Here is a 54,623-nt window from a genome sequence, read left to right on the forward strand (position 1 = left end):
GATCGGGCTGTTCTTTTTGCGGGTATTCCCGTGGCTGCTGAAGCTGATCGGCTGGATCGGCAAGAAATGGCTGCCGGTTCCGTATTATTTGAGCTTAACCCAGCTCTCCCGCTCGTCGTCTTCGTATTATCCGCTGATGATCCTGCTTGTTTTAACGCTGGGGCTTGGCGTTTATAACGCCTCCGCAGCAAGGACGATCGATCTGAACTCGACGGAACGGACGCTTTATAAATACGGTGCGGACGTGATCATGAAGACCGTGTGGGAAGGGACGCCGGAGATTACCCGGCCGTCCCAAGGCGGTTCGGGTCAAGGCCAGGGACAGGGAGGCGGTTCAGGGCAGCCCGGCGGCGGCCAAGGCGGCGGAGGCGGAGGTGTTCCGGGCGGCGGCCCGGGGGGAGGTCAAAATACGCCTCCGTCCAAACTGATCTATTCCGAGCCGCCGTTTGAAATTTTCCGGAAGATCGACGGGGTGGAGCATGCGGCCCGCGTGCTGCAGACCAAAGGCAATATTATCGTTTCCGGCCGTTCGGCGGGCCAAGGCAATATCATGGGGATCGATAACGTGGATTTCGCCAAAGTTGCTTGGTTCCGGAACGATCTTTTTCCGACGCATCCTTATAACTATTTGAATTTCCTCGGCATGAACGAAAGCGCCGCATTGGTGCCGTCTAACATGGCGGAGAAATACAAGCTGAAGCCGGGCGACGTGTTTACGGTAGCGCTTGGCGAACAGACGGTGGAATTTGCCGTGTACGGGATTCTGCCTTATTGGCCCAGCCAATATCCCGACCAGACGCCGTTCATTATCGCGAATCTGGACTATATTTACGATCAGGTCCCGCTTATCCCTTACGAGGTTTGGCTCAAAATGAAGCCGGGGGCCAAGGTCGCTCCGCTCATCACCAAGCTGGCTGCGGAAGGCATCGAGCTTTATGAGGTCGCCGACGTGCGCAGCGAACTGGTGGCGCAAAGCAAGCATCCGACCCGGGGAGGCGTGTTCGGCATATTAAGTCTCGGCTTCCTCGTTTCGGTCATCGTCTCGTTGATCGGGTACGTGCTTTACTGGTTCTTTAATTTATCGGGCCGGGTCGTCCAATTCGGGATTTTGCGGGCGATGGGCTTATCCCGCAAGCAGCTGACGTTCATGCTGTTGGCCGAACAGATTTTGACGGCGGGGCTTTCGATTGTCCTGGGGATCGTCATCGGGAAAATCGCCGGCATGCTTTATCTGCCGTTTCTGCAAACTGCCGATAACGTTACGACGCAGGTGCCGCCGTTCCGCATCGTGTTCGATTCGCAGGATACGTTCCAGCTGTACATCGTCGTATTCGTGATGCTGCTGCTTGGGGCCGGGCTGTTGTTCTGGCAAATCCGGCGCCTGCGCGTTCATCAGGCGGTTAAAATGGGAGAGGAGCGTTAGGGGATGATTCATTGCGAAGGACTGGTCAAAATTTTTAAAACCGAGGACATCGAAGTCGTCGCGCTCCAGGGCTTGAATTTGACCGTCGAGCAGGGGGAAATGATGGCGATCATCGGCAACAGCGGCAGTGGGAAATCCACGCTGCTGAACATTCTCGGCGGGCTCGATCACCCGTCGGCGGGGCAGGTGTCCGTCGGTGGCTGGGATCTGCTGAAGATCCGCGACGATCAACTGGTCGAGTATAAGCGAAGCACCGTCGGGTTCGTTTGGCAAAATAACGCCCGCAATTTGCTGCCCTATTTGACCGCGCTGGAGAACGTGGAGATGCCGATGCTGCTGACCGGCAAGCCAGACAGGGCATACGCCAAGGAGCTGCTGGAGCGGGTTGGCCTGAAGGATCGGATGCACAACAAGTTGCATCAGCTATCCGGCGGGGAGCAGCAGCGGGTGGCGATCGCGATTTCCCTGTCCAACCGCCCGAAGATGCTGTTGGCCGACGAACCTACCGGTTCGGTGGATACGGCTACCTCGGATCAAATTATGAATATATTCCGTCAGGTCAACCGGGAGCTGGGAATTACGATCGTGATCGTCACGCATGATTTGGCGCTTGCCGGGAAGGTGGATCGCGTGGTGGCGATTCGCGACGGCCTGACGAGCACGGAATTCGTGAAGCGAAATCCGAATCTGGACTTGGCTGCGGCGGAGCTTGGAGCCGGCGCGCTTCAGGAAGTCCATGAAGCGTTTGTCGTGGTCGACCGCGTCGGCCGGCTTCAAGTACCCAAGGAATATCTGGAGTCGGTAGGGATCAACGGACGGGCGAGCATGGAATTCGACGGGGACAAAATCATTATCACGGCACCAAAATCATTGGAGGGGGATCATTCATGACAACAAGGTACGGTAAGCTAAAAAAAATGTTAATGGTCACGATGGCAGCGACGCTGACGGTAGGTTTGCTGGCAGGCTGTAACGGCAGCAAAGCGGCGGATACCGAACAGGAGAAGGTCCTGCGCATCGGCGTGCTGTATGGAGGTTATGACGACTCCTATTTTCGTCAGCAGTACACCGATGTTTATGAATACGCGAATCAGAATGTGCGCATCGAGGTCGTGCCTGCCATCGACCAGTCGCAATACCGCTATCAGGATAGCTCGCAGCCTTATGTGCAGCCCGATTATTTGGATAGCATGAAGAAAATCATGACGGGCAGCAATCCGGTGGATATCGTCGTCACCGATACCACGGTGCTTAACCAGCTGATCAAGGAAAATATGGTGAAGCAGCTGGATCCGCTGATTCAAGAGGATAAATTCGATACGTCGGACTACGTCCCGGCGGTCATCGACGGGATCAAGGATCTGGGAGAGGGGAGCTTATTCGCGTTAACGCCGTCTTTCTCTTCCTCGGCCCTTTATTACAATAAACAAATCTTTACGGATGTCGGCGTAGAGCCGCCGACCGATAACATGACCTGGGATGATATTTTCAACCTGGCGCGCCGCGTAGCCAAAGGGGAAGGCAAGGACCGGGTATACGGATTCGCGTTCAGCCGTTATATGGGCAACGATCCTTTCTGGGATATGCAGTCCAACTATGTCAACTCGCTGCAGCTGAAGACGTTTGACGACAAAGCGGAGACGATGACGGTCAATACGCCGCAATGGACCAAGGTTTGGGAAACGATCAGCAAGCTGGCCAAAGACAAAATCATACCGGACAATAACAGTAACATGACGGACGGCACCGACTGGTCCTCGATCAGCAGCGATCTGTTCCTGTCCGGAAAAGTCGCGATGACGATCGGCGAAAATTACTATGTCAACGAAATCGCCGATGCCAATAACAATGCCTCCAAAATCAAAAACTTCAAGCCCGTCGATTGGGATGTCGTGACCGTGCCGGTGCATCCGGAGAAACCGGGCATTGGCGGCAATATTTGGCTCAGCAATACGTTTGCCATCAATAGCGCCGCTCCGAATCCGGAAACGGCTTGGGACTTCATAAAATTCATCAATGGCGAGGATTGGGCCAAACTGAAATCCCGCAGCAATTCGTACGAGATGCTGGCCCGCAAAACGTACATCAAACCGAAAATGGGGCTTGATTACAATATCCAGGCGTTTTATTTGCTGAAGCCAACGCCTCCTAACGATCCGAAACAAGACAAAATGATGGGTGAAAAACCAGGACTTTATAGCGTGACCGATAGCGGCCGGAAGTACTTCCAGGAGGTTCTGGAGAATAAGAAAACCCCGGCCGAAGCTTTGAAGGAATGGGAACAGAAGGGCAATACGATGCTGCAGGAAATTAAAAACAATCCGAAAACCCAGTTCCAGGAGGACGGCACGCCATTCGTTCCTCAGGATGCGGCAGCGGCAGGAACCCTCCGAAAAGGCTGATTCCCTGTAAGAGGAAGGACAGAAATTACCAGTTCAATTAGGAGCCGCCGGAGCCTATCCGGCGGCTTTTTTTGGTCGTTCTTGGGTATTCTATAGGCAGGAACAAATTCACCATTTTTACGAAAGGATGGACTAAAAAGTCATGCGCTGGGTATACTTTAATAAATTGTACAGAACCAAATTCCAAGCTGGCTGCCTGGCTCGCCGATTGGAGCAGGACGGTTGGATTTACGGCTTCGACGATATGCGGGAAATCGAAATTTTCCGTTCCCGCAAGGGCAAATACGGCGTTCGTTTTATTCCATGAAATATTGCTTGACGCTCGAGGTGGAAATCGTGTATATTATTAATTGTCGCTATTTATTGACGCGGGGTGGAGCAGCCCGGTAGCTCGTCGGGCTCATAACCCGAAGGCCGCAGGTTCAAATCCTGCCCCCGCAATCCATGTTGTCCGGGCCCTTAGCTCAGTTGGTTAGAGCGGTCGGCTCATAACCGATTGGTCACAGGTTCGAGTCCTGTAGGGCCCATATGTACAAAACCCCTTGCCTGGCAAGGGGTTTTTGCTATGTTTGGGGTTGGTAGAGTCGTCCCATACACGCTCAAAAATGGCCGGAAATTATGACTTGCTAACGAATTTGCTAACGGAGGCTATTTATCCACAGGCTCGAGCGGTTTTTCGGCATGCTTTTTACGCTCGGCTTCGATCCGATCGACTACTACAAAGAGTACAAGGCCATGGCCGAATGTTTAGGTTCTCTTGGTTGCTAACTGCGGACACCGAAATGCAGCGGAACCGTGAAGTGTCTCGTCACTTGAATAACAGCACCTAGCGGACAAGATTGCCGACTTCGAGCAGGAGGGCATCAAGGTAAGTGTGTCCCAAGCTTATGTATGTTCGAATGGAATAGACCACCAACCATAAACGGGTTTAAACGAATTATGCAGTTTGAAGGGCTGCAATGTCGCGTTAAGGTAAGAAACCCACTGGACAGACTACTTACGTCGCAGAACATCGGTTGAAATGTCAGTTTAACGCCGAAGCGTAGATGTGAAAGACTGGAAACTGATTATTGCGTGCTTGCCGTTTGGTAGAACCCCGGCAATGATTGCAACGATTCTGCGGCGTTTCCCCCTTTGGTTGCGTACTAAGGAATAACACGCTAAAGAAATAGGATAAGCGCTGCCCATACGAGAAGATAACAGCCTACGATGATGGAGCACATCCCCCTGAACCTCATGGAATCGAGATATGCCGCGCTCGGTTCGGAGTCCCCTTTGACTTTCCAGGCAGCATCCATGCGCCACCAAATGTCCGGTTTTTTGCGAACCAGGCCTCCTAGTCCAAGAAAAAGAAGTGCTATACAAATAAGAAGAAATTCCAACATAATGTTCACTCCGGTTTAATTATTGAGAAAACCACTTTATGATCAGACGGGGAAAAGGGCAATAAGGTCCGTGATCAATGAAAGTTGATTGGACCAACTTTCAATACGGGTTCGGCGAAATTTCATAGGGTCACCTCATGTTTTTTTCTCTTCATGAAGTAATACGCAGATTCAATACATATGTTTCCTTTTCCGGGGGGAGAGTGGGCGGGACTGGACAACCCGCCGAAGGAACGCAACCAGAAAAAAGGAGCCACCTGCGTGGCTCCCCTAAATCACTTGACCTGCTGTTGCAAAATGAGTCGATGATATTCATTGAGCAGTTCATCTAGTCGTTGGCTTACCAAGACCAGTTCCCGGTCGGCCAGACGTTTACTACCAGCGAGTCTGTTTAATTCCAACCGGAGCTCTTCAATCTTGAGGATGAGATCCAAGGCGAACAACTCCTAGAATTGAAGTATCTATGTTATACGTCCGCTGTGCACTGGCGACCGTCCTGCGGATCCCACTTTATATCTGTCCGCACCAGCCTAAAGTGGTAGTACTACCTTCTATGTCCGATTTTGTAAATCCTCCCTAAATACTGAGATAATTTGCAAAAATCTGTCGGCCGAGCGAAAAATGTTAAAATTGAATGGATTCCGTGGAATGGGGGATATAAGCCGCATTCTTTTTGTGCTATACTTTCTGAACAAATGAAAACTTTAAACTGGATTCAAGGTGGAGGACTATGATTCTGGTAAGCTCGTGTTTGGCCGGTTTACAGGTGAGATATAACGGTACGGATTGCCTGCATGAGGCACTCGCCCGATTAGTAGCAGAGAAGCGGGCGCTCACCGTTTGCCCAGAGTTGCTGGGAGGCTTCGCTACACCTAGAGAACCAGCCGAGATCCTTGGCGGAGAGGGCAGCGACGTGCTTGAGGGAAACGCCAGGGTGGTTGATCGATCGGGGAGAGACGTCACGGAGATGTATCTCAGAGGGGCCTACGAAACGCTGCGAATAGCCCGGGACGTCGGTGCAGACAAGGTAGTCCTCAAAGAATTTAGTCCTTCCTGCGGCAGCCAAATGATCTATGACGGAACGTTTTCCGGCGAGAAAAGGATCGGCGGCGGCGTGACGGTGGCGCTTTTGCGAAAAGAAGGGATCCAGGTGCTGTCGGAGAAGCAATTCATAAGAGGAATTGACGAAATATAGCGAATAAGGACGGGGGAACAAAAAGGGCCGCAACTGCGGTCCTTTTTGTTTTCAGAAGACAAGTTTGATGCGTAAGCCACGATCATGTTGCCGGACGAACTCTGGTATTGGACGTTACTTGGACGGACCAGGGTGCGCAGCCAGATATTCGACGGCGTTATGGGCCAGCACGGCCGCTTCGGCCCGGGTAATTTGGTCGCCCGGATGGAACTCGTTGCTGTCATCCAGCTTGGCAATGCCAAGCACGAGCGCGCGCTGCACCGTTCCCTGATAGGAAACGGTAAGCTGATCGTCATCCGCGAATTCGACCGGAACGATATTGATCATCGGCAAATCGCCATGTTTTTCCATCGCTAAAATCAGCTGGTGCGTAAACTCCTCGCGCGTCATCGGCTTGTCCGGATTCAGATCGGCGGCCAGGTCGAAACCGCTGTTCTGCGCGATCACAAGCGCTTGGGCGTACCAGGCATCATCCTGAACGTTGGCGAAAAGTTCACTGGCCGCAGAGGCGTCGGTGCCGCTTTTCTGATCCTGTTCAAGGCCAAGCACGTTCACGATTAGTTGAATCCCTTGGCCGGTCGTCAACAGATGATCCGGGAGGAAGCTATCGGCGCTTACGCCGCGAACGATTCCTTTGGCTTGCAGGGCGGAGATGCTGTCTTTGGCAGCCGACTGGCTTACGTCTTTAAAGGAGCCTGCGGCCGCAAAGGTTTCGCCGGCCAGCGACAAACTCAGGAGGGCTGCAGCGGACAACAGGGCTAAATTTCGTTTCAACATGTTGATATCACCTCGTCTGGTTTATTTGACAACCTTCTAGACGGGGAGACTTGGAAAATGTTGCAACGTCCTCAAATAATTATTTCCCGAAAGGGATGATACGGGTTACGTGCGCGATTTCGTCCAACTGAACCCATACGGCGCCTTCCATGGTTCGCAATTGGACCTTGTCCGGCGCGGAACCCCATTTGGGCAGTCCGCTCATCATCTGCCCGCTATGTAATTGCACCACAACCTGGTGGCCGAGCGTAACCGCCATTTTTAACTCATGCATGTGAACTCACCTTTCTGCTTTGTAAGAAGCCTTCCATCTGCTGATCTTAACTTATCATAAATATCTCAACTAAAATTATCGGGTTTGTAATGTAATTAATTTCTGTTGAATTTGCGCGGAATTGTATATATAATCTTAAGAGTGCTTATTTTTTGCCGGGGTGGCGGAATAGGCAGACGCACAGGACTTAAAATCCTGCGGTTGGTGACAACCGTACCGGTTCGAGCCCGGTCCTCGGCATCCCACGTAAAAACGCGGTCACATCAACGTTAAATGAGCGTTGAGATCGCGAAGGTTCTGCGTAGTTGTGAGATTGCGAAATCCTAACGCACAGGACCCGAAGTTATACGCTCATCTCCGTTTATTCAATTCTAGCGGAGGGGGCGTATTTTTTATGGCAAGATTACGTAAGATTGACGATGAGAATTTTAAGCGCGGCAAATGGACGGATGCTTTATCGGAGTTTCTCGAACTCAAACGAGTGGAAGGTCTGAGCGAGCAAACGCGGTCAGATTATAATCGGACAACGCGGCTATTTTTTAAACGGTTTCCGGATGCGTGGGAATCGGACGATAAGTTAAAGGACGCAGCGTACGCGCATCTATCCGAGGACATTATGCCGGCGACGTTTAACAACCGTTTAATTTATCTGCGGACATTTTTCAAATGGTGCGTAGAGACTGGAAAGATTGACGCGAATCCTCTCGCGAATATTAAGAAGAGAAAAGCGGAAAGCCGGATCGTCGCTATTGAAGCGGAGGTATTGCGTGAACTGTTGGACGCGCCCGATCAATCGACATTTGTAGGTCTGCGAGATTACGGTCTTATACTTTTAACCTTAGATTCCGGCATTCGCCCAAAAGAAGCTCTCTCGCTCCTACCATGTGATTTTAACGCGGCTGCACGTGAGATATACGTTCCTGCCAAAGTGGCAAAGACTCGCGTTTCTCGAACACTGCCGATATCCTCGGAGACGGTTCGCGCGATTAAGAAGTTGCTATCGGTCCGACCGTTGGAGTGGGGTGAGAATGTTCCAATCTTCTGCACATGGGAAGGAAAGCAGTTGAACAGGCACACATGGGGAGATAGAATGGAGCTTTATAGCAATATGATCGGCCGGAAGATACGCCCTTACGATCTTAGGCACGTATTCGCGCTGGAGTTCATTCGTAACGGGGCTAATGCCTTCGCCGTCCAAAAGGCGCTTGGACATACGACAATGGAGGTTACGAAGGGATATATAGCTCTAGCCGACAACGATCTAAAAGCGACGCATGAAAAGGCCAGTCCTTTAAATACGTTACTCGCGGAGAAAACAAAGAGAAAGACGAAAGTCGATAATAGTCGAAGGGAACGAAAATAGACGTCATATATCACTCTCTATCCGCTCATTCACCGCGAAATTAGCCGTTCTAATCGCGTCCAAGGGTAAACGGAAGGGCAAGCGCATAAGGTCGCTAATTTAGCGTGAAAATTATGTAAGAGGGGCGTGGGCCTGCGGAGTAATATCCGTTTGGCCTGCGCCCCTTTTCTGCGTCATTTCGAGTAGGCAAAAAGTCGTACATAAATCCGCGTAATATGGTAAAATTTCGGTAGAATGTTCGAAAGGGGCCGTCGAAATGCGTTTACAACGCTCTAAACGTTTTATGCGTCCGCTAACGTCCGATATTCACCTATTCACCGCGCAAATGGATCGGACGCCCGTCGTCGTTTTTATCGCGGACGAGCTCGTTGGCAGCGGAAAGATCGCGGAAATAACGGAGAATAGCGTTAAGATCGGAGACGAGCGGTTTCTTCGCGCGGTGTGTACGTTTAAATACGCAGGTTAGGATGAGTTATTGTGATATTTGAAAAAACTAAAAAAATACTTATAATCTCTTTTCTCGCTTTCTCGACGGTATGCTGTACTTGTATATTAATTTCTATGATTCTTACTCTTGTTCCTCACATTTCAATAAATGACTGGGATTTTCTTGCCTTTGTAGGTTCAATTATTGGTGGGTTAATCACTTGGCTTGGCGTAAAAAAGACTTTAAGTCAACAAACAAAAGAAAGATTCTTAGATCGATATCACAAAGAGATGAAAGAGCTTTACTCCGTCATTTCCGAAACTCGATATATCATTAATGTTCATTTGTATGAGTTTGCTGAAGATCGAGACGGGGAGGTCGATAATAGAGATACCTTACGTATGCATGCTGATTATATTAAGGATTTTATAGATAAAATGAATAGTAAACTCCCCGAGTTAATCAGTTCAGTCGATTGGAAGATTGTTCATACCATAGAGTTGAAACTCAAATTTTTAGCTGGATTCCTAGTTTATCATCGAAGCCTTGAATTTTACTTAAAAAGAGATGGTTATCTGTCGATGAGATCTGTTGTTGATGGATACCTTGACAAAGCCGTTGATATACATTCAGATTTGGATAAGTATAGAGAAGAGTTGATGAAAAAATATTACCGCTTGACCAAGGGGGACTAGTAATCCCACCCTAAGTTCAAGAAAAAAGAGGTTTTGTATGGAGTTTATTATCAAGTATTTCAAATTACTTCGTGAACAGAATGTACAAGGTAATATATCAAGGTTGGTTACTACAGTCCTGGTATACCCAGTTATATTTAATTTTCTATCTCTACAATTTGTTCAAGAGACTTTTATAGGTAGTGTATTATGGATTAAATTATTTATTATTACAGCAACTATTTTATGGTTATTTCTTCAAGCAGGAGAATTTATTTACTATGCTGTTAATGGGTTGCTTAAAAAATCTGTAGAACTTCTTATTTTCCAAATAGCACTTTTACTCTTGGTATTTAACTTTTCATTTGGAGTAGTATACTTCCTGTTTTTTGATCTTATAGGGACAGATACCAATATGATTAATAGTATTTATGCTGCTTTCTCTATAAATTACTCACTTCCTTTAAATAGCGCCTTAGATAATCTGTTCACTTCAAATTATTTATTAATGATTACATCGTCGATTCAAATTATAATATCAAAAGGCTTGGAAATAATTGTTATTGGGGTTCTAGCATCAATTGTCATTGATAATTTCACGAATAGACAGAAATGAAAAACAATACCGATACAAAGCAACGAGCGTCGGAGACACATGCTCGCGGGTGTTAAAAGTAGTTATTAAACAATATATTTCTCGAACACCGGGCTCCGCAACATCCTCGCGCGAGTCCTTTTTATTTTCCTCGATTTCCCCACCTCGATCCCTTTACCCTTCGTTTATACTACGCGCTAGTGAAAGCCGCTAATTCGCCGCAAATTTTGCGGGAAACGCGCGGTAAATAAAAGACCGCTAACCTCAACGGTCGGCGGCGGAAAAATTACACGTTAAATTTTACGACGGTCATTTCGTCATCTTCCGGAATGTACTCGATCAAATCCCCAGGTGTAACTCGAAGACCTCGACATAATCCCTCAAGCGTGTCATAGTCAATTCTTTTCGTAGCATTCGCGGCCAACGATGTTATTGTATTGCGGCTTATACCGGTTAATTCAACGACCTCTTTATTTGAAAGTCCCATCTCTTTCATGATATCCCCAAGACGACAACGAACAGACATAGTAATCCTCCATTTTTCTTGCACAACATGTTGACATGCTGAATAACACGGTGTACTATAGAACCATGCACAACATGTTGACATTTTGATATGTCGACAAGTTAGATTATACATTGCCATTCCAGAAAAATCCACTGTTTTCTGCTTATTTGTCATGCGAATTTTTAGGACAAGGGGTGGTCACTATATTTCGCGGAGGAAAACGCATTAAGGAGCAGCTATACGTCCGCACGAAAGGCGGTAACTGGATCGCATTGAAACTACTTGCTCAAATCGAGGGGGATTCGATATGAACGTAATCGACACACACGCGCAAGAAGGTTATTTGCGATATAGGGAGGCGCAGGACAACGCCAGTTTTACGGACTTATACAACACATTGGCCGACGTGAAATCGCGGCACCGGTCGAAGATCATTTCGACGAGGGCGGGCGACATTTATGACTCGGACTCATCATTCGACGATATCCTATTCATGCTCGCGAAGAGAGACGACGTTGTTGACATTCGACGACTGCTTTACATACATCTCCGTTACGCACGAATCCGTCTGTACCATAAGACGGCACGGTGGCGTGATCATACGTATTACCCGGAGGAATACGAGGAGTTCGGCGCAACGTTTGATCGAGTCGAGTCGGACCGTGTGGGTCTTATTCGCGAACTTCTTGATCGGAGCGGTGACAAGACGGCGGCACTCATCGTGAGTATGACGCTTCAAACCGACGGTAGGGAGTCGATCAGCTCGGTGGCCGGTCGGGCCGGGCTCCACCACAACACCGTTTTACGACCACTCCGGCGGCTCCGGAAGTTCTATAACGCGGAAAAGGACGGGGAGCTTGCGGAATATCTCGCGTGATATAACGTCCGTTCGGTAGCGCCAACTACCGGCAGACAAACATACGTAAAGGGACGCGACGGGCGGGCGTCTCTTTCGTTATTTTGGAAAGTTCTCGTTAACAAAACCGGGGTAGCGGGCTATCCTTATAGTGAGAGGTGTCGGTCATGGATCGGGCATCTCTTTTTTTGTTCGCGAATGTCCCAATCTTCGAAATTTCTGTCCGTATGTTTATGAATGTCCCAAATCAACGAATTTTTGTCCTTATATTAAGTGAGAAGAAAAATGCGTAATTGATGTGCGAGGGGGTGTGCGGATGTTCTATAAAATATTGTGGGCGAAAAATCCCCGAAAAGTGTACGAAAGTAGATCGAGCGGCGTTAATTTAAGTGTGCGAAGTGATATTTGGCGTCGGATGTATAAGTAGGGCGCGCGAACTTAAATTTTCGTGGCAATAATACTTTGATTGTGCGGAAGCGTGCCGGTCTACGTCGGTATAAGTGATGGCCGTGAAGAAAGTTGGCCGAATTATGCGAGAAATCGAATCGGCCGGAAACAAGGTAAGTGAAGGCGGAATTTCCGCCAAATAAAAAGGGGGAGGCGCGAACATGAGCGAATTGAAACGCCTGGCGCAAATTGCGATCCAGCAGAAGGAAACCGTATTAGAACGTGGGAGGGGCGGATACTCTCCGTCTCTCCACGATTTATTCCGCGTCCAGTTGCGAGAGCTTGGCGCAAAGTACGATAAGGTGACGGCGCGGGATGCGATATTCCTGCTTTTGTATCTCCATGCTTACGCGAACGGAACGGAATCGAACGACTACTATATGTGGGCATTTCCGACCGTGGCACAGATTCGCAAGGATACCGGGATTCACGGCGACCGAATCAAACCGCTATGCAAGATTCTTGAAACCGAGGGGCTCCTAATTAAAAAGAAAATACCTTGGCGCGGAAACTCAAAGAGCGTTTACCTGCCCTTATATTACCCTCTTGAGGAAGCAATTCCCGCAGACGGAGCGGCCTAAATCCGTTTACGGGAATCGTCGCAATCCGTTTACAGGAAAGTAATAAGAACGAACTTAACAATAACGAATAACAAGAATAAATATACCGCATCGGTTAAATTCGCTTACGCTCATTGAACCTCGCGGACCGGATAAGGGATATATTAATACATTTCTATTCGCGTAAAAGAGTGTATTCGAAGAATATAAAACGATAGATAGGGCCGACTCCGTTTACGGGAATCGCTGCCCTGGGTCAGGAGGCTGCAAATGATGACGAGAAAAGAAACGTACGAAGCCGTGCAAAAATTTTTGATTGAAAATAAAGATTCGCCGACCGCCTGGCGCGCCGAACTTGTCCGACAATTTACGGACGAGCTATTCGATAAGGGATGCCCGCGGCTAGCCTTCTGGACGTGGCGCATGTCTCACCCTGCATTACTCCGGAAAGGCGCGCCCCCTCAAACGATCGGCGATATTCTCGCGGATTATATTATGAACGTACGCGAGATCCCCGAACGGAAAACGGAGTATCCGGTACACGGTCCGGAGCGTGAATATCGCGGAGCATTGCGTCGCCAGGTGCTAGAATCGAAGCTTTTGACGGAGCGGCCGGATGAGGGCGACCCGGAGGAACGCGGCATATACGAGGATACGTTTATCACAGACCGGCCCGTCGAATCAGCGCTGTTTGATGAACCGGTGTCAATGGCGGCCGAACACCTAATCGGAATGTTATCGCAGATTAAGCGTAATCCGGCGGCGTTCATCCGGAAGTATGCGGACGGCGGCGCATGGAACCGAGATAACACCGTGAAGCGGCGGACTCCGGAAAACGTGCGGGCGGCGATCGAAGCGCTGGATATGCGCCGCGTGCGTACGTGTGTCGTGTGCGGGAACGCCTTCTATTCGCACTCTCCGCAGCCGGGGCGGGTTAAGCTGTGCGAGATTATGGTGCATCCGCAGTTTAAGGCGAAATTTTTCTGCCAGGTCGAACGGGACAGGGCGCTAGCGGTCCTCCGGAAGCATAAGAAGGCTGCCGCGTAATCGAACCGTTTTCCAATACTATATAGACGGGTTAATACCGTCTAAACATCAATTTTTTATTTGGGGTCAAAGCGAAGATTATATAAGAAAGGGGAGTAGAACCTAATGAATGGCTTTGCAATTAGGGCAATCCGCATCAGTAAAAACATGTCCCAGCGTGAGTTCGCGGATACTTTGGGCATTAGCCCGACATGGTTGTGCGAAATAGAGAAAGAAAGACGTCCCGTATCCGACAGAGTGCGCATCCGTGTCAGTCAACTGTATGGTGACGATGACGCGGTTGAGATGATCCGTCGCGCAAAAATGTCCGAACAGCTTACGGTTTAAACTGAACGCCGAACGAGGCGGCATACCCTCGGGCAACACGCAGGGAAAATCCACGGCAAAACTGCTAGGCCGCTGAATGGATGGGAGTAAGATGGCTGTTACAATAAGCCAGGATGAGCACGTAATTATCGTCAAATACGCGGAGGATAAGCGGCCGCTCAAGATCGAGCCGTTCGTCATTAACTCCGCACAGGATCGCGAAATTGTCGCGGAGGTAATCGGCTTCGTTGAACACGAATCGAACGCCCCGCATCACATCGCGAAAATGGAGGAATCGAAATTGTGGGCGCTGGTCGAGCGTTTGTCCGTCATGGCCTGCCGCCGCTTCTCGCCGGCCGCGAATTGGGGCGTAAGTAAGCAGGAAATCCGCGGCATCGTTTTATTCGCGCTGCAGGCCGCCGTCGCCGCCGGAGAGTGGCCGGAATCGTACAAGCTTACTGACGCGACTTTCGTTCTAAATGGAGGCGTTCGCGATGAATAACGCAATCTGGCGGCTTAACCCGGCGTTTCTGGCCGGCTATACCGAGGACGCGGACGTCATGCGGAAGATTAAGCGCTCGTATCCGGATTTCGCGGAGATGGCCACGTATCAAAAAGACGGCGTTATCTATGCGCGGCAATACCGGATTCCTTCCGATCGTAAGCGGTCGGCGCGGCATTTGTTCGGTGTACCTTTATCGTGAATATTGCGCAGTTTTAGCGCGTTTATTGCTCGGAGGATGGAATACCCTGCCGGGCTTTTTGGTGTGCTTAAAATCGTGGGAAATTGCAGAAAAGGGTACCGAATATGCGCTGATTTAATAGGAGGGAGGGCGGAAAGTGAATGAGAAGCAAGACGACGCGAAACGTTACTGTCCTTATTTTCACGGAGATTGTACGTGCGCTTTGTTGGCGGGGATGAGCAAGGACGATATCCGCTGCAAAGTTTGGCGCGGTGCTGACTCGATCCGGTGCCGCTACTTGGATACGAAAATTTGCCGGAGGTGACGCGGAATGGTCACGGTTTATCAATACGTATTCGCGGACGAAACTCGGACTCGCGTACATACGACGATCATAAACGACGCCGGTGCGGTACTCGACCGGAATATCGCGAATTATGAGGCGTATCCGCTCAAGCAAATTGCGGAGGAGCATGCGCAGTATATGCTTCGGGTACTCAAGCGCAGTCTATCGCCGGATTGCGTCATTTACGACTGCAATATTCGCGGCCGGTTTGAATATACGGCGACGTCGGGCGGATTTAAGGGCGAACTGGTCTGGCATCCGCGATTCGGTAAAGCGGAGAAAAAGGTGCGTCTGCAATGGGCGGACCCGGCGCCGGATGAACCGGAAGACGACGAAGAAGAATCGGAGGAATAACGGATGTTTATTGCGGGAGAGGTATGGGACGGATTAAAGGGCGAGGATATGACGGAAGTATATTCGCGGATCGGCCCCAGTTTGGGTTATTCACCGAGGAGTGAACAACCGAAAGAGCCGAAAGTAAAGCGCCTGTGCGGCTATGTCCGACGGTATTACGATGATCAGAAGTATGGATTTATCGGGCGCGAAGGGGCGAAGGACGTTCACTTTCATATTAGCGCAGTTCAAAGCGCTGGCAAACCGCAAATCGGCGACCGCGTAACGTTTGAAATTGGCGAAGATAAGCGCGGCAAGCCAACGGCCAAGAACGTGAGGTTAGCGCAATGATTACCGCGCGGGGCTTAATCGGCGGAGATTCCGGTATTACGCCGCGCCGGATCACGCCGGAACCAGCGAAACAACCGCAGCAGACGTTAACGGTGCGCCGTCGGGTTAAAACGAGTCCGGGCGATATGTACGCGACGGTGACGTTTGAGGCGGTCGACCAGGCGGGGGCAGTTGTGCGCGCGGAGTCACTACGGGCCCGGCAGCCGGTAATGATCAGCGCGTTTATTCCGCGACAGCAGGACTTTATCGACGGATTGGCTGCGGAAGGTTATGCGGTAAAAATCTAATAAATATCGAGAGGAAGATGCTAGATGGAGCTGAACACACTTTATACACCAACGGATATCGACTTTACTAACGGCCAGACAATTACGGAGAGTGCTATTATGCAGGTCAATGGCTGGAACGCGTATCTTGATGACGCAAAGCAGGCGGAGATTGATCCGTTGTTGCAGCAGATGCGCGACGCAAAACACGCCTACTTTACCGCGCTGGCTGATTTGAAGGAGCGGGCACACGAGATTGCGAACGAGTCCGGCAAACGCCAGGATCACGTTATTCAGCGATACGCGCCGGGCGCACATATTGCTAGTCTCGACATCAGTTTCGCGGCTAACCGTGACGCCTATATCAGCGAAAGCGAAGTCGCTACGCAAAAAGTAATTTACTAATAATTTGAGGGGGACAATTTAATGAGTCAACAAAAAGCAAAAGAAAGTATCGTAAAGGCCCACGAGCTCCGGAATGATAATACTCGCTTTTATCGCGAGTTTAACGACAAGGTACGCGGAGAAATTAGCGCAGTCCGGTCAGACCGCAACCTCTCCGCAGAGGGCCAGGCGGCTAAAGTGAAGGAGATTAAGGAGAAACGCGGCAAAGAGCTTATGCAGGAGATTTACAAGCGCCGCCATGAGTTCCGTCAGCACTTGGCCGATGCGAAGAAGCACGCCGAGGACGTTATTTACGCCAAAATCCCGCAGCCTGACGCGACAAAACTCGGACGTTTCGAAGAGGCTCTACGCGTACTGAAAACGGAGGTCATGCTGGCGGTCGACTCAAAGACAGCGGCGGCTAAACTTACGCAATTTATCGAAGGGATTGACGATCCGTATCTCGCACATAAAGTATCCGAGCAATTCGGGGAACTATCCGGTTCTATCCTCGCAATCACTCCGAAGGAAGAGGCAATGAAAATGCGCCTCGAATTGTCCCAGCACTTTAGCGGATTGACCGCGAAATACGAGTCACCGGACGCAACAGCAGCGAGGGGGACATTGGAATCCGCCGCCTCTATGGATGAATCTGCGTTTTTTATCGAAACGGTTCGCGAGTCGGTAAACAATGCGTTGGGCGTGCGCTATGGGTCGTTCATCAACAATACCGACGACTATTTCGCCGCGAATGAAGCTGAACGTCCGATATTGGAGCAAGTCCCAAAGAAGACCAATGAAATCGGAAGTGATTCCACCGGATATGCACAATCTATGAAGGCTTACGATGAAGCAAGTAGGAAAGCTGTCGAAGCGCATCAAAGGGTTGCGGACCTTTTAGAGCAAAGGTTAGCCTCTCTTAGAGGAGAGACAAGCGATGATGCCGCGCAATCTGAATAACAAAGTATAAATATGAGGCTGGCGCGTAACTGCGCTGGCTTCTTTTTAATTTCGGAGGGGGTCAAAGAGAGATGAACGATGAGAAACTGGCAGCTCACCTTTTGGAAGTGATGGGCGACGTGATGGGCGTTATTGCCCTCGCAATATCAGAAGGGGACGCGGATAAACGGGCGCAGGCCATCCGGCAAGCTTGCGCGATTATGCTCGATAAGGCGCAGGCATCCGGGCTGATTGAGGCGGATTTAACGGACGAACAGCGCGAGGAAGCAATCACCTTTTTCGGCGCGCAGATTCTGGCCGGGCTTGAGGCGGTGGTTGCCTAATGTCTGAAATGGTAGACGTCGGGGGTATTCGCGCAAAAATTTCAGCGGATATTTCCGATTACCGTACGGCGATCGATAAGGCGAAGGCCAAGACACGCGAGCTCGGTGATTCCGCGGACAAAGCGACGCGGAGTTTCGGCGGTATGGGCGAGGCAATCGCAGCGCTCGGGGCCGGGACCGCACTCGGCAAGATGATCGGCATTATGCGCGAAGTCGTGTCGGAGTCGAACAAAATGTACAACGCATTGACCGGTCTGCGCGAGCTATCAAAAGGACTCGGCCAGGACGTCAACGCCGTAACAAAGGCGGCGCAGGATCTCGCGGCCAAGGGATTTATGAGTATGGCGGACGCGGCCGAAGCGTATAAAACTGCGCTGGCTACCGGTTACTCGCTTGAGGAAGCGACGAAGCTAATCAATTCCATGTCGGATGCGGCCGCATTCAACCGGCAAAGTCATTACGATATGGCCGGAGCAGTCTTGGCGTCGCTGCAAGGGATCAAGAACCAAAATAGCGAATTGACGGACGCGGTCGGGATCACGACGAACCTCTCCGTCATGTACGAACGCTATGCGGCCACGCTCGGAAAGTCCGCTGCCAAACTGACGGACGCGGAGAAGTCGCAAGCCGCTCTGAACGGTTTCCTATCCGAGGCCGCACTCTACGCCGGCAACGCAGACACCGCAATGCAGGGCTATACCGGAGCTTCCGCAGAGTTTACGCAGTCCATCACCAACGCGAAGGTGGCGCTCGGCGACGGCCTGAAACCGGTATTTGAGGAAATCATGCGCTCGATCACGCCGGTCATCGTTTCTTTCGCGGAGTGGGCGGACGACAACAAGGAGCTCGTCGCGGGGCTGGCTACCGGGACAACGACGGTTCTCGCGCTTGTAACCGCGTTATTGACGGCAACGAGCGTCGTCAAAGCGTTAAGTATCGCGCTCAAGGGGATGCAGGCGTCGGCCGGCGTATTCGGCGTTATCTCGCTCGCGATTGGCGTCGTGGTTGGCGGCCTGTCTGCGTTGATTGCACGGAATAAGGAAGCGGCCGAGGCGGTCAAAGCGCATGACGACGCGCAGCAATCGCTTAACCAAACATTGCGTGAGGCTCCGTACGGGCGCTCCGTTGACGATGTAAAGGCGCTGCAGAAGTCGTTAGAGGAGCTTAATCCGGTTCTCGAAGAACGCGCCAAGCTGCAGGAACGTCTTAACGAGATTGAGGCGTTTGGCGAGCGTGGGGAAGGGACGCCGGCCTTACTGTCCGAGGCGCTGGACATCAGTGACGCGCTTGAGAAGATCGACAAGCAGCTTTACGGTATGGGTTACGATACGTTCGACGACGCGGCCGCCAAAGCCCGCGAAATGAAAGACGCAATTAACGACTCGATCCCGGCGCTGGCCGCGATGGAACGGGAACAGCTCGCGAACGTGGCGGCACAGGTTCAGCACATCGACAAGGTTAACATGCTCAAAAAAGAGTACGAGGACCTCAACGCGAAGGAGAAGCTGTCGGCCGAACAGAAGCAGCGCCTTAGTGAAGTCGTAAAGGCTTTGACGCAGGAATACCCGAGCCTTGTGAGCAACTTGGACGAGGAAAACCGCTGGCACATCAAAAACTATGACGCGCTAGGCGACTTGATTACGGCGGAGCGAAATTCTGTCGATGCGTCGGCCCAGGCGTCAAAAAGCCGGCTCGAAAACTGGCGCAGAGAGACGGAAGCCAAACTTAAACTCGCGCGGTCGCAGTTGGAAGCGCTGATGGGCGTCGAAAGCGCGTCGGTTTCAAATCCGAAGTTGCCGTCCGCTCTCGCCGCGTATGTCGATAACGTCACCGAGGGTACGGAAAAGGCGTTGCAGACAAAGGCCAACCAGTACCAGTTGCAGATTAACGAGCTCGACAAGGATATCCAGAACATCACCGCCGGCGCGTTCGATAAGTTCGTAACGTCGACGTCAACAACCGGAGCCGCCGCGGATAATAAGGCGTCAGGCAAGGCCGGATCGACGAAAACAGCGGCGGAGAAGGCGGCAGAGGCCCGGCGTAAGGCGTTCGAGACGGACCTCGCGACGATCCAATATCAAACGGAGATGTTCGACTGGTCCGCCGATCGACAAATTCAAGCGTACGAGAAGCTGCAGAAAACGCACTCGAAGTATTTGAAAGAGTCGATCGACGACCGCCGGACGCTTAATCTGCAGCTAAAACGTCTGCAAGAGGACAGCGCGCAATCGCAATTCGACTTCTCGGCGGAATGGATCGACCGCGAGGAACGGCGCATGGAGGAATCCGGTAAAACGGAGCAGGAAATCGCCCGCATGAAGTTCGACGCCTGGACCCGCGTCCGTGATCGTTACGCCAAGGATACGGAAATGTACAAGCGCGCGGATGAAGAACTGTATCGGGCCCGTAAGGACTTAACCGCGAAAACGATCGAGTTAAGTAACGACCTGGTTAAAACGGAGAAAACGCGAATCGACGACGCGAAAAAGCGCGAACTCGACGCACTCAAAAAGAGTAAGCAGGCCGCGCTCGACAAGTATAATGCGGAGATCGACGCCATTGACGAGCTCATGGCGAAACAGGACCAGCTCAACGCGGATATCGATTACGAGACGGAACTCCGCGAGAAACAGGCGCGCGCCGACCTTTTGGCGTCCGCAGTCGGCCCCGAAGGTATCCAAGAGCGCGAGGATTTGCTCAAGGAAATCGAACGGATGAAACTCGAACATGACCGCGACCTGCAAAAGCGCAGTCTTGAGGAGCAGAAGTCCGGACTTGAGAGGGAACGCGACGCGCAAGAGGCCGCATTCGACGCGGAGATCAGCCGGACCGAGGCGCAATATGACGCGCTACTTGACGCTTTTAGCTCGTACGGCGGCGACATTAAGACGATCGAGGCCGCAATCAGTGAATTCCGCGTATCCGAAGCCGCAAAGGCGAACGCGACAATTCTCGCCGACCTCGACGCATTCGTCGCGCAATATTCCGCTAAAATGGCGACCGTAACGGCGGCGAACCAAGCGGCCGACCTTGCGGAATACAACGCGAATAAGGACGCATATGACGCAGCGGCAGCACGGGGCGACCGGGCGGAAATGGAGCGACTACGTGCGCGTAATCAAGCGATCCGCGACCAGTACGGGATTACGCAAGATACGGGCCGCTTGCAGTCGTTCAAAGTCGGCGGTATTGTGCGCGGACAGAACGGCGAACCGGTTATGGTACAAGCGCACGCGGGCGAGATGGTTCTCAATGCGCAACAACAGGCGGTGCTTTTCGAGGCGTTGTCCGGCGTGTCTGCGCGGCCAGTTACGCAACCGGCCGGAGCCGTTACGCAAAACACGTACAACATCGATATGGGTGCGGAAGAAATCGTAATAGAGGACTCGGCGACGGCTCGCCAATTCTTCGACGAACGTGCGCGCGTTGTTCAGCGGTTGCAAACGGAAGGTGTTAAGACGCGATAATATAACGGGGGCCGGCGTACGTGATGCGCTGGCTCTTTAATGACGGAGGGGTTCATTTGAGTTTGTGCGTTTCGTTCTACCTTAACGGAAATATTTACGTATTCGCGGATACACGCGTTTCGGCGTACAAAAACGGTCGGAGTTATTATGTCCACGACAATTACAATAAGCTGCGCGAAGTAGGCGACAAAGTAGTATTCACGTCCGGCGAGCTTGAAATATGCGAAAACCTATTCGCGGTCATCAATGAGCGGAGTACGGTCGAAGATATTGCGGAAGCCGCCCGCAAAGCCTATAACGATTTCAAACGCGCGAATCCGGACTATGACGGCGGCAAGTTCGGTATTGAGTTCGGCGCGTACGTCCACGCGATCGAGGACGGCGTGCCGGTATATTACCAATTACGCTATATCGACGATTTTAAGATCGAGCGCCAGGTCCCGAACAATCAGGAGTTATTCGCGGTCGCCGCTCGATCCGAGGAGGCGCTCGCCCATATTGCGAAATTGGCCGGGCGGAACATACCGATCGATACCGCGATCCTCCGGACATACGAGCGCCTTGCGAACGAAGTTATCGGCGGAAACCTCGTAAGGTATACCGTAAAGCCTGGCGGTGTTGAGTGCGTTGTCCGTCCGATACGCGATACGAAGCCGCTGCGGATGTGGCCGATTAAAGGCGCGTCACTACATGCGGATATGTACGGTAACGTTGTCGCGCGGAAAATTACGTTAACGGGCCAAATCGAACAGTCGAACATTGTGGGCGGCACCATTACCGGCGCGCTCTTGCGTACGGCAGAGAGCGGGGCGCGGTTTGAAGCGAGTTCGACCGGTTGGCGTACATATGACTCGTCGAATCGTCAGCGGATCAGCATCGACATTAACAATCAATACGGAATGAGCGCGATTTCCTTTGCGCGGTCGGACGGTTCTGCGCTCGGGTATATTAACGGCGGTGATTCGCTGTTCCAGATTACGTCACTCTCGGACATTATGATAGCGGCCCCTGGTCGGACAATAACCATGCAGGGATATACGCGATTTAACGACGGTGTAGAGTTTGACGGCGGCGTAAGCGGCATCTCTATTTCAAGTGTCAGCGGCCTGCAGTCTCAACTTAATACTATCAACTCCAAATTAGCTAACGTTCCAAGTCTTTCGGAAACAGCAACAAACATGAATTTTGACCCGACCACGCGAAACTTGAAACTATATAGCGCGACCGGCGCGACTTTAGCTACGGTAAACATACCTTAAATGACAAGGTTCGGTTAACGTTGTATACTGTGGTTAAAATGAAGCGGAGGTAAAATTATGAAAAAGATTCTAATCTCGGCTGTCGTCAGCCTTTTACTCCTCGGAACTTTAACCGCAATCGCATCCGCGGCCACGAACTCGCTAATCGGTAAGAAGGTTCAAAATGTGATAGAGTTCACGGTGAACGGAAAGCCAGTTAAGGACGCGGTTATCATCGACGGAACAACATATGTCCCGGCCCGCAGTTTTTCGGAAGCTGCTGGATACTCTATCGCAATCGAGGGAGGAAAGGTGAACATGACAGGAACAGAGACACAAAGCGAAGATGCCATCGTAAAAGAGTTACAAGCGAAATCGCGGATTAGCACACTTCAATATAACATATCGGTTTGGCAAGCAACGATCGAAGGGAATAACGAGCTAGTTAAGCAAGCACAGTCGGCTATTGAAGAGGCCGAGAAATGGAACGCAACCGTAGACGATGAGCTCATTAAAATGAGTACGTCCAGCGCGGAGGAGAAGTTAAAAAAGGCACAGGCGGAGATCGCCGAATATCAAGCGAAAATCGACGCAGCCAACGCGGAGATTGCGGAATTACAAGCGCAGTTGAGTAAATAACATAACGAGCCGTCCTCCGGGGCGGTTTTATTTTTGTATACGGAGGTGGACGAATATGCCGCGGAAAACGAAGCGGGGCCGGCCGGTGACTCCGCTCGATGAACGCCATTACTACGCGATTGAACTATTGACGACGGTGCCGACGCCAAACCTCGAAGAGATTGCGCGGGCATGTACGGTGGATAGACGAACGTTGTACCGTTGGCGACTGCGCCGGGACTTTACGCGTGAACTCGATAAGGCGATGCGCCAGAAGATGGAAGCACATCAGCGGTGGTTAAACGCGAACGTTAAGTACGCTATGACCGCGCGGGACATCGAGGATAGGCTTAGAATACACGGATTGATTGCGTAATGTAAAGCGAGTCGAAAGTGCGGATGTGTTCGTGCGCGTGCGCTCAAACCGTTGATACAACGCGGATTATGTGCGTTTTATACCGGGACAATTAGCGTCCCAAAACTTGACGTTTCGAGCGATTTTCCTGCACGGGGGTCGAGACGCGTGCCCCTCCGGAAACTTTTCACGGGCTGGCGGCGCAGGGTGGACGCGGCTCTAAAACTCACGGGGTTAGCGCTCGATCACGCTGCATAAACGGTGTATAAACGCCTCGATCCGCAGTGAATAATTTACCAGCGCAAAATCCGTTAAGCCGCGACATTATACGGAATACACTGGAAATGTATATGCGGTGAATAACGCTGATTTATTCAGAGCAGGCGCAAATGGCGTAGTGGTGCGGGTTCGCGGCGTTGATCGTCCGCCAAGGATTATGAATCCTGTGTAGTCGCGGAATGAATACGAATGTATATCGTAACGATTACGAATAAGGCGAAAGCGCTGACCCCAAGCCGCCCCCTCGCCGGCCGCTCACCAGGCCCCCGCCCAATGCGCATAACGAAAAATACTCGATGGTAATTACTGTAAAATATACTTGTCCTTCCGCGATTCGTGACGTATAATTAAGCGTAAGTAACCGCACAGTAGCGGGAGCTTGCGAAACACATCACGTAATAAATGAACGGAGAGGTTCTCGGGTACCTAGCGTACAGGAATCGTATAATATTGCTACAAACGCAGTAATAGCGCGGTTTATTGCGAGTGCGGACTTAAAATCCTGCGGTTGGTGACAACCGTACCGGTTCGAGCCCGGTCCTCGGCATAATCATTTTGCGAAGAGGCATTCCACGAATGCGCTCTTTTTTTGTTGCCGGATAAGCGAGCGCCTAATCGGATTTCCGCCGTGTCGGGCTTTTTTCATTTGAGCGTGCCGGGATTTTTTTATAGGACAAAGGAATTAATTTCGGTGGAAAAGGTTACGAATTTCCTACCAAATGTCGATATAAAACGCATAAGGCTGGAAAAAGGTTCCGGTAATCAGCAACAAATAAAAGGAGAGAAATCAATGATTGCTAACAGGAAAGTGACATATTGGCTGCTCATTATGGCTTTGCTCCTTTCGGTGATGCTGCCGACAGGCGCTTTCGCAGCCACCGGCGACATCAATTCCATTGCGATTGATGGAGAAAACACCACGATTGAGCTCGCAATCGGCAAGACGAAGCAGTTGAAGGTTTGGGCTACTGTAGAAGGATCTACTTCGAAAAAGGACGTTACGGCGGCGGTGACATGGACTTCCTCCGACGATAGCATCCTTAAAGTGGACGAGGGCTTGATTACGGCCATTAAAAGCGGTACGGCGACGGTCAAAGCAAGTTATTCCGGTTCCGTATCCATCATGACGATCAAAACCATCGATACATATTCGGCGTTAACGTTAGATTATAAGTTGGACGGGAAATACAGCCTCGACACCCCTGAGGCGGATCTCGTCGTTACGGCCAAGGCGAAAGTCGACAGCACTTTGGTTGAGCCGAAGGACGTGACGGAGGACGCCGATTGGACTTCGTCCAATACGGGCGTACTGACGATCGAGAAAGGCAAGATCACCCTGGTCGCTGCCGGGGAAGCGACGATCATGGCGAAATACTCCGGATTGACCGCTACTTTTAAAGCGACGGTAACTTCTCCGTATTCCGGATTAAAGCTATATCGCGTGAACGGGGCTACGGACGTTGAGATCGGAGAGAAGGAAGATCTGGAGCTGATCGTGGCCGACAAAGAGATCGATCTCCTGGTGAAAACCGTTCTGGCCAGCGACAAATCTGCGGCCGACGTTTCGGAGAAAGCAACCTGGACAACCTCGGATGCCGGCGTGGCTACCGTGAAGGACGGGAAAGTGACGATCGTGTCTACCGGCAAAACGACGATCACCGCCACCTATCTCGGCGATCAGGCGACGGTAGATATTTACGTTCGCGCGCCTTATGAAGCCATACTGCTAACTCCGTCCGGCGATCAGCTGCTGTTTATCGGCGAGACGCTTGCGGTGCAGGCCGGCGTGAGAAGCAATGCCAACTCCACGGAGGATGTTCGGACCCAAGCGGATTGGTCTTCCTCCAACAAATTGATCGCTACGGTCGAAGACGGCGTCATCACGGCGAAGACGGCCGGAACGACCACGATTAAAGCCAGCTACCAAGGCATAAGCAAAAGCTTTAAATTGACGGTTCAACCGACCATCACCAAGCTGGAAGCGGAGAAAACCGAGCTAGAGCTGTTGAAGGGCGAATCGGCCAGCTTACCGAAAGTCACGGCAACGAAGCTGGATGGGGAGACGATGGATTTCAGCGATCAAATCGTCTGGACCTCGGATCGCGAAGATATAGCGACGATCGAAGACGGGAAAATCGTGACGAAGGATACGGACGATACGACGCTGTCGGCTATCGTAACCATTACGGGCACTCTCCCGGAAGCGGATGCGGGCTTAACGCCGAATGGGGCTTTTCCGATCCGGGGAACGGACAACAGCAAAGTGACCGTAAAAGTGACCGTCAAGGAAAAGGTTCTGACCTTGCTGGCGTCGGAAGAGAAAATGAGCATCGTCATCGGCGAGGAAACGGCCCTGCCGAAGGTAACCGCCGTATTTGAGAATGGGGAAGAGGTTGCCGACCTGTCCGATGTGGAATGGACCTTGACGGGTTCGAACGCGGTTCTGAAGACGACGGCGGACGGCAAAAAAATCAAAGGGCTAACGAAAGGCTCGGCCACGCTTAAGGGTACCTACTCGAACAAGACGGTCAGCATCTCCGTGACGATCGAAAAGAAAATCGCGAAAATCGTCGTTGAACCGACTTCGATTGAACTCAATATCAAAAAGTCCAAATCGATCAAAGTGACAGGGTATTACACGGATGGCACAAAGGTGACGTTATCGACCAAAATGGGTTGGGTGTCTTCGAATGAGGCAGTTGCGACGATTTCATCTTCATCGGTCAAAGCCGTTGCCGAAGGTTCGGTGACGTTAACCGGTTCATACCAAGGCCAAACCGTCACTGTAAAAGTGAACGTAGTGCCGAAGCTGACGAAGCTCGAAGTCAGCGAGAAAAGATTGCAGATGGCTCCGGGTTCGGCCAAAACGCTGGTGCTCACGGCGACCTATGATACCGGCAAGGTTACTACCGTGACCGGCAGCGCCACTTGGACCACTTCCAAGGCAGCCGTCGCCAAAGTGACGGCCGGCAAAATCGAAGCGGTGGCCAAAGGCTCCGCCTCGATCAAAGCGAAGTACGGCGGCAAAACGGTAACGGTCAGCGTATCGGTAAAATAGAATTTATGGCACTAAAGAGTCTGCCTTTCCGGATAAGGCGGGCTCTTTTTTTGGCGGATTAGCAAGTTTTGGTTGATTTTCACTTAGGGCATCCCCTATAATTAGAACAAATGTTCTGGGAGAAGGACGACATCGATGATTAGGCAGAAAGCAAGATGGAACGTAGTCAGTTTGTTATTGATTTTGTTGTGCAGCCTGCTTTCGGGCTGTGCGCTGGACGACTTCATGCCGGCGGATTTGCAACCGGCAAAGACAACCTCCTTGGCTTCGCAGGGAGAGGGGGCGGATCGGCTCCGGGTTATTTTCCTGGACGTGGGTCAAGGCGCCTCGCAGCTGTTGATCGGTCCCACCGGCAAAACGATGTTGATCGATGCGGGGAACAACGACCAGGAAGAAGCCATGCTGCGCTATCTGCAGGCTTATGGGGTCAACCGGCTGGATATCGTGATCGGCACGCACCCGGACGCCGACCATATCGGCGGTTTGGATCGGGTGATCGACCAATTGGATATCGGAGAGATTTATATGCCGCGGATCCAGTCCAATACCAAGACGTTCGAATCGCTGCTGGAATCGATTCGCGATAAGGGACTGAAAGTGAAGACGGCCAAGGCCGGGGTGGAATTGGTATGGGATGAACAGGTACAAGCGAAGATACTTGCCCCTGTCACGGTGACCGACGATAATAACAATATGAGCGCGGTCGTGAAGGTGACTTACGGCGAGACCTCCTTTTTGTTGACGGGAGATGCCGAAAGCGAAAGCGAACGGGCGATGGTCGAGTCTGGCGCAAACCTAAGGGCCGATGTCCTGCTGGTGGGGCATCATGGCTCGAAATCATCGACCACGGCACGGTTTTTGAACGCGGTCAAGCCGAAATACGCGGTGATCCAGGTAGGTGACAACAATTACGGGCATCCGACGAAAACCGTGCTTGACCGGCTGGACAAGCAGCGGGTGGAGGTGTTCCGCAACGACTTGCAGGGAACCATGGAGATTTCCAGCGATGGACGGGAATACGAAATCACTACTGAAAGGTGATAACTGAGTATGGTCCTACATATCGTAGAGGGATTTGAAGGCGACGTCTGCATCCTCGAATCGGACGGAAAGACCCGGAATATCCCCCGGGCTCAGGTGGATCCCGCGGTCAAACCGGGGGACGTCGTGGAATGGAACGGCGGGAAATGGGTGGCAAACCTTCGGGAAACCGAGCGGAGAAGCCGCAGCATCCGCGAATTGATGGAAGAAGTTTGGGAAGAAGAGTAGCGTTTGCGATGTAAAATCAAATCGGGGAGTGATGCTCATGTTAACCAGACCGCAGCCAGGAGAATATGCGGATCATTTTGCGGAATATATCAACGAGGTTCCTGAAGGCGACCTGCTCGCATTCTTGGAGTCGCAGCCGGAGCTGCTGCGGCGGGAATGCGGCGGCCTGACGGAAGCGCAGGGAGATTACCGCTACGCCGAGGGAAAATGGAGCGTGAAGGAAGTGCTCGGGCATATCGCCGATACGGAGCGGGTGATGAGCTACCGGCTGCTGCGCATTGCCAGGGGCGACGCCACGCCGCTGCCGGGCTTCGACGAGGAGTTGTTCGTCAGCCACGCCTCCTTCGGCCGGCAGACCATAGCGGAACTGCTGGACGGATTCGCCGTCGTGCGGGAGTCGACGTTGGCGTTAGTCCGCCAACTGGACGACGCCGCATGGTTGCGGCTTGGCACGGCCAGCGGCGGACCGGTTTCCGCCCGCGCGCTCGCCTACATTATCGCGGGCCATGCGCATCACCACTTTAGCATTTTGCGGGAGCGGTACGCGCAGGCTTAACGCGGTCTCTATACAAAAACGGACGAAACGGCCACCCTTCGCCTTATCCTGGCGGATGACCGTTTCGTCCGTTTCTTTGTTTATTCGTGGGCTATGATGAACTCAAGCTCCCCGCTAAGCCGGTAAGGGCCAAAACCGGCCGGAAGGATAAAATGCTCCCCTTTGGCCAACGCATAGCTTTGGCCGTCCACGGAAAGCGTACCGCTGCCGGCGAGTACGCTAAAGATCGTATATTTCTCGTTCGCGGATAAAGCGGCTTCGCCGGAAACCTGCCATTTTTCCACCGTGAAGAAGTCGTTGGATACGAAGGAGGTGACCGTCAGGCCGTCCTTGCTGAAGGTATCGTACGCGACAGGCTCATAGGCTTGCGGCACGGCGGTCACGTCGATCGCTTTTTCCAGATGCAGCTCCCGGGTGTTGCCGTTCTTGTCCTTGCGGTCGTAATCGTAGACGCGATACGTCGTGTCCGAACTCTGCTGCGTCTCGAGCACCACGATGCCTTTGCCCAAGGCATGCAGGGTACCGCTCGGCACGTAGAAGAAGTCCCCCGGCTTCACCGGCACCTTGGTCAAGAAGTCGTCCCATTCGCCGTTTTCGATCATCCGCACGAGCTCTTCTTTCGATTTGGCTTCATGGCCGTAGATGATGACGGACCCGGGTTCGGCGTCGACGATATACCAGCATTCGGTTTTGCCGAGCTCGCCGTTCTCATGCTTGCCGGCATATTCGTCGTTCGGATGCACCTGCACCGACAGGTCGTCGGAGGCGTCGAGGATTTTCGTAAGCAGCGGGAACACCTTGGACTCGGAACGGAACAGCTCCGGTTGCGAGGTCCATAGGTCGCCGAGCTTCATACCTTGGTGCGGGCCGTTCTTCACGACGCTTTGCCCGTTGGGATGCGCGGACACCGCCCAGCATTCGCCGGTATGGTCATTCGGAATGTCATAGCCGAACAAATCCCTCAGCTTCGTGCCTCCCCAAATGCGTTCCTGGAAAATCGGCTGCAAAAAAATCGGTTCATTCATCGTATATCGAACTCCTTTGTCTCTATTTTCTTCAGTATGGGATGTGAATTAAAGCGGCAGCGCCGATCAATCCGGCGTCCTGATGAAGGGCGGCCGGCACGATCGGCGTCTTCCGCCCGGAAGGGTTCAGCGCGTATTTGGAGACGTAATCCCGCACGGCATCGAACAACGGAGCGCCGACCTGGGAGACGCCGCCGCCGATGACCAGCTTCTCGGGGTCGAGCGTGTTGATGAGCGTCACGCAGCCTACGCCGATATATTCGAAAATTCGCTGTACCAGCGCCTGAATTTGAGGATTCCCGGCTTCCGCCAGATCGAAGGCTTCTTTGGAGGAAACCTCGCGGCCAAGCAAAGCGGAAGCCTGGCGAGCGACCGCCGTGCCGGAGGCCACGTATTCCCAACAGCCCTTTTGCCCGCAGACGCAGGTCCCGGCGGCCGGATCGATCACGACATGCCCCACGTCGCCGGCGTTGCCGGAGGCCCCGGTAATCAGCTTGCCGTGGGAATAAATGCCCGCGCCGATGCCCGTGCTGATCGTAATAAACACGAAATGCTCCGCATCTTTCGCGGCCCCCAGCCATTTCTCGGCCAAGGCGGCGGCGGTGGCGTCGTTCTCCAGCCGGATCGGCAAGCTGAAATGGCGCTGCAGCATTGCAACGACGGGAAAGTTCCACCAGCTTGGCAAATTGGGCGGCTCGGCAATTTTGCCTTCCTTCGTGTTCAGCGGTCCGGGCGCTCCTACGCCGATGCCAAGCACCTCGGATTCGGCTACGCCTTGCTCGGCGAGCATTTCTTTGATCGCGGCAGCCATTCGGTCGATCATGACCTCGGGGGTGACCGCTTGATCCGTAGGCAGGGAAGCTTTAGCCTGAACGAAGCCCTCCGCGTTCACCAAACCGATGGCGGTTTTGGTGCCGCCGATGTCGATTCCTATTGCGTAACTCAACGTACATTCCTCCTGTTAACCCTAAAAAAGTATCATCACAACTTGACGAACTTGACAAACGATGATTTTGTAAAGTATTATTCAGGCTAAGTGTAGCATGTTTCGAAAGGAATGAAAAGAATGGGCCGGAAAAAGAAAATATCCATGCAGGATATCGCCGACAGGCTCCAGATTTCGAAAAATGCGGTATCGCTGGCGCTGATGAACAAAAAGGGAGTCAGCGAGGAGATGCGCAGCCTCGTGCAGCAAACGGCGCGGGACATGGGGTATGGCCCTTATGCCGTCAAAGACGGCGGGAATGCGAATATCCTGGTGCTGGTCCCGGAACGGATCATGAGTTATCAGGACAACGACCACTTCCAATTTTTTCACGATATGATTTGGGGGTTGGAGCGAAGCGCGCGCAAAAAAGGATACAACGCGGTGATTACGCCGCTGGACCGGGAGATGGAGTCATCGTTAACGCTACCCGGGCAGTTTGCCGATATTCCGTACCGGGGCGTTATATTATTCGGCATTGCCGATCCGGATTATGCCCGGCTGATTTGGGAGATGGATACGCCGCTCGTGCTTATGGACTCTTACCACCGCGACCTTCCGTGTCCTGCCGTGACGTCGGCAAATATGGAGGGGGCTGCTGCGGCCGTGTCTCATCTGATTAAGGCCGGACACCGGCAGATCGGCTTTATCGGCCCGACGAACCTGTCGACGAGCCATGAGGAGCGCTGGTTTGGATACTGGAAAGCGATGCAGGAGCGGAGCCTGGAGATTCACGGGGATTTTTGCTTGACGATCTCTCGGGGTTATGAATATACCGCGGGGGAAATCGCCGCATTTCTGGATGGAATGGGCGAATGGCCGACGGCTTTTTTTTGCGGAAACGACCGGATCGCTTATTTGCTCGCCGGGCTGCTGAAGGAACGGCACAAACGGCCGCCGGAGGAAATCTCGATCGCCGGATTTGACGACTTGCATTATGCCGGCGGGGAAGGGCTGCGCATGACGACGATGCGGGTGGAGAAGGAGCGGATGTGCGATGCGGCCATCGCCTTGCTGCTGTCGGACCTGGGCAGAACCCGGGAAGCGATCCATTGGCAGGTGCAGCCGACTTTGGTGGTTCGCGATTCCGTCAAGCCAAGGCAAGCCTAGAAGATGCCAACATGGCAGATCAAAAAGGGGTGTCCCTGAAGCCGGACTTCGGCTCTTCGGACACCCCTCTTCAGATTGCAGGCGGGTTGGCCTGCGATCCTGCTTGCTTATTTGCCCAGCGCAGCTTCGTAACGTTTCTCCACTTCGGACCAGTTGATGACGTTGAAGAAAGCGGCGATGTAATCGGGACGTTTGTTTTGGTATTTCAGGTAGTAAGCGTGCTCCCATACGTCAAGGCCAAGGATCGGCGTTTTGCCTTCCATGATCGGGGAGTCTTGGTTCGGCAAGCTGTATACGGACAATTTGCCGTTGGCGTCTACCGCCAGGAATGCCCAACCGCTGCCGAAACGGGTCGTTGCCGCTTTGGAGAAATCCTCTTTGAATTTGTCGAAGCCGCCCAGTTCGCTGCCGATCGCTTCAGCCAGCTTGCCGGAGGGTAGGCCGCCGCCATTCGGGCCGATCGTTTCCCAGAACAGGGAGTGGTTGGCATGGCCGCCGCCGTTGTTACGGACTGCGCTACGGATACCTTCCGGAACGCTGTCCAGGTCGGCAATCAGTTCTTCCACGGATTTCGTTTGCAGTTCAGGAGCGGACTCCAGAGCCGCGTTCAGGTTCGTAACGTACGTATTATGGTGACGATCGTGGTGAATCATCATCGTTGTTTCATCGATATGAGGTTCAAGAGCGTTGTTCGCGTAAGGCAAAGCAGGTAATTGATGTGCCATTTCTAAATCAATCCTTTCTCATCTTTATATGTAGTAGTAATTCCGACAAACCCTATTATAAAGCTCAACTCCAACTTAGTCAACATAAATGTATATTAAGTATGTTAAATCGTTCACAGACATTGACAAAACCCTCGCCGTTCCTCATAATGGTTGTTCGAGCAAGGACATTGTAAAGTTTGGGGTGAGGACCGCATGGGAATGGGCATCGTCATCGTCGAGGTTTGCGACAGCAACCTGATGAGCGCTCTCGAGCTGGAGCTGTTGGAAGACGAATATCCGGAGATCGCCGTGATGCGCGCGGACTGTCTCAGTTTATGCGGTTTGTGCAAAATCAGACCGTATGCGCTGGTCAACGGCAAGCGGATTGTCGCCAAAACGACGGAGGAGTGCGTTCAGCTCGTGAAGCAAGCTATAGAAGACGAATTGCGAGTCTATGATATATAACGAAAAAAGCAGCCTGCAGGCTGCTTTTTGCTTAATTTGAACGTTTTGCGAACGATGGGCTACTCGCTCCGCCGCCGGATCACATACACGCATTTTTTGCCCTGTTGGGCCAAACATTCCGTGCGTTCGACGTCCGCATCCAGCAGCGACTCGAACAGATTCAGCTCGCAGTCGCAGGCATGGTTGTACCGGTTGGCGATTTGCGAAATCGGGCAATTGTGCTCCATCAGGACGTATTCGCCGTTATCGCTTTGCGTAAGCTCGGTCATATATCCGTTGTCGTTCTGAATTTCCGACAGTCGCCGTACCTTTTCGGGCAGCGATTTGCCCTCCATTTCGGCCAGATACTTGCGGTTCAGTTTGTCCTTGCGGCGGTCGAACAGGCGGTCGACCATCTGCTCGCCGCTTTCCTCGGCCAGTTCGTCCAGCAAATCGAGCGTCAACGAATGATATTTTTTGGGAAAAAGCCCCTCGGCCGTCTCCGTCAATCCGTAGACCGCCGTCGGCCGGCCAAGCGTCTGCCGAATCATTTTCGATTCGATCAATCCGTCCCGTTCCATCGTGCCGAGGTGCCGGCGCACGGCCATTTCCGTAATTTGCAGCTCCGTCGTGATTTCCTTGGCGCTCCGGGGCCCGTCGGTTTTCATCATATGCAGGATCCGTTCGCGGGTGGACAGCTCTTTGTTCGAATTCATGGGTGCACTCCCTTTCGGGTGAAATGTTCAGCCTAAGCCTCAGCCTTGCTTGACGGCGAGCGCCGACTCCCGGCAGGCTTCCGAACAGAAGCCTTGGTGCTCAGCTTCACATTCCTCGCAGCAAACGTGCTGAAGATTGCAGACCGGGCAATTGATGTAACGGTCTTGGGGATGTTGGATTCTACTGCATTTTAGTTGAACTTGCTAAGCTTAGTCAATATTTAAGTATAGTAAGTATATTAACATGGGTCTAGTGGATATTCTATCCTGTCACCTATTTCAAGACGGAAATTTAGTTAAATTTGAAATAACGGGTTGCCGGGGAAAAGGGAAATCGGTAAAATATTCTGGATTCGATGGATTGCAGGGGAGAGGAGGAAGCGGTTTTGCAAAAATGGATTTGGGCGGCTCTGCTTGCCGTCTGTTTTATTGCGTTAGGTTCATCGATACATACTGAAGGGTTGCGGTCGATCGACAAGAGCATCGGCGACTTCTTTTACCGGCTGCGAACGGAGAGCATAACTCCGTTTGTCCAAGGCTTCGCGGAGTTGGGGACGACCACGGGCTTCGTTGTCGCCCTTGTGATTGTGCTTGCGTGGGTGCTGCTGTATGTACGCAGCGGCAGGTACGCCATTTGGCTGACGGTTAGCCTGGCAGGGGCATGGCTGCTGAATAAAGGGTTGAAAGCTTTGTATGCCCGGGAGCGCCCCGACTTATGGGATAGCCTTGTTGCTCCTGACGGATACAGTTTCCCGAGCGGCAACGCGATGATCTCGGCGGCCTTCTACGGACTGATTGCCATCCTATTGTTACGTTCGAAGAAAACCGGCAACAAGGTGTGGGGCGTCATTGTCGTATTCATCGTCCTGTTGGTCGGAATCAGCCGGCTATATCTCGGAGTGCATTACGCCAGCGACATTGCCGGCGGCTTCTTGGCGGGGGCGTTCATCGCCTTGTTATGCTCGTATGTTGCCGTTCGGCGGCGATAATTCAGTAGCGTATCGTTTATGAAAAAGAGAGTCCTCTCGAATGAGAGAACTCTCTTTTTTGGCGGTTCGCCGATTAGGCGGTGTGTTTGACGTTAAGCGGCTGTTTCGGCGTCGGCGTTGGCGTTCCGGCATCCGCTTTTTTGTGGAACAGCTTGCGGAGGTAAGGAAGCACGTAGTAGTCGAACCCGATTTTACCGGCGTTGGCGGCGGCGACGACCACCAGTACTTCAAGGATCAGCATTTGCGCGTTCGTGCTTACCGTACCCGAGAAGAGGAACGCGGCGTTCATCACCAGGCCCATCAGAGCGGCAAAGGTGGTGAAGGTACCGAGGATCAGCCCCAGGCCGACCAGGAATTCGCCGTACGGTACAAGGACGTTGAAGAGGTCGACGTTAGGGAGCGCGAAGTGCTGCAGGAATGCCGCCCACCAGCCTTGCACGGCCGGATGGTCGCCAGCGCTGTTCGCAATCGCTCCGTTCAGGAAGCCAGCGGCATCGAAGCCGCCGGTGATTTTATGGTAGCCGGCTTCGATCCATTGGTAGCCGAGGTAGACGCGAATGACGGTTAGGAGCCACATGGCCGCTTTGTTTGTTCTCAGGAAATTGTTAAACATGATACCCACTCCTTTTGGTTTATCGTTCGTTTTTGTTTTTAAGGATGATCATCTTTGATGTCTTTAGTATAAGTGATATTTTTCACATTATATGTGATTTAAATCACAAATACTTAAAATTAAGTAAATAAAATTTAAGACAAATGGCAGAAGAAAAGTCGGCCGGGATAAAAGAAACAGCAAGCCTTTGGATTACCCCAAGGACTTGCTGCTTTTTCATCTGTCTTTCGATTCGCGTATGGCTTTCTTATCGTCGTGGTCGCCTGTTAACGTCTCGCTCCATTCCTCCATCATCTCGCCGACGAAATCTTCGGCCTTCTCCGTGGCGGCTACGGGGTGCTTCGGAACGGGAATCGGATCGACGCCGGGACCGTGTCCCAGGTATTCCTTATCTTTTTCCATAACGTCTTAGCTCCTTTCGGCCTGAGTTGGGGCTTCAACCTGTTTAATGGTTGACCTTAATATGATTATCCGGGGTTACCTTATGGCTCAGCAATTCGGAGACGGTAACGAACGTATACCCCCTGCTTTTCAAATCGGGCAAAATCACTTTCAATGCTTCGGCCGTCTGCGTGCTGTTATGGACATAATCATGCATCAGGATGATATCGCCGTTCCGGGCGTTGTTCAGCACTTTTCGCACGATAGAGTATACCCCGGGGGAAGCCCAATCCTTCGTGTCCTGATGCCAGGACCACAGGATCATCTGTAAATGATTATGCTTCGAGAGCTCTACGATACGTTCGTTGTAATATCCGCCCGGCGGCCGAAACAACACCGGCGTCTTCCCGGTAATCTCTTGGACGGCCTCCTGCGTTTGAGTCAGCTCCTCCAATACTACGCTTTGCGTCACTCGGTTAAAGGCAGGATGGTGAAAGGAATGGTTGCCGATCTCATGCCCTTTGGCGAGCTCCATCTGCACGATCTCGGGAAATCGTTTAACCCGGTCCCCGACGACAAAAAAGGTCGCTTTGGCCCCATACTGCTCCAGGATGCTCAGAATTTTCGGGGTTTGCTTCCCATCCGGACCATCGTCGAATGTGAGGGCTATGAACTTTTCCTGTGTCGGGACTTCCCATACGATATCGCCCCGCTCCTCGTAGTAGCTTCGTTCCCGCGACCGGGAATACGGGGAGGCTTCCGCCTGAGAGGACAAGAGGGCGGTCGTCAAGACTGCGGCCAACACCGCACCCCATTTGTGTTTTGACATCAGCTATATGTTCCTCCATCGTGTAAACTTGATCTTCCAGGCCGATTTGAAGCGCATCGCTTGCCTGCAGCTTTAACACTGTTCGATTAGTTTGGCTGGAGGTTGGCCATTTTATCCTTCTCGGGAGGAAACCTGAGGGGGTTCAAAATATTGCCCGCTTTGCAAACGATCGACGAACTGCTGCAGCCATTCATAATAACTTACGGCATGCTTCAGCTTGTGAAAATCCTCCAGGCAAAGCTTGCGCTCCTCTTCCGAAGTGCCGATGTCCAGGATCGCTTCCGACAGCAAAGGGACGACGGCATCCAGCGATCCGCGCATCACGTCGATTTCCCGCTGCAGCTTGGTGGCGAAAAACGCCTGGAACGCCTTGAAGAAATCCGTTTCCGCGGCGTATAGATCTTTGCGCGCTTCTTTTTCGTCCAGCTTGGCCACCATTTTGGATTCGATCAGGGAACGGACGGCATAGCTCATATTGCTTTTGCTCATATTCATGCTTTGCTGCATTTCCTCCAGCGTCATCGGCCGGTCCTCAAAAAACATGATGCCGTACAGCTGCCCATAGGAGTAATTGACGCCGTACAAGTCCATCGTTTGCGCGATCGCGTCGATCACCCGGGCTCGCAGTTCTTCCCGAAAATTGAGCGGATCCCTCATTTTCCCCGAAGTTGGTTTTTTCATCGTTACACCTGCCTCGAAATTTTACAAAAAGTTAATCATCGTTTCACGTAGAGATAACCCTTTATATTTGTTTTGAACGTACAATAAAAATTGAACAAAGATAAAGGAATGCCGTTTTCAAGTCAATTATAGCAAACATTCAAAAAATATTGAATGAGAGATAAGGAGGATTCATGAAACGTTCTTTATGGGCGGAAGACCTTCGGGCGTTGCTGTTTACGCTTCCCGCGATGGTTCCGCTGGCGTTGTTCTGGTTTTATCCGCTCGGGTACATCATCTACCTCAGTTTCATGGAATGGGACTTCATGAGCCCGGACAAGGTGTTCGTGGGGTTGCAAAACTACGGCGATTTATTGGCCAATCCGGCTTTCTATCAATCGCTGCGGGTTTCGTTGCTGTTCTGCCTCGGCAGCGTGTTGCCTGTGGTCGTGATCGGGCTGGGGCTCGCGCTGCTCCTGAACCGGAACATGAAAGTGGGCTCGCTTTACCGCATGCTGATGTTTTCGCCTTGGGTAACCCCGACGGTGGCCGTATCGATCGTTTGGTCGTGGATCTTCGAGCCTGAGGTCGGGTTGGCGAACAGTCTTTTGCAATGGGTGGGCCTGAGCGGCATTCGCTGGTTGGAGGACCCGAATTGGGCGCTCGTGGGCATTCTGCTCGTGACCGTCTGGAAATCGGCCGGTTGGGGCATGATTTTCTACCTTGTCGCGCTCAGGAACGTGCCCGCGGATTTGCTGGAGGCCGCCGAGCTGGACGGAGCGGGCCGGTGGCGCAAATTCAGGAGCGTTACGCTGCCGCTGATCTCGCCAACGACGTTTTTCCTTGTCGTGGTTCAGGTGATTCAAGCGCTTCAGGCGTACGATCAAATCAACGTGCTGACCCAGGGCGGTCCGGCCGGCTCTACCCGTACCTTGCTTTACCTTTATTATCAATCCGCTTTCGATTCGTTTCAAATCGGGGAAGCTTCATCGGTGGCGATCACGCTGGTTATCGGCTGCGTGGCGCTGTCGCTGCTCTCGTTCTGGGTCGGCCGGCGTACGGTCCATTATACTTAAGATTCCCATGGGAAGGGGACGAACCACTTATGCAAGGTATCGAGAAACTGGGTAAGGCGCTTCGCCACCTGCTGCTGGCCACGGCATCGCTGCTGATGGCGTTTCCGTTCTACTGGATGGTGACCAGCGCGCTGAAGAGCAACGACGAAATCTGGCAGTTTCCCCCGACGATCTGGCCGCAGAGCCCGAAATGGGGGCAGTTTGCCGAGGCTTGGGCAGCGGCCCCTTTTGAACGCTATATGTTCAACAGCATCTTCGTCGCCGTTTCGATCGTCGCGCTGCAGGTAGTCAATTCCGGGATGATGGCTTACGCTTTGACCCATATGAAATTCCGGTTGAAAGGGACGTTCACCGCGCTGGTTCTGATCGGGTACATGGTGCCGAGCACGGCGGTGTATTTGCCGGGCTATATCGTGCTTGGCAAGCTGGGCTTGCTGGACTCTTACGCCGGATTGATTTTGTCCAACTGCGTCAGCGTGTTTTCGATCTTCCTGATCCGGCAGGCGTTCCTCCAGGTGTCGCATGAAATGGTGGAGGCCGGGCAAATCGACGGGGCTTCGCATTTCCGCATCCTATGGACGATTCTGCTGCCGCTGACGCGCTCCTCTTTTGCGGTCCTGGGGCTCATCACCTTCATCGAGCAATATAACAATTATTTCTGGCCGATGCTCATTACCAAAAGCCAGGATTTGCAGCTTGTTTCGGCCGGACTGCGCAGCTTTTTCGTGGAAGGGGGTGCTTACGGGCTGAAATGGCCGCTGATTATGGCCGCCAGCGCCTTCACGATCGCTCCGCTGCTCGCGTTGTTCGCGCTGACCCAGAAAACGATCATGCAAAGCGTCAATTTGTCCGCAGGTGCAAGCAAGGGGTAAGGAAACGACTATGAACCTTGGAGGTTATGAAATGGCTAATTGGAAAAAACCGTTTTTCGGAATCGTAATGACATGCATCTTCCTATTGATCAGCGCATGCGGAGGCGGTTCCGGCTCGGCCGGCGGAAACACCGCGGAACCGGCTCAGGCTGCGGCGGAAGGAAATACGGCAGGAACGGAAACCGCGACTCCGGCCGAACCGGTCACGATCGAGTTCTGGTACGGGCTTGGCGGCAAGCTGGGCGAAAATATGCAGGCTTTGATCGATAAATTCAACAGCTCCCAGAAGGAGGTTATCGTTAAGCCGGTCGTGCAAGCCGATTACAGCGAAACCGAGCAAAAGCTTCAGGCCGCGATCGCTTCCGGCACCGTGCCGGCCGCGGTGTTGTCGTCCAACGCGGATTGGGCGCGCAAAGGCTACTACGCTCCGCTTGACGAGCTGATCGCCGCGACCCCGGATTTCAATCCGGGCGATGTCGTGCAGACGTTCCTGGAACAAGGGAAGGTGGACGGCCAGCAGTTCTTCCTGCCGATGTACGGAACGACGCAGGTGATGTACTACCGTAAGGATGCGCTGGAGAAGCAGGGTATCCAAGCCGAGGATCTCAAGACATGGGAGGCTTTGGCCGACGCGGCGGCGAAGATGACCGTCAAAGAGGGCGGCAAAACCGTGTTTTACGGCTGGGAGCCGATGTGGGGCTCCGGCAACATGATCGATGCCGTGTATGGCAAGGGCGGCAAAATCTTGAGCGATGACGGCAAAACCGTACTGATCGACTCCCCGGAATGGGTAGAGACGTGGGAGCTATTCCGCAAATGGATCCATGAAGACAAAATCATGCGCATCCACTCCGGCGGCCAAGGCTGGGAGTATTGGTACAAAACGATCGACGACGTCATGAAAGGTCAGGCGGCCGGATATACCGGTTCCAGCGGCGACCAGGGGGACCTCGACTTCAGTGTCGTCGCGGCGATGGAACAGCCGGGCTGGGAGGGCGTCGGCGAAGGCAAACCGGTTGCAGAGGCGATCATGGCCGGCATTCCGGCCTCGGCCAGTCCGGAGCAGCAGCAAGCGGCGATGAAATGGTACAGCTTCTTTATGAACGCGGAGAACACGGCCTTCTGGTCGATGAACACCGGCTATATCGCCGTTCGCCAATCGGCGCTGGACAATCCGGAATTCGTGGCCTTCAGCGAGCAAAACCCGCAGGCGACCGTGCCGCTGAAGCAGGCGACGCATGCGTCCAAGCCGTTCCAGGATCCGACGGGCGGCAAAATCACCGATGCGCTGAAAATTGCGGCAGACAAGGTCCAAATCAGTAACGTGCCCGCCGCCGAGGCGCTGAAGGAAGCAAAGGAGACCGCGCAGCGTGAACTCGAACGATTGGGTAAATAGCCGGTTCCCGTCGGCCCGGTTGGCCGTACAGGGAAAGAAGTTCGACGTTCAAGCCATCTTGTTCGACAAGGACGGGACGTTGCTCGATTTCATCCATACTTGGGGAACCTGGGGCGAGCTGCTGCTCGCCCGTTTCTCCTCCGAGCTGAAACGGCGGGGCATGAAGGAGTTGCCTTCCCGTTTATTGAATGAATGGGGAATCGGGTATGACGAAGACGGGGAGATCGCCGGCTATGACCGGAACAGCCCTTTATCGATGGGAACGGTGGATGATCTCCTGACGTTATTGGCTCTGGAAGGGTATAAGTCGGGCCTTAGCTGGGCCGAGGCAAGGGTGCTGGCGGCTGAGTGCCGCCAGGAAGCCGACGAAGCCCTGGAACGGTCCCGAACGGCCAGGCTGCTCCCGGACGTATTGCCTTTTCTCGAGCAATGCAAACTGGCCGGGATCCGGCTGGGGATCGTCACCTCCGATGAGACGGAGTCGGCCGAGAAGCATTTGGGGTGGCTGGGCATTCGATCGTTTTTCTCGGTGTGCATCGGCGCGGACCGGGTCAGCCGTGGAAAGCCGTTTCCCGACATGGTGGAGCTCGCCTGCCGCAGGATCGATGTGGAAATGTCGCGGACGGCCGTCATCGGCGACACGAATGGAGATATGCTCATGGCCCGCTCGGCGGGTACGGCGGCAGCCATCGGTTTGGATCCCGGGCATGCGGCGGGCAAAGGCGGTTTCCCGGAAGCGGACGCCGTCGTGGCCTCGTACCGCGAGCTGGATGTCCGCAAAGGGGAGTAATGGAAGGTGGAAAAGTAATGGGTTGGTTATTCCTGGCTCTGGCCATTGTGCTGGAGTTGTCCGGCACGGTGTCGATGAAGCTGTCGGAAAGCTTTACCCGCTGGGCTCCCTCGGTGCTGATGTTCGTTTTTTACGGGGCCAGCTTTACGTGCTTGAATTTCGCGTTGGGTTATATGAAGGTAAGTACCGTGTACGCGGTTTGGTCGGGAATCGGCATTGTGCTGATTTCTTTGGTGGGAGGACTCGTGTTTCAGGAAAAACTGTCGCTGCCCTCGATGCTTTGGATCGGCATTATCGTCATCGGGGTCATCGGTTTGAATATGAGCGGCAAGGGAGGATGAACGGGTGACGAGATCGGAAGAGGCAGGGGGAAGCGGGAAACGGCAGGACGAGGAGGCGCTGCTCGTTTTCCAGGTGATTACCGACACGCATGTTCGGGCGGATGCGGAACATACGCATAACGCGAATCTGGAGCGCGCCTTGCGTGACATCGCGACTCACGGCGCAAGCAGCGCCGGGATCATGCACGTCGGGGACGTGACCGATCACGGGTTTCCGGCGGAGTACGAGGAGTGGCAGCGGATCCTGGAGCAGTTTGACGGTTCTCTGCCGCCGCTGTATATGACGATGGGCAATCACGACGTCGGGTTGGGTAACTGGGAGGAGCGTTTGGGGCAATTTTTGCGCGGCACCGGGGCGGAAGGAATCTATCATGATCACTGGATCGCGGGGTACCATTTTATCTTTCTCGGAACCGAGGAGGGGTTGGAGTTGTTCAGCTCGCTGTCCGAGGAACAATTGGCCTGGTTGGACGACAAGCTGGGCGAAAACGCCGCGGGAGACCGCCCCGTGTTCGTGTTCCTGCACCAGCCGTTGTTAAATACGGTGGCCGGCTCCTACGAAGCGCAGCGTTGGTACGGCGTCGTGCAGGATGCCGAGTTGAAAGCCGTGCTGGCGCGCCATCCGCAAGCGATCCTGTTCACGGGGCATACCCATTGGGAGCTGGAGGCGCCCCACAACTATTTCGACGGGCAGGGAAAGCTGCCGGCGATGTTTAACGCGGCTTCCGTAGCCTATTTGTGGACCGACGCGGATGAGCACAAGGACGGCAGCCAAGGTTACTACGTGGAAGTTTATCGCGATCACGTCCTCGTACGCGGCCGGGACTTTGCCCGTGGCGAGTGGGTGGAGGCGGCGCAGTTTAGGGTGGAGATTTCGCGGGGATAGGGGACGTCCACATCTGAAGGTTAAAGAAAAATCCGATGCTTCGGCATCGGATTTATTTGATTCTTTTCAGTTCGGCTTCCTGCTGGATGGATCGGGCCGATAGCAATTCGATGATTTGATGCTGGTTATCCAGGATGGTTTCCATTTTCATCACCCGCTCATTCGTATCCAACACCGCGCGTTTGATTAAATGCTGATCTTCTTTGATTTCTTGGATATCTTGTTTTATTTCTTGGATATCTTGTTTGATAACGCCGATTTCGTGTTTCATTTTTTGCTGCTCATCCTCGATACGGTCGAGCCGTTGGTCGACTAAATCGAACCGTTGATCCATCCAATCCAACCGTTGATCCATCCGATCCAAACGTTGATTGACCGGGGCCAGTTCCTCTTTAATAACAGAACGCAGCATATCCTTTAATTCACTATCCATAAGTTCCGTCCCTTCGAGCTTTATAGAGTTCATTTTAACATAACTGCCAGCGCGGAGTCGCGAATTTCTTATTTTTTTGCTTTTTCCCTATCTTAGATATGATTTGAGTAAGTAATCCTAAAATAAATACAATTTGACCGATCAAAGTTATATTAACTGCTAATGGATGATGGACTAAAGTTAGAAATCAAAGTCGATGGCGCCCAAAACAGTAACAATAATGTCTAATATTTTCGAATTATTACTCCTCTTAATAAGACAAAAGAACCCTTACATTGTAAGGGTTCTTCCCGTATGATCTGCAGAGGGCTCGAACCTCTGACCCCTACCCTGTCAAGATAGTGCTCTCCCAGCTGAGCTAGCAGATCAAAATATTAGTGAAGACAAAATTAATCATAACAGGCGAGGGGAGCCCTGTCAAACCTTTTTTTGCGTATAAGGAACCGGAGAGGAGACAACAATGGCTTAACAGGAGTGACCGGAACCTCAGGTCCGTATTCGATATAGGAAAGGAATGATTAAACATGCGTATCCGGAGGAACAACGGATTGAGCTCGTCTCGGAGCATCCCGGGTAAGCCGGTTCGCCGGGCGGCCGCTGCGGCGGCCATCCTGTTGCTAACGATGATCAGCGCCTGCAGCCTGTCGCCCGACCAGGAGACGATGAACCGGCAGGCCCGCGCTTTCCCATGGCCCTTCGGCTCCTCCGTCTCGGACGAGGTGTATTCGCCGACCATCGTGGAGGATGTCTACTCCGCGGAGTGACCCGTCCGGCTTATTCCTCGTCCCATTTGCGGGAATAGCCTTTTTTCGTGACGTAAAACATGGAAGCAATCAGCAATACGGCGATCAATGCCGCGGCAGCGATCGTAACGCCCATAACCATATCTCCCGGACAGCTCCTTTCCCTCCCATTCGATACCACAACTATACATGAAAACTATTTTTTTGTATAATGATGCAGTTTAGACAAACCAATGGACAAGGGAACGCTGGGAGGGAAAGAAATGTCGGCTGCAACGATTATACCGGTAAAGACGGAAGACCAATTGCAGAAATGCCTGGACATCCGCAAGGAAGTATTCGTGGAGGAGCAAAAGGTTCCGATCGACTTGGAAATCGACGAATACGATCAAATCGGCCCGGACGCGCATCATGTGCTGATCGAGCTGGACGGGGAGTATGCCGCGACGGGCAGACTGATTTACTATAAGGATAACGCCGCCAAAATGCAGCGGATTGCCGTACGAGAGGCTTTTCGCTCGCAAGGGGTCGGCAAAATCCTGCTGCTGGCCATGGAAGAGCTGGCGCGCGAGCTGGGACTGACCCAATCGGTGCTCGACGCGCAGTGCCATGCCGAAGGGTTCTACGCCAAGCTGGGCTACGAGACGATCTCGACCGAACCGTTCGATGACGCCGGGATTCCGCACGTGCGCATGGTCAAACCGCTGAAATCATAGTTTCTCCGGCATCGGGGCAATCTAACTCCATACTTTATAGAGGAGAGTGATAGCAGATGGCCCTGAACACCAGAGAAACGTTTATTGCCGTCCGGAAGAACGGCGATGGCGACCTGGAGGCGTTTAAAACGTCCAGCGGACGCGTACTCGAGTACCAGCAGGCGCTGCAGGAAGTGAAGGCCGGTGCGATCGCCGGCGTTAATGTGTTTAAAGGACGGGACGGGGAGATGTACATCCGCGGGGATGCCGACGGAGACCCGTCCAATAATCTCGACAATCTGCCGGGTTTTGAATAAACCGGGCAAACAAGTGGAACAACCCTCCGTCTAAGGATGCAGCCAGAGGGTTGTTTTTTGCGCATCACAACGTATAGATTTCGTGCTGGCGCAGGAATTCCATTTTTCCGGTTGCCCCAACGTAGGACTCCATATCGTCGCCGTAATGCATCAGCAGGATCCGGCTTTGGATGTCCTCAGGGAGGGATAACAGCTCCTGGAGCGTCGTATGTACCTCGCCCGGGCCGGTCAATTGCACCTCATGGAGAATTTTGCGGCAGCCGCGCTCGCGCACGAGCCGTTCCAAAAGCTCCGGCTGAAACGTTTTATCCGCACTGTAGAATATCTCGTTATTGAAATAGAGCGAATAGCTGGTTTTACCCGGAATATGCGGCGTTTGGATCAACTCCACGGACAGGTCCGGCGTCAACTGAACCCGCGTGCCTTCCTTCAAGGTTCGAACCTCGAACACGTCGTCCAGGGAATGGATCACGCCATCCTGGCTCAGCCCGCCCTTCAGCGTATTTTCCCATAATGGCCCGACCAGCTTATCGGCGACGTAAAGCACGGGTTTCCGGCCGGAACCGTATTTCATGCGAAAAGCCAGCTCCTCGAGCCCTCCGACATGATCCCCATGGATATGGGTAATCAGCACGGCGTCGATATCATCGAGCGGTTTGCCGATCGCGTGCAGCGCCAGCGGGGCCGTGATTCCGCAATCGATCAGAAGCGTGAAATCGTTTGAGTAGAGCAGACCGTTATTGTTGAAGTATTTTTTGGCGAACGCGCCGCCCGTGCCCAGCATTTGCAGTCGTAGTGGCATCCCAGACCTCCTTCTATAAGTAAGCGCTCCACCATTAATGTACACAATTTCCAAGCGAAACGAAAGCCATGTCCCCGATTGAAAAAAAGTTCCGCCAATTACCAGAAAACACCGCAACTTGCTTCGGCTCGTCGAGTATAACTTTACATCAACATGAATCAAATGGAGGTTCATACCAATGAAATGGAGAAGAGTTGCATTACTGGTGGTTGCTTTCTCTCTGATGGGCGGGTCATTGCTGTTTGCCGATGCGGCGAGCCAGAAGGTCAAACTGCTGCTCAACGGCCGCGACATGGAAGACGGCGGTTATATCATCGACGGGAAAACCTATGTTCCCGTGCGCAATCTCGAGGGATTGGTCGAATATAACGATGACACCAAAACGGTGAGTTATTATAAACCCAACGTCCACATGTTTTTGTTTACGGATGAAGGGGTGTTTGGCGACGTCAAAAAGACGGGCAAACTAAAGTTCAACGTATTTTCACAAATCGATAATTTGCGCACGAGCATCAGCGCGGTGCGGGTCTCGATCACGGCGCCGGACGGCACGACCAAGGAAATCCAGACCGACGAAATCAAGGAGCAGCGGGATAACTTCTGGTTCCGGACAAAGGATTACACCTATGATTTCAAATCGTCGGGCCGCTATACGATCGGGTTCTACATGCAGGCATCGAGCGGAGCGGATTTCGTGCTGATCTCGGAAAAGGGCATCAACGTCCTGAAATAGCCGGAATTCCGTCCAAACGGGCAGCGTTTTCGAAAATTGACCTGTCCACCCTAAAATGATACGATACGGGGGGAATGAAGCAATTCACAAACTTCACCCTTCAAAAACACAGTCAAAGCGAGGTAATTGAATGAGCGACCACAATCATGAACACGGCGAAGCGTGCGGCTGCGGCCACGATCATGAACACGATCATGAACACGAAGAGTTTGTGCTGACGTTGACGGACGAACAAGGAAATGACGTGGAAATGGTTCTCGTCGAAACGTTCGACGTAGGCGAGAAAGTATACGCATTGCTGCTGGAACGCAATAATCCGGAGGCGGACGGCATCATTCTCCGCATGGAAGAAGAAAACGAAGAAATGGTGCTTTACAATATCGAGGACGAACAGGAATGGCAGCAGGTAGAAGAAGCTTACAACGAGCTTGTCTCCCAGATGGACGAAGCCTGATTGAGGTCGGCCGATTCAATAAACAAAGCTTAAAGCTCCCCGGGAACCGGGGAGCTTTCTTATATGCATTCAGAAGATCGGATCGGCTTCGACGATAACCTTGACCTTGTCGATATACCGGTCCTCCGGTCCTTTCACCGGCAGGCCGACCTCGACGTGGTCGACGATATAATCGATGTTGTCCTGGGAAATCACCTCGCCCGGGAGCAAAATCGGGATGCCCGGCGGGTAAACGTAAATGAATTCGGCGATGATCCGGCCGGCCGATTCCCGGAACGGAACCACTTCGGTATCCGCATAGAAGGCATCGCGCGGAATCAGCGAGAGCTGCGGGATTTCCGGGATTTTGACGATCAGCTCGTTGGCGTTGTTTTCCTTGTAGTAGATTTGCGATAATTCGCGCAACGCCGTGAGCAGAATATCGGCCGTCTCCTGCGTATCTCCCGGCGTGATCAGGCACAGGATGTTGTACATATCGCTGAGCTCGACTTCGATGTTGTAGTGTTCGCGCAGCCAATTTTCCGTCTCGTAGCCGGTGATGCCCAAATGGCGCACATGAATCGTGACTTTGGTCGGATCGTGGTCATACGTCGCTTCTCCGCCCAAAATCTCGCGTCCGAAGCAATAAAGCCCCTCGATTTGATTGATTTCCCGGCGTAAGTAATGCGCCAGATCCATCGCCTGCTCGGCCAGTTCGCGGCCATGCAGCGCCAGATTGCGCCGGGCCGTGTCCAGGGAGGCGAGCAGCAAATACGAAGTCGACGTCGTCGTCAGCATGCTGATGATCGTCTGCACGCGCTGCGGGTTGACGTAGCCGTTTTTCGTGTTCAGGTTCAGGATCGAGCTTTGCGTCATCGAGCCGCCGAGCTTATGCACGCTCGTGGCCGCCATATCGGCTCCCGCTTGCATCGCCGACATCGGCAGCTTCTCATGAAAATGGATGTGAACCCCGTGCGCTTCGTCGACCAGCACCGGCACATGGAAACTGTGGGCGAGATCTACGATCTCCTTGAGGTTGGCGCAAACGCCGAAATAAGTCGGATTGATCACCACGACCGCTTTGGCGTCCGGATGCCGCTGCAGCGCCCGGCGGACGGAATTCGTCGTAATGCCGTGATCGATGCCGAGATTGGCGTCTTGTGCCGGGGAGACGAACACGGGTTTTGCCCCGGCGAAAATGATCGCCGACATGACGGATTTATGAATATTTCTCGGGACGATAATTTTATCACCCGGAGAACAAACGGATAGTATCATGGTCATGATGGCTCCGCTGGTCCCTTGCACCGAGAAATAGGTATAATCGGCGCCAAACGCGTCGGCGGCCAGCTTCTGAGCCTCTTCAATCACGCCGGTCGGCTGATGCAGGTCGTCCAGGGGAGCGATGTTGATCAAATCGATGGACAAAGCGTTATCGCCAATAAACTCGCGGAATTCTTTATCGGTGCCGAGCCCCTTTTTGTGCCCGGGAATGTGAAACTGAACGGGATTGCCGGCCGCGTGCTTTTTGAGTGCGGTGAAGAGCGGCGTGCTTTGATGATCCATACGGGCCATCCCTGCCTTTCGTCGATAAAATTTTCAAACAAGCTTGAGTATAGCAAAATGCGCCCGGAATGCAAGCGAACCGTGGGGATTTAACGCAATTTTGACGGAAAGCAGGTTAATTTGCCGAAAAAAACGGACAGAATAGAAGTTAAACCAAATAAAGGAACGGAAAACTGGCAAGAGGGTTCAATATTCCAAGGCACAGCATTTTAGAATATTGAACCTAGGTGAAATGATTCTGAAGAAGCGGAGCTTTCGCCTTTGTGAGCGGATTTCTACTCTATCTGAATTTAGGAAAATCAGAGAAGTCCGCAAACAACAGCGATCGTAAGAACATTTCACACGGCTGCCTCCATCCGTATAATATTAGTACAACTTATATAAGTTGAAGCCATGTTCGGGAATGAAGAAGAGGGGGCAATTTCGTGGAACTGACTTCCGGAATCGCGCGCAAAAAACTACTGAATCCAACGTTCGCAAGCCTTTGGATCATCATGTTTTTGGTCGAATTCGTCAAGGGGGCGCTGATCGTGGCGATTTTGCCGGTCTATATGGGCGATGTCCTGAAGCTTAGCGCTTTTGCGATCGGACTATCGTTTTCGATGCAGTATATCGGCGACAACGTCTTCCGCAGCCCGGCGGGATGGCTGATCGAACGGATCGGCTTTCGCACGACGATGACGCTGGGCCTATTTATCACGCTAGGGGCCGTAGCAATGATCGCCTTCTTGCACACGATGGGTTTCCTCGTGCTGGGATGCGCGCTGCTGGGCATCGGGACGGCCCCGTTGTGGCCGTGCGTCCTGATGGGGATCACGGCGGTCACGGAAGAGAACAACAATTTTGCGACGGCGATGGGCGTCATTCAAATTTCCAGCCTGGGGGGAACAGGGCTTGGACCGGTCATCATCAATTTTTTTCTGCACGATTCGTTTCGTCCCGTCTTTTGGTTTCTGCTCGGCTGCATGGCATTGGTCGTCCTGGTATCCTTGTTTTTGCCGGGTAAAGCCGGAAGCGGAGCCGCAAAAGCAAAAGGCGCTGCCAACCACGGGAAGCCCCAGGACAACCCTTCCCTGCGGCAAGGGGGGCTGCTCCGCAACGTCCGCGCTTCGATCCGGCACATCCGGACCCACCTGCATGTCAGTCCGCTGCTGTATCCGGCCCTGTTTCTCCAGTCGTTTGCGATCGGGCTGCTGACGCCGGTCATTACGCTGTACGTGCGTTCCGAGCTGGGGCTGTCGCCGGAAACGTTCAGCGCCATGCTGGTAGTCGGCGGCGGGATAACCGTCATCGGACTGATTCCGATCGGGAAGCTGGTGGACCGCCTGGGGACGCGATGGTTTTTGCATATCGGATTTGCCATGGCGGCTGCCTCGATCGGCATGTTTGCCGTAACCCGCGAAGTTTCGCTGATCTGGTTGTTCATCATGTTGATCGGTTTGAGCTACGCTTTAATCCTTCCCACCTGGGATACGATGATTTCGCATCTGCTGCCGGAAGGGGAAAAAGGGACGGTATGGGGTTTCTTCCTCACGATACAAGGCTCCGGCATGGTGGCGGGCCCGATCATTTCCGGAAAAATGTGGGACCTGATCGGGCCGTCGGCGCCGTTTCTGGCCAGCTCGGCCATGATGGCGCTGCTATTCCTTCTGCATATCGGCCTGGCCCGCAAAGCAAAAGCCTCTCCGAATCCTTGAGTTCGGAGAGGCTTTCCTGTGAACTAACCTCTTAATAAGCGCCTTTATAGAGAGGCAGCAGCGTTTGGAACGTTTCCTCGATCGTTCGGGTCAGCTTGGCGCCGTCGCCGACGAGGGGGTTGTCCCGTTCGAGGTGCAGCCCGCACATGATTTCGGCCTTCTTGACCGTCCGCAGTTGCTCGGCCCACGCCTTCAGCTCCTTGGTGCCGGTTTCCTGATGCGGCGTGCCGCCGGGATCCATATGGTCCAGGGACCAATAGAAGCCATCCGGCACCGTTTTCTTCACCTGTGCGGCCTGCTTGTCCAAATATCTAGCAAACACCGGTTTATTGGGGCTTTCATAAATGACGGCGAAAATGATGAACAGGTGGGTGGAGAACATGCCCACTTGAAAATGCGGCAGCGCTTTGTAGCCGCGCTTGCTGGCCGCCCACGCCACCCAGGTATCGTTCGGCGGATTCACCTTCCGGCGAGCGTGCTTGGCGACATGCGGATGCATCTCTTCGCCGCAGAGGGCGGACAAGTAAGGAGCCAGCTCCGTGCCCAGCGTCTCCAGCTTGGGGCGAATGCGGCCGATGATCGCTTCCATCCGGGGCTCCAGGCCGGGAACGGTTAATGCGTCGAAATCATGCGTCGTAAATCCTTGGAATGACATCCTCTATACCTCCAGCTCCATCCATGCGGAATCATATGTTTACGTACCGCTACCAGTATAACATATTTCATGCGTCAACCCTGCCCGGAAACGGTTAAAAATAATCAATAAACCAAGTTCCATTACATAAGATGGAGTATAAGATAAGGTAAGCCGCAGCGTTTAGTTCGAAGAGCAGACCGGAAGCGCGCTCAGCCAACTTGATTCATGCTTTCGATGCTCACCAAACTTTGAGGAGGGAGTGCCGTGAATAAAAGTTACGAAGTGGAATACTGTAACCTGGAACTCCGATTCGACCGCCGGCACATTCAACAATTGATCCGCGATTTGATCCAAGACGGGTATTCTTTATATTGGAGTGAGAACGAATCGCTCTTTATCATTTCCGTACGCACCGGACGAAAGCTGACCAAACTGCGGTTTCAGCGTCTCGCCAAAGGATACAAGCTGGTAGGCGACTATGTGATCCGGGACGCCAAGCTGGCGGAGTGGCTGGAGAAGCTGATCGGCGACCTGCGCGGACACGCGGTAGTGAAGCGGTTCAAGGACCGGCAGATTCTGATCGAGAACATTCTGTTCGGCGAAGTGATCCGTCTGGTCGAAATCTCCGGCATGGAGCACCGGGTCATCTATCAGAAGGGGCCGACCGTCGATACGGCGCAAATGGCCGAGATGTTCGCCTCCGAATCGGCGGAGCAGCAGCTTGCCCATCTGCAGCAGGAGCTCGACGCGGAGTTGGAGAGACTGTTCGAGGCGTTGCAGCAAGGAGACCGCGAAACGACGGAAGCCTGTAAGGAGAAGCTGCGCAAACTGCGGATCGAATTGCTTCGTCTTGAATGGTAGGCGCTGGTTTGGCTCATCCTAAAGTGGAGAAAACCGGACGGAAGCTTAGCATAAATCAAACGGAATAGTACGGCAAATATCAGCTCCCACGGCGTTGGGGGTTGTTTTTTGGGCAGCCGGTCCGGGGTTCACTTCTGTACACCAAAGAGTTAAAATGATAATATTGAAAAAAATATAGTGTGCAAAGGATGGAGACCATGTCAAAACAACAAATCGGCGTTATCGGCTTAGCCGTCATGGGCAAAAATTTGGCCCTTAATATTGAAAGCCGGGGCTTTTCCGTATCGGTTTTCAACCGCTCCCCGGAAAAAACGCATGACCTGCTGGAGCATGAAGGCAAAGGCAAAAATCTCGTCGGCACGTTTTCCATCGAAGAGTTCGTGAACTCGCTGGAAACGCCGCGCAAAATTTTAATTATGGTACAAGCCGGTCCGGCAACCGATGCCACGATCGAGCAATTGCTTCCTTTCCTGGATCAAGGCGATATCATCATCGACGGAGGCAACGCGCACTTCCCGGACACCCAACGCCGCAGCAAAGATCTTGAAGCCAAAGGCTTCCGCTTCATCGGCACCGGGGTATCCGGCGGAGAAGAGGGCGCGCTGAAGGGGCCTGCGATCATGCCGGGCGGACAAGAAAGCGCCTATAAACTGGTCGAGCCGATCCTGACGGCGATTTCCGCGAAAGTGAACGGCGATCCTTGCTGTACATATATTGGTCCGGACGGCGCCGGCCATTACGTCAAAATGGTGCACAACGGCATCGAATACGGTGACATGCAGTTGATCGGCGAAGCCTATCATTTGCTGAAAGACGTGCTGGGCGTGGACTCCAAGGAATTGCACGAGATTTTCACCGAATGGAACAAAGGCGAGCTGGATAGCTACCTGATCGAGATTACCGCCGACATCTTCTCGCAGTACGATCAAGAAACCGGCAAACCGATGGTGGACGTCATCCTGGACGCCGCGGGGCAAAAAGGCACCGGGAAATGGACGAGCCAAAGCGCACTTGACCTGGGCGTTCCGCTCTCCATGATCACCGAATCGGTATTCTCCCGCTTCCTGTCGGCGATGAAGGAAGAACGCGTCGCAGCGAGCAAGATTCTGAACGGACCGGCGAAGCAAGCATTTGGCGGCAACAAGCAGGAGTTCATCGAGAACGTGCGCAAAGCGCTGTTCGCGTCCAAAATCGTCTCCTATGCCCAAGGGTTTGCGCAAATGCGCGCCGCTTCCGACGAATACGGCTGGGACTTGAAATACGGCAACATCGCGATGATTTTCCGCGGTGGCTGCATTATCCGTTCGCAGTTCCTGCATAACATCAAAGAAGCTTACGACCGCGATCCCGCGCTCAAAAACCTGCTGCTTGACCCGTACTTCAAAAACGTGGTGGAAAGCTACCAGGGAGCATGGCGCAAAGTGATTTCCGCGGCCGTGGAAAACGGAATCCCAGTGCCAGGCTTCGCCAGCGCCCTGTCTTATTACGACAGCTACCGCACGGAACGCTTGCCGGCCAATCTGCTGCAAGCGCAGCGCGATTATTTCGGCGCCCACACCTTCAAACGCGTCGACAAGGAAGGCGTCTTCCACCATCAGTGGTTCTAAACCGAATGTCGGGTGACCCGGAAGCCGGAGGGACGAAAGCGTCTCGTCCGGCTTCTTTTTCGTGTTGAAAATTGATCGGCCTGTGTTATGATATGAAAAAGTTTACTGCCCGCTTAGAAGATCAAGGTGGTGAAGGAATTGCAGGATTCGATGAACAATATCGTGCTGGTCGGCATGATGGGAACGGGGAAAACCACCGTAGGGGCTCATTTGGCGGCAGCGGCCGGCCTTAAGCTCGTCGATCTCGATCAGCGGATCGTGGAGGAGGCCGGGGAGGCGATCCCGCAAATATTCGCCGGGAAGGGCGAGGCTTATTTTCGCGAGTTGGAGTCCTCCCTGCTGACCCAAGTGCTGAGAGAGCGGGGCATCGTCTTGGCTACCGGCGGCGGCGTGGTATTGCGGGAGGCGAATCGCCGCGTCATGCTTGAGGGTGGCCAGGTGTTCGCGCTGAAAGCGACTGCGGAGGAAATCATCGCCCGGGTCGGCCAGGACGAAAATCGGCCTTTGCTTGCCGGAGGCGTCCGGGAACGCGTTACGGCGTTGCTGGAGGAACGGAAGGGAGCGTATGATTTCGCCCATCATACCATCGAAACGACGGAAAAAAACGTGGAACAGGTAGCTGCCGAGATTTTAACGCATTACCGCGGTTCCTGATATTATAAGAAAAAGGGGAATGGAAACATGGACGTTATCGTAAGGCCAACGCCTGCGCTGAAAGGCGAAATCGGAGCATTATCCTCCAAAAACTACACGACGCGTTATTTGCTTGTCGCCGCCCTAGCGGAAGGGACAAGCACCGTTTATTATCCGGCCCATAGCGAAGACAGCGACGCGATGCGCCGCTGCATTGCCGATCTTGGCGCTGTGCTGGTAGAGGACGAGGAGAAAATCGTGATTACCGGCTTCGGTTCCCGCCCCAAGAAGGTCAAGGAGCTGAACGTCGGCAACGCGGGAGCGGTGCTGCGCTTCCTGATGGCGATCGCCGCGCTGTGCCCGGAAGTGACGTTCGTGAACGCGTATCCGGATTCGTTGGGCAAACGTCCGCACGATGACTTGATCGATGCGCTGGGGCAGCTTGGGGTAGAGGTGAGCCACCAAGAAGGCCGATTGCCGATCACGATTCGCGGCGGGGCGCCGAAGGGCGGCAAGATCCGCGTGTCCGGCGCGGTCAGCTCCCAGTATTTGAGCGCGCTGCTGTTCCTGACGCCTTTGCTGGCGGAGGACAGCGAGATCGAGGTGCTGGACGATCTGAAATCGAAGGTGGTCGTCGGGCAAACCCTGGAGGTGCTGGAGCAAGCGGGAATCGTCATTCACGCCAGCGACGATTACATGCATTTCCGGGTGCCGGGACGGCAAACCTATCAGGCGAAGACCTACACCGTGCAGGGCGATTACCCCGGCTCGGCGGCGATCTTGGCCGCAGCCGCGGTGACGAAATCGGACGTGAAGGTGCACCGGCTTGCGGAACGCAGCAAGCAAGGGGAACGCGCGGTGGTCGACGTGCTGCAGATGATGGACGTACCGCTGACCCATCAGGACGGCGTCGTGCACGTG

The 54,623-nt window shown here is 53.0% G+C and carries 65 protein-coding genes, 4 tRNA genes and 1 pseudogene (2 of these 70 running past the window's edge); 51 read left to right on the forward strand and 19 right to left on the reverse strand.

Annotated features, from left to right (window positions below; translation table 11 throughout):
* The 6 genes from ACQ4N8_RS03930 to ACQ4N8_RS03955 form a co-directional block, all read left to right on the forward strand.
* A protein-coding gene (locus ACQ4N8_RS03930) for an ABC transporter permease (RefSeq protein ID WP_430703020.1) crosses the window boundary here: on the forward strand, nt 1-1,423 show its 3' end. 1,487 nt of this gene lie to the left of the window's left edge; 1,423 of the gene's 2,910 nt are visible here — the last part of the coding sequence; its start codon lies beyond the left edge, outside the window; its stop codon occupies nt 1,421-1,423.
* A 3-nt stretch (nt 1,424-1,426) separates the two neighbouring features.
* Nucleotides 1,427-2,314: an ABC transporter ATP-binding protein gene (locus ACQ4N8_RS03935; RefSeq protein WP_430703021.1), complete on the forward strand. Its 888-nt coding sequence runs from the start codon at nt 1,427-1,429 to the stop codon at nt 2,312-2,314.
* Nucleotides 2,311-3,825: an ABC transporter substrate-binding protein gene (locus ACQ4N8_RS03940; protein ID WP_430703022.1), complete on the forward strand. Its 1,515-nt coding sequence runs from the start codon at nt 2,311-2,313 to the stop codon at nt 3,823-3,825. Before ACQ4N8_RS03935 ends, ACQ4N8_RS03940 begins: the two co-directional genes overlap by 4 nt.
* 142 nt (nt 3,826-3,967) lie before the next feature.
* Nucleotides 3,968-4,132 (forward strand): hypothetical protein, encoded by a 165-nt coding sequence (locus ACQ4N8_RS03945; RefSeq protein WP_170180026.1) that lies wholly within the window; start codon nt 3,968-3,970, stop codon nt 4,130-4,132.
* A 60-nt stretch (nt 4,133-4,192) separates the two neighbouring features.
* Nucleotides 4,193-4,266, forward strand: a tRNA-Met gene (locus ACQ4N8_RS03950).
* A 12-nt stretch (nt 4,267-4,278) separates the two neighbouring features.
* Nucleotides 4,279-4,352: transfer RNA gene (locus ACQ4N8_RS03955), tRNA-Ile, on the forward strand.
* 633 nt (nt 4,353-4,985) lie between these two features.
* Here ACQ4N8_RS03955 and ACQ4N8_RS03960 read toward each other — a convergent pair.
* The gene (locus ACQ4N8_RS03960; RefSeq protein ID WP_430703023.1) at nt 4,986-5,210 is read right to left on the reverse strand and encodes a DUF6199 family natural product biosynthesis protein; all 225 of its coding nucleotides are present in this window, start codon (nt 5,208-5,210) and stop codon (nt 4,986-4,988) included.
* 275 nt (nt 5,211-5,485) lie between these two features.
* Nucleotides 5,486-5,644: a Spo0E family sporulation regulatory protein-aspartic acid phosphatase gene (locus tag ACQ4N8_RS03965; protein ID WP_430703025.1), complete on the reverse strand. Its 159-nt coding sequence runs from the start codon at nt 5,642-5,644 to the stop codon at nt 5,486-5,488.
* Between the two features lie 296 nt (nt 5,645-5,940).
* Between ACQ4N8_RS03965 and ACQ4N8_RS03970 the strand changes: the two genes are divergently transcribed.
* A complete protein-coding gene (locus tag ACQ4N8_RS03970; RefSeq protein WP_430703026.1) occupies nt 5,941-6,405 on the forward strand; it encodes a DUF523 domain-containing protein in 465 nt (154 codons plus the stop codon).
* 114 nt (nt 6,406-6,519) lie between these two features.
* On the opposite strand, the gene ACQ4N8_RS03975 is transcribed toward ACQ4N8_RS03970, so the two are convergent.
* Together ACQ4N8_RS03975 and ACQ4N8_RS03980 are read right to left on the reverse strand one after the other, a co-directional pair.
* A complete protein-coding gene (locus tag ACQ4N8_RS03975) occupies nt 6,520-7,182 on the reverse strand; it encodes an S-layer homology domain-containing protein (RefSeq protein WP_430703027.1) in 663 nt (220 codons plus the stop codon).
* Nucleotides 7,183-7,261: 79 nt separating this feature from the next.
* The gene (locus tag ACQ4N8_RS03980) at nt 7,262-7,456 is read right to left on the reverse strand and encodes a hypothetical protein (RefSeq protein WP_430703028.1); all 195 of its coding nucleotides are present in this window, start codon (nt 7,454-7,456) and stop codon (nt 7,262-7,264) included.
* 154 nt (nt 7,457-7,610) lie between these two features.
* On the opposite strand from ACQ4N8_RS03980, the gene ACQ4N8_RS03985 reads away from it, so the two are divergent.
* From ACQ4N8_RS03985 to ACQ4N8_RS04005, 5 genes are all read left to right on the forward strand, one after another.
* Nucleotides 7,611-7,696 (forward strand) — tRNA-Leu (locus ACQ4N8_RS03985).
* A gap of 154 nt (nt 7,697-7,850) precedes the next feature.
* Nucleotides 7,851-8,819 carry a tyrosine-type recombinase/integrase gene (locus tag ACQ4N8_RS03990; protein WP_430703029.1) on the forward strand — a complete coding sequence of 323 codons (969 nt, stop codon included), beginning with the start codon at nt 7,851-7,853 and terminating at the stop codon, nt 8,817-8,819.
* A gap of 256 nt (nt 8,820-9,075) precedes the next feature.
* A complete protein-coding gene (locus ACQ4N8_RS03995) occupies nt 9,076-9,285 on the forward strand; it encodes a hypothetical protein (RefSeq protein ID WP_430703030.1) in 210 nt (69 codons plus the stop codon).
* Nucleotides 9,286-9,296: 11 nt separating this feature from the next.
* Nucleotides 9,297-9,941 (forward strand): hypothetical protein, encoded by a 645-nt coding sequence (locus ACQ4N8_RS04000; protein WP_430703031.1) that lies wholly within the window; start codon nt 9,297-9,299, stop codon nt 9,939-9,941.
* Between the two features lie 37 nt (nt 9,942-9,978).
* Nucleotides 9,979-10,536: a hypothetical protein gene (locus ACQ4N8_RS04005; protein ID WP_430703032.1), complete on the forward strand. Its 558-nt coding sequence runs from the start codon at nt 9,979-9,981 to the stop codon at nt 10,534-10,536.
* A gap of 265 nt (nt 10,537-10,801) precedes the next feature.
* Here the strand turns inward: ACQ4N8_RS04005 and ACQ4N8_RS04010 are convergent, their stop codons facing one another.
* Complete coding sequence (locus ACQ4N8_RS04010) at nt 10,802-11,197, reverse strand: helix-turn-helix domain-containing protein (protein WP_430703033.1); 396 nt, start codon at nt 11,195-11,197, stop codon at nt 10,802-10,804.
* 133 nt (nt 11,198-11,330) lie between these two features.
* On the opposite strand from ACQ4N8_RS04010, the gene ACQ4N8_RS04015 reads away from it, so the two are divergent.
* From ACQ4N8_RS04015 to ACQ4N8_RS04110, 20 genes are all read left to right on the forward strand, one after another.
* Nucleotides 11,331-11,900 (forward strand): hypothetical protein, encoded by a 570-nt coding sequence (locus ACQ4N8_RS04015; RefSeq protein WP_430703034.1) that lies wholly within the window; start codon nt 11,331-11,333, stop codon nt 11,898-11,900.
* A 587-nt stretch (nt 11,901-12,487) separates the two neighbouring features.
* Nucleotides 12,488-12,907, forward strand: coding sequence for a hypothetical protein (locus ACQ4N8_RS04020; protein WP_430703036.1), 420 nt, complete (start codon nt 12,488-12,490; stop codon nt 12,905-12,907).
* A gap of 249 nt (nt 12,908-13,156) precedes the next feature.
* Nucleotides 13,157-13,933, forward strand: a complete 777-nt coding sequence (locus tag ACQ4N8_RS04025; protein WP_430703038.1) for a hypothetical protein — start codon at nt 13,157-13,159, stop codon at nt 13,931-13,933.
* 105 nt (nt 13,934-14,038) lie between these two features.
* On the forward strand, nt 14,039-14,260 hold the full coding sequence (locus tag ACQ4N8_RS04030; protein WP_430703039.1) for a helix-turn-helix domain-containing protein: 222 nt from the start codon (nt 14,039-14,041) through the stop codon (nt 14,258-14,260).
* A 91-nt stretch (nt 14,261-14,351) separates the two neighbouring features.
* Entirely contained in the window at nt 14,352-14,741 is a 390-nt protein-coding gene (locus ACQ4N8_RS04035; RefSeq protein ID WP_430703040.1) for a hypothetical protein, read from the forward strand.
* Nucleotides 14,734-14,943 (forward strand): hypothetical protein, encoded by a 210-nt coding sequence (locus ACQ4N8_RS04040; RefSeq protein WP_430703042.1) that lies wholly within the window; start codon nt 14,734-14,736, stop codon nt 14,941-14,943. Before ACQ4N8_RS04035 ends, ACQ4N8_RS04040 begins: the two co-directional genes overlap by 8 nt.
* A gap of 310 nt (nt 14,944-15,253) precedes the next feature.
* Nucleotides 15,254-15,622 carry a hypothetical protein gene (locus ACQ4N8_RS04045; RefSeq protein ID WP_430703044.1) on the forward strand — a complete coding sequence of 123 codons (369 nt, stop codon included), beginning with the start codon at nt 15,254-15,256 and terminating at the stop codon, nt 15,620-15,622.
* A 3-nt stretch (nt 15,623-15,625) separates the two neighbouring features.
* Nucleotides 15,626-15,952: a cold-shock protein gene (locus ACQ4N8_RS04050; RefSeq protein ID WP_430703046.1), complete on the forward strand. Its 327-nt coding sequence runs from the start codon at nt 15,626-15,628 to the stop codon at nt 15,950-15,952.
* On the forward strand, nt 15,949-16,239 hold the full coding sequence (locus ACQ4N8_RS04055; protein WP_430703048.1) for a hypothetical protein: 291 nt from the start codon (nt 15,949-15,951) through the stop codon (nt 16,237-16,239). The genes ACQ4N8_RS04050 and ACQ4N8_RS04055 overlap by 4 nt, the downstream gene beginning before the upstream one ends.
* A gap of 24 nt (nt 16,240-16,263) precedes the next feature.
* Entirely contained in the window at nt 16,264-16,623 is a 360-nt protein-coding gene (locus ACQ4N8_RS04060; protein WP_430703049.1) for a hypothetical protein, read from the forward strand.
* A gap of 21 nt (nt 16,624-16,644) precedes the next feature.
* On the forward strand, nt 16,645-17,562 hold the full coding sequence (locus ACQ4N8_RS04065; protein WP_430703051.1) for a hypothetical protein: 918 nt from the start codon (nt 16,645-16,647) through the stop codon (nt 17,560-17,562).
* Between the two features lie 71 nt (nt 17,563-17,633).
* Nucleotides 17,634-17,885: a hypothetical protein gene (locus tag ACQ4N8_RS04070; protein WP_430703053.1), complete on the forward strand. Its 252-nt coding sequence runs from the start codon at nt 17,634-17,636 to the stop codon at nt 17,883-17,885.
* Nucleotides 17,885-21,352, forward strand: a complete 3,468-nt coding sequence (locus tag ACQ4N8_RS04075; RefSeq protein ID WP_430703054.1) for a hypothetical protein — start codon at nt 17,885-17,887, stop codon at nt 21,350-21,352. Before ACQ4N8_RS04070 ends, ACQ4N8_RS04075 begins: the two co-directional genes overlap by 1 nt.
* A 56-nt stretch (nt 21,353-21,408) precedes the next feature.
* The gene (locus tag ACQ4N8_RS04080) at nt 21,409-22,611 is read left to right on the forward strand and encodes a hypothetical protein (protein ID WP_430703056.1); all 1,203 of its coding nucleotides are present in this window, start codon (nt 21,409-21,411) and stop codon (nt 22,609-22,611) included.
* A gap of 57 nt (nt 22,612-22,668) precedes the next feature.
* Nucleotides 22,669-23,229, forward strand: coding sequence for a hypothetical protein (locus tag ACQ4N8_RS04085; RefSeq protein ID WP_430703058.1), 561 nt, complete (start codon nt 22,669-22,671; stop codon nt 23,227-23,229).
* Nucleotides 23,230-23,284: 55 nt separating this feature from the next.
* A complete protein-coding gene (locus ACQ4N8_RS04090; protein WP_430703060.1) occupies nt 23,285-23,584 on the forward strand; it encodes a phBC6A51 family helix-turn-helix protein in 300 nt (99 codons plus the stop codon).
* A gap of 1,048 nt (nt 23,585-24,632) precedes the next feature.
* Complete coding sequence (locus tag ACQ4N8_RS04095; protein WP_430703061.1) at nt 24,633-26,900, forward strand: hypothetical protein; 2,268 nt, start codon at nt 24,633-24,635, stop codon at nt 26,898-26,900.
* Between the two features lie 135 nt (nt 26,901-27,035).
* Complete coding sequence (locus tag ACQ4N8_RS04100) at nt 27,036-27,941, forward strand: ComEC/Rec2 family competence protein (RefSeq protein ID WP_430703063.1); 906 nt, start codon at nt 27,036-27,038, stop codon at nt 27,939-27,941.
* A gap of 9 nt (nt 27,942-27,950) precedes the next feature.
* Nucleotides 27,951-28,169 carry a DUF3006 domain-containing protein gene (locus tag ACQ4N8_RS04105; protein WP_430703065.1) on the forward strand — a complete coding sequence of 73 codons (219 nt, stop codon included), beginning with the start codon at nt 27,951-27,953 and terminating at the stop codon, nt 28,167-28,169.
* A 37-nt stretch (nt 28,170-28,206) separates the two neighbouring features.
* The gene (locus ACQ4N8_RS04110; protein WP_430703066.1) at nt 28,207-28,725 is read left to right on the forward strand and encodes a DinB family protein; all 519 of its coding nucleotides are present in this window, start codon (nt 28,207-28,209) and stop codon (nt 28,723-28,725) included.
* A gap of 80 nt (nt 28,726-28,805) precedes the next feature.
* Here ACQ4N8_RS04110 and manA read toward each other — a convergent pair whose 3' ends face one another.
* Complete coding sequence (manA, locus tag ACQ4N8_RS04115) at nt 28,806-29,750, reverse strand: mannose-6-phosphate isomerase, class I (RefSeq protein WP_430703068.1); 945 nt, start codon at nt 29,748-29,750, stop codon at nt 28,806-28,808.
* Between the two features lie 31 nt (nt 29,751-29,781).
* Entirely contained in the window at nt 29,782-30,696 is a 915-nt protein-coding gene (locus ACQ4N8_RS04120; RefSeq protein WP_430703070.1) for an ROK family protein, read from the reverse strand.
* Nucleotides 30,697-30,816: 120 nt separating this feature from the next.
* Here ACQ4N8_RS04120 and ACQ4N8_RS04125 point away from each other — a divergent pair, with 120 nt between their 5' ends.
* Nucleotides 30,817-31,845 (forward strand): LacI family DNA-binding transcriptional regulator, encoded by a 1,029-nt coding sequence (locus ACQ4N8_RS04125; protein WP_430703072.1) that lies wholly within the window; start codon nt 30,817-30,819, stop codon nt 31,843-31,845.
* Nucleotides 31,846-31,952: 107 nt separating this feature from the next.
* Here ACQ4N8_RS04125 and ACQ4N8_RS04130 read toward each other — a convergent pair whose 3' ends face one another.
* Nucleotides 31,953-32,570, reverse strand: coding sequence for a superoxide dismutase (locus ACQ4N8_RS04130; RefSeq protein WP_430703073.1), 618 nt, complete (start codon nt 32,568-32,570; stop codon nt 31,953-31,955).
* A gap of 195 nt (nt 32,571-32,765) precedes the next feature.
* On the opposite strand from ACQ4N8_RS04130, the gene ACQ4N8_RS04135 reads away from it, so the two are divergent.
* Nucleotides 32,766-33,017 (forward strand): DUF1450 domain-containing protein, encoded by a 252-nt coding sequence (locus ACQ4N8_RS04135; protein ID WP_430703075.1) that lies wholly within the window; start codon nt 32,766-32,768, stop codon nt 33,015-33,017.
* A gap of 59 nt (nt 33,018-33,076) precedes the next feature.
* Here the strand turns inward: ACQ4N8_RS04135 and ACQ4N8_RS04140 are convergent, their stop codons facing one another.
* Both ACQ4N8_RS04140 and ACQ4N8_RS04145 read right to left on the reverse strand, forming a co-directional pair.
* Complete coding sequence (locus ACQ4N8_RS04140; protein WP_430703077.1) at nt 33,077-33,712, reverse strand: helix-turn-helix transcriptional regulator; 636 nt, start codon at nt 33,710-33,712, stop codon at nt 33,077-33,079.
* A gap of 39 nt (nt 33,713-33,751) precedes the next feature.
* A pseudogene (locus tag ACQ4N8_RS04145) lies at nt 33,752-33,898 on the reverse strand (hypothetical protein); the annotation flags it as partial.
* Between the two features lie 200 nt (nt 33,899-34,098).
* Here ACQ4N8_RS04145 and ACQ4N8_RS04150 point away from each other — a divergent pair.
* Nucleotides 34,099-34,701: a phosphatase PAP2 family protein gene (locus ACQ4N8_RS04150; RefSeq protein WP_430703079.1), complete on the forward strand. Its 603-nt coding sequence runs from the start codon at nt 34,099-34,101 to the stop codon at nt 34,699-34,701.
* Between the two features lie 73 nt (nt 34,702-34,774).
* Here ACQ4N8_RS04150 and ACQ4N8_RS04155 read toward each other — a convergent pair whose 3' ends face one another.
* The 4 genes from ACQ4N8_RS04155 to ACQ4N8_RS04170 all read right to left on the reverse strand — a co-directional run bounded on the left by ACQ4N8_RS04155 (nt 34,775) and on the right by ACQ4N8_RS04170 (nt 37,205).
* Nucleotides 34,775-35,314 carry a DoxX family protein gene (locus tag ACQ4N8_RS04155; RefSeq protein ID WP_430703081.1) on the reverse strand — a complete coding sequence of 180 codons (540 nt, stop codon included), beginning with the start codon at nt 35,312-35,314 and terminating at the stop codon, nt 34,775-34,777.
* Nucleotides 35,315-35,530: 216 nt separating this feature from the next.
* Nucleotides 35,531-35,716: a hypothetical protein gene (locus tag ACQ4N8_RS04160; protein WP_430703083.1), complete on the reverse strand. Its 186-nt coding sequence runs from the start codon at nt 35,714-35,716 to the stop codon at nt 35,531-35,533.
* Nucleotides 35,717-35,759: 43 nt separating this feature from the next.
* The gene (locus tag ACQ4N8_RS04165) at nt 35,760-36,524 is read right to left on the reverse strand and encodes a polysaccharide deacetylase family protein (protein ID WP_430703084.1); all 765 of its coding nucleotides are present in this window, start codon (nt 36,522-36,524) and stop codon (nt 35,760-35,762) included.
* A 111-nt stretch (nt 36,525-36,635) separates the two neighbouring features.
* Entirely contained in the window at nt 36,636-37,205 is a 570-nt protein-coding gene (locus ACQ4N8_RS04170) for a GbsR/MarR family transcriptional regulator (RefSeq protein WP_430703085.1), read from the reverse strand.
* A gap of 173 nt (nt 37,206-37,378) precedes the next feature.
* Between ACQ4N8_RS04170 and ACQ4N8_RS04175 the strand changes: the two genes are divergently transcribed.
* Genes ACQ4N8_RS04175 through ACQ4N8_RS04200 form a run of 6 tightly spaced genes read left to right on the forward strand, consistent with a single transcriptional unit; the run spans nt 37,379 to nt 42,545 of the window.
* Nucleotides 37,379-38,260, forward strand: a complete 882-nt coding sequence (locus ACQ4N8_RS04175; RefSeq protein ID WP_430703086.1) for a carbohydrate ABC transporter permease — start codon at nt 37,379-37,381, stop codon at nt 38,258-38,260.
* Nucleotides 38,261-38,289: 29 nt separating this feature from the next.
* A complete protein-coding gene (locus ACQ4N8_RS04180; RefSeq protein ID WP_430703087.1) occupies nt 38,290-39,132 on the forward strand; it encodes a carbohydrate ABC transporter permease in 843 nt (280 codons plus the stop codon).
* 31 nt (nt 39,133-39,163) lie between these two features.
* Nucleotides 39,164-40,528, forward strand: a complete 1,365-nt coding sequence (locus ACQ4N8_RS04185; protein WP_430703088.1) for an ABC transporter substrate-binding protein — start codon at nt 39,164-39,166, stop codon at nt 40,526-40,528.
* The gene (locus ACQ4N8_RS04190) at nt 40,503-41,318 is read left to right on the forward strand and encodes an HAD family hydrolase (RefSeq protein WP_430703089.1); all 816 of its coding nucleotides are present in this window, start codon (nt 40,503-40,505) and stop codon (nt 41,316-41,318) included. Before ACQ4N8_RS04185 ends, ACQ4N8_RS04190 begins: the two co-directional genes overlap by 26 nt.
* A gap of 17 nt (nt 41,319-41,335) precedes the next feature.
* On the forward strand, nt 41,336-41,659 hold the full coding sequence (locus tag ACQ4N8_RS04195) for a DMT family transporter (protein WP_430703090.1): 324 nt from the start codon (nt 41,336-41,338) through the stop codon (nt 41,657-41,659).
* 4 nt (nt 41,660-41,663) lie between these two features.
* Nucleotides 41,664-42,545: a metallophosphoesterase family protein gene (locus ACQ4N8_RS04200; RefSeq protein WP_430703091.1), complete on the forward strand. Its 882-nt coding sequence runs from the start codon at nt 41,664-41,666 to the stop codon at nt 42,543-42,545.
* Nucleotides 42,546-42,597: 52 nt separating this feature from the next.
* On the opposite strand, the gene ACQ4N8_RS04205 is transcribed toward ACQ4N8_RS04200, so the two are convergent.
* Both ACQ4N8_RS04205 and ACQ4N8_RS04210 read right to left on the reverse strand, forming a co-directional pair.
* Complete coding sequence (locus ACQ4N8_RS04205; RefSeq protein WP_430703092.1) at nt 42,598-42,978, reverse strand: hypothetical protein; 381 nt, start codon at nt 42,976-42,978, stop codon at nt 42,598-42,600.
* Between the two features lie 295 nt (nt 42,979-43,273).
* A tRNA-Val gene (locus tag ACQ4N8_RS04210) sits at nt 43,274-43,346 on the reverse strand.
* 180 nt (nt 43,347-43,526) lie between these two features.
* Between ACQ4N8_RS04210 and ACQ4N8_RS04215 the strand changes: the two genes are divergently transcribed.
* From ACQ4N8_RS04215 to ACQ4N8_RS04225, 3 genes are all read left to right on the forward strand, one after another.
* On the forward strand, nt 43,527-43,742 hold the full coding sequence (locus tag ACQ4N8_RS04215; protein WP_430703093.1) for a hypothetical protein: 216 nt from the start codon (nt 43,527-43,529) through the stop codon (nt 43,740-43,742).
* 242 nt (nt 43,743-43,984) lie between these two features.
* On the forward strand, nt 43,985-44,437 hold the full coding sequence (locus tag ACQ4N8_RS04220; RefSeq protein WP_430703094.1) for a GNAT family N-acetyltransferase: 453 nt from the start codon (nt 43,985-43,987) through the stop codon (nt 44,435-44,437).
* Between the two features lie 56 nt (nt 44,438-44,493).
* Entirely contained in the window at nt 44,494-44,733 is a 240-nt protein-coding gene (locus ACQ4N8_RS04225) for a DUF3892 domain-containing protein (protein ID WP_059043845.1), read from the forward strand.
* A 64-nt stretch (nt 44,734-44,797) separates the two neighbouring features.
* Here ACQ4N8_RS04225 and ACQ4N8_RS04230 read toward each other — a convergent pair whose 3' ends face one another.
* Nucleotides 44,798-45,535 (reverse strand): MBL fold metallo-hydrolase, encoded by a 738-nt coding sequence (locus ACQ4N8_RS04230; RefSeq protein ID WP_430703095.1) that lies wholly within the window; start codon nt 45,533-45,535, stop codon nt 44,798-44,800.
* Nucleotides 45,536-45,713: 178 nt separating this feature from the next.
* On the opposite strand from ACQ4N8_RS04230, the gene ACQ4N8_RS04235 reads away from it, so the two are divergent.
* Together ACQ4N8_RS04235 and ACQ4N8_RS04240 are read left to right on the forward strand one after the other, a co-directional pair.
* A complete protein-coding gene (locus ACQ4N8_RS04235) occupies nt 45,714-46,268 on the forward strand; it encodes a copper amine oxidase (protein ID WP_430703096.1) in 555 nt (184 codons plus the stop codon).
* Between the two features lie 130 nt (nt 46,269-46,398).
* Nucleotides 46,399-46,722 (forward strand): DUF1292 domain-containing protein, encoded by a 324-nt coding sequence (locus ACQ4N8_RS04240; RefSeq protein ID WP_430703097.1) that lies wholly within the window; start codon nt 46,399-46,401, stop codon nt 46,720-46,722.
* 69 nt (nt 46,723-46,791) lie between these two features.
* Here ACQ4N8_RS04240 and ACQ4N8_RS04245 read toward each other — a convergent pair whose 3' ends face one another.
* On the reverse strand, nt 46,792-48,267 hold the full coding sequence (locus tag ACQ4N8_RS04245; protein WP_430703098.1) for an aminotransferase class I/II-fold pyridoxal phosphate-dependent enzyme: 1,476 nt from the start codon (nt 48,265-48,267) through the stop codon (nt 46,792-46,794).
* A 425-nt stretch (nt 48,268-48,692) separates the two neighbouring features.
* Between ACQ4N8_RS04245 and ACQ4N8_RS04250 the strand changes: the two genes are divergently transcribed.
* Entirely contained in the window at nt 48,693-49,964 is a 1,272-nt protein-coding gene (locus tag ACQ4N8_RS04250; RefSeq protein WP_430703099.1) for an MFS transporter, read from the forward strand.
* Between the two features lie 31 nt (nt 49,965-49,995).
* Here ACQ4N8_RS04250 and ACQ4N8_RS04255 read toward each other — a convergent pair whose 3' ends face one another.
* Nucleotides 49,996-50,619 (reverse strand): YktB family protein, encoded by a 624-nt coding sequence (locus tag ACQ4N8_RS04255; RefSeq protein WP_430703100.1) that lies wholly within the window; start codon nt 50,617-50,619, stop codon nt 49,996-49,998.
* Nucleotides 50,620-50,865: 246 nt separating this feature from the next.
* Here ACQ4N8_RS04255 and ACQ4N8_RS04260 point away from each other — a divergent pair, with 246 nt between their 5' ends.
* The 4 genes from ACQ4N8_RS04260 to aroA all read left to right on the forward strand — a co-directional run.
* A complete protein-coding gene (locus tag ACQ4N8_RS04260; protein WP_430703101.1) occupies nt 50,866-51,462 on the forward strand; it encodes a hypothetical protein in 597 nt (198 codons plus the stop codon).
* A gap of 197 nt (nt 51,463-51,659) precedes the next feature.
* Entirely contained in the window at nt 51,660-53,069 is a 1,410-nt protein-coding gene (gndA, locus tag ACQ4N8_RS04265; RefSeq protein ID WP_430703102.1) for an NADP-dependent phosphogluconate dehydrogenase, read from the forward strand.
* Between the two features lie 150 nt (nt 53,070-53,219).
* A complete protein-coding gene (locus ACQ4N8_RS04270; RefSeq protein ID WP_430703179.1) occupies nt 53,220-53,723 on the forward strand; it encodes a shikimate kinase in 504 nt (167 codons plus the stop codon).
* Between the two features lie 27 nt (nt 53,724-53,750).
* Nucleotides 53,751-54,623, forward strand: partial view of a 3-phosphoshikimate 1-carboxyvinyltransferase gene (gene aroA, locus ACQ4N8_RS04275; protein WP_430703103.1) — the 5' portion only. Its footprint extends 420 nt past the window's final position; 873 of the gene's 1,293 nt are visible here — the first part of the coding sequence; its start codon is at nt 53,751-53,753; its stop codon lies off the right edge, out of view.

The sequence above is a fragment of the Paenibacillus macerans genome, from assembly GCF_050565405.1.
Lineage (GTDB): Bacteria > Bacillota > Bacilli > Paenibacillales > Paenibacillaceae > Fontibacillus > Fontibacillus macerans_B.

Coding starts and splice junctions, on each gene's coding strand:
- ACQ4N8_RS03935 (WP_430703021.1), top strand. CDS start 1,427: ATGATTCATTGCGAAGGACTGGTCAAAATTTTTAAAACCGAGGACATC.
- ACQ4N8_RS03940 (WP_430703022.1), top strand. CDS start 2,311: ATGACAACAAGGTACGGTAAGCTAAAAAAAATGTTAATGGTCACGATG.
- ACQ4N8_RS03945 (WP_170180026.1), top strand. CDS start 3,968: ATGCGCTGGGTATACTTTAATAAATTGTACAGAACCAAATTCCAAGCT.
- ACQ4N8_RS03960 (WP_430703023.1), bottom strand. CDS start 5,210: ATGTTGGAATTTCTTCTTATTTGTATAGCACTTCTTTTTCTTGGACTA.
- ACQ4N8_RS03970 (WP_430703026.1), top strand. CDS start 5,941: ATGATTCTGGTAAGCTCGTGTTTGGCCGGTTTACAGGTGAGATATAAC.
- ACQ4N8_RS03975 (WP_430703027.1), bottom strand. CDS start 7,182: ATGTTGAAACGAAATTTAGCCCTGTTGTCCGCTGCAGCCCTCCTGAGT.
- ACQ4N8_RS03980 (WP_430703028.1), bottom strand. CDS start 7,456: ATGCATGAGTTAAAAATGGCGGTTACGCTCGGCCACCAGGTTGTGGTG.
- ACQ4N8_RS03990 (WP_430703029.1), top strand. CDS start 7,851: ATGGCAAGATTACGTAAGATTGACGATGAGAATTTTAAGCGCGGCAAA.
- ACQ4N8_RS03995 (WP_430703030.1), top strand. CDS start 9,076: ATGCGTTTACAACGCTCTAAACGTTTTATGCGTCCGCTAACGTCCGAT.
- ACQ4N8_RS04005 (WP_430703032.1), top strand. CDS start 9,979: ATGGAGTTTATTATCAAGTATTTCAAATTACTTCGTGAACAGAATGTA.
- ACQ4N8_RS04010 (WP_430703033.1), bottom strand. CDS start 11,197: ATGACAAATAAGCAGAAAACAGTGGATTTTTCTGGAATGGCAATGTAT.
- ACQ4N8_RS04015 (WP_430703034.1), top strand. CDS start 11,331: ATGAACGTAATCGACACACACGCGCAAGAAGGTTATTTGCGATATAGG.
- ACQ4N8_RS04020 (WP_430703036.1), top strand. CDS start 12,488: ATGAGCGAATTGAAACGCCTGGCGCAAATTGCGATCCAGCAGAAGGAA.
- ACQ4N8_RS04025 (WP_430703038.1), top strand. CDS start 13,157: ATGATGACGAGAAAAGAAACGTACGAAGCCGTGCAAAAATTTTTGATT.
- ACQ4N8_RS04030 (WP_430703039.1), top strand. CDS start 14,039: ATGAATGGCTTTGCAATTAGGGCAATCCGCATCAGTAAAAACATGTCC.
- ACQ4N8_RS04035 (WP_430703040.1), top strand. CDS start 14,352: ATGGCTGTTACAATAAGCCAGGATGAGCACGTAATTATCGTCAAATAC.
- ACQ4N8_RS04040 (WP_430703042.1), top strand. CDS start 14,734: ATGAATAACGCAATCTGGCGGCTTAACCCGGCGTTTCTGGCCGGCTAT.
- ACQ4N8_RS04045 (WP_430703044.1), top strand. CDS start 15,254: ATGGTCACGGTTTATCAATACGTATTCGCGGACGAAACTCGGACTCGC.
- ACQ4N8_RS04050 (WP_430703046.1), top strand. CDS start 15,626: ATGTTTATTGCGGGAGAGGTATGGGACGGATTAAAGGGCGAGGATATG.
- ACQ4N8_RS04055 (WP_430703048.1), top strand. CDS start 15,949: ATGATTACCGCGCGGGGCTTAATCGGCGGAGATTCCGGTATTACGCCG.
- ACQ4N8_RS04060 (WP_430703049.1), top strand. CDS start 16,264: ATGGAGCTGAACACACTTTATACACCAACGGATATCGACTTTACTAAC.
- ACQ4N8_RS04065 (WP_430703051.1), top strand. CDS start 16,645: ATGAGTCAACAAAAAGCAAAAGAAAGTATCGTAAAGGCCCACGAGCTC.
- ACQ4N8_RS04070 (WP_430703053.1), top strand. CDS start 17,634: ATGAACGATGAGAAACTGGCAGCTCACCTTTTGGAAGTGATGGGCGAC.
- ACQ4N8_RS04075 (WP_430703054.1), top strand. CDS start 17,885: ATGTCTGAAATGGTAGACGTCGGGGGTATTCGCGCAAAAATTTCAGCG.
- ACQ4N8_RS04085 (WP_430703058.1), top strand. CDS start 22,669: ATGAAAAAGATTCTAATCTCGGCTGTCGTCAGCCTTTTACTCCTCGGA.
- ACQ4N8_RS04090 (WP_430703060.1), top strand. CDS start 23,285: ATGCCGCGGAAAACGAAGCGGGGCCGGCCGGTGACTCCGCTCGATGAA.
- ACQ4N8_RS04095 (WP_430703061.1), top strand. CDS start 24,633: ATGATTGCTAACAGGAAAGTGACATATTGGCTGCTCATTATGGCTTTG.
- ACQ4N8_RS04100 (WP_430703063.1), top strand. CDS start 27,036: ATGATTAGGCAGAAAGCAAGATGGAACGTAGTCAGTTTGTTATTGATT.
- ACQ4N8_RS04105 (WP_430703065.1), top strand. CDS start 27,951: ATGGTCCTACATATCGTAGAGGGATTTGAAGGCGACGTCTGCATCCTC.
- ACQ4N8_RS04110 (WP_430703066.1), top strand. CDS start 28,207: ATGTTAACCAGACCGCAGCCAGGAGAATATGCGGATCATTTTGCGGAA.
- manA (WP_430703068.1), bottom strand. CDS start 29,750: ATGAATGAACCGATTTTTTTGCAGCCGATTTTCCAGGAACGCATTTGG.
- ACQ4N8_RS04125 (WP_430703072.1), top strand. CDS start 30,817: ATGGGCCGGAAAAAGAAAATATCCATGCAGGATATCGCCGACAGGCTC.
- ACQ4N8_RS04130 (WP_430703073.1), bottom strand. CDS start 32,570: ATGGCACATCAATTACCTGCTTTGCCTTACGCGAACAACGCTCTTGAA.
- ACQ4N8_RS04135 (WP_430703075.1), top strand. CDS start 32,766: ATGGGAATGGGCATCGTCATCGTCGAGGTTTGCGACAGCAACCTGATG.
- ACQ4N8_RS04140 (WP_430703077.1), bottom strand. CDS start 33,712: ATGAATTCGAACAAAGAGCTGTCCACCCGCGAACGGATCCTGCATATG.
- ACQ4N8_RS04155 (WP_430703081.1), bottom strand. CDS start 35,314: ATGTTTAACAATTTCCTGAGAACAAACAAAGCGGCCATGTGGCTCCTA.
- ACQ4N8_RS04160 (WP_430703083.1), bottom strand. CDS start 35,716: ATGGAAAAAGATAAGGAATACCTGGGACACGGTCCCGGCGTCGATCCG.
- ACQ4N8_RS04165 (WP_430703084.1), bottom strand. CDS start 36,524: ATGTCAAAACACAAATGGGGTGCGGTGTTGGCCGCAGTCTTGACGACC.
- ACQ4N8_RS04170 (WP_430703085.1), bottom strand. CDS start 37,205: ATGAAAAAACCAACTTCGGGGAAAATGAGGGATCCGCTCAATTTTCGG.
- ACQ4N8_RS04175 (WP_430703086.1), top strand. CDS start 37,379: ATGAAACGTTCTTTATGGGCGGAAGACCTTCGGGCGTTGCTGTTTACG.
- ACQ4N8_RS04180 (WP_430703087.1), top strand. CDS start 38,290: ATGCAAGGTATCGAGAAACTGGGTAAGGCGCTTCGCCACCTGCTGCTG.
- ACQ4N8_RS04185 (WP_430703088.1), top strand. CDS start 39,164: ATGGCTAATTGGAAAAAACCGTTTTTCGGAATCGTAATGACATGCATC.
- ACQ4N8_RS04195 (WP_430703090.1), top strand. CDS start 41,336: ATGGGTTGGTTATTCCTGGCTCTGGCCATTGTGCTGGAGTTGTCCGGC.
- ACQ4N8_RS04205 (WP_430703092.1), bottom strand. CDS start 42,978: ATGGATAGTGAATTAAAGGATATGCTGCGTTCTGTTATTAAAGAGGAA.
- ACQ4N8_RS04220 (WP_430703094.1), top strand. CDS start 43,985: ATGTCGGCTGCAACGATTATACCGGTAAAGACGGAAGACCAATTGCAG.
- ACQ4N8_RS04225 (WP_059043845.1), top strand. CDS start 44,494: ATGGCCCTGAACACCAGAGAAACGTTTATTGCCGTCCGGAAGAACGGC.
- ACQ4N8_RS04230 (WP_430703095.1), bottom strand. CDS start 45,535: ATGCCACTACGACTGCAAATGCTGGGCACGGGCGGCGCGTTCGCCAAA.
- ACQ4N8_RS04235 (WP_430703096.1), top strand. CDS start 45,714: ATGAAATGGAGAAGAGTTGCATTACTGGTGGTTGCTTTCTCTCTGATG.
- ACQ4N8_RS04240 (WP_430703097.1), top strand. CDS start 46,399: ATGAGCGACCACAATCATGAACACGGCGAAGCGTGCGGCTGCGGCCAC.
- ACQ4N8_RS04245 (WP_430703098.1), bottom strand. CDS start 48,267: ATGGATCATCAAAGCACGCCGCTCTTCACCGCACTCAAAAAGCACGCG.
- ACQ4N8_RS04255 (WP_430703100.1), bottom strand. CDS start 50,619: ATGTCATTCCAAGGATTTACGACGCATGATTTCGACGCATTAACCGTT.
- gndA (WP_430703102.1), top strand. CDS start 51,660: ATGTCAAAACAACAAATCGGCGTTATCGGCTTAGCCGTCATGGGCAAA.
- ACQ4N8_RS04270 (WP_430703179.1), top strand. CDS start 53,220: ATGAACAATATCGTGCTGGTCGGCATGATGGGAACGGGGAAAACCACC.